This window comes from Delftia sp. PX-1, assembly GCF_055797465.1.
On record NZ_CP184763.1, the window covers coordinates 1,502,790 to 1,560,019 of the forward strand.

A 57,230-nucleotide genomic window follows, 5' to 3' on the forward strand; every position below is an offset into this window, starting at 1 on the left:
ACGACCAGCCCGCCATCGGCGACGCGGCTGCCGCCACGGCCGCCGCCGCGTACTTCAACTACCGCAAGCTGTCGATCTTCGGCGGCTCCAACGAAATCCAGAAGAACATCATCTCCAAGATGATCCTCGGCCTCTGATCCGGCAAGGAAAACGGAACATGAACTTCGAACACACCGAAGACCGCCGCATGCTGGCGGACAGCCTCAACCGCTTCGTCTCCGAGCAGTACGCCATCGAGGCGCGCAACCACGTCGCCTATGGTGAGGAAGGCCACAGCCCGCTGCTGTACGGGCAGTTCGCGGACATCGGCGCCATCGGCGCGCTGTTCCCGGAAGACGCTGGCGGCTTCGGCGGCCAGGGCTTCGACATCAGCGTGGTCTTCGAATGCCTGGGCCGCGGCCTGGTGGCCGAGCCGCTGCTGGGCGCCCTGGTCGTGGGCCAGGCCCTGATCGCGGCCGGCAGCGATGCGCAAAAGGAACAGCTGGCAGCCATCATCGGCGGCACGTCCATTGCGGCCCTGGCCCATGACGAGCCCGGCAGCCACTACGAGCTCAACAACGTCGCCACCACGGCCGTGCGCAGCGGCGACGGCTGGGTGCTGAACGGCGCCAAGGGCGTGGTCGCCTTCGGCGAGAAGGCCGACATGCTGCTGGTCTCGGCCCGCACCTCGGGCAGCCAGTACGACGAGGCCGGCATCAGCCTGTTCCTGGTCCCCGGCAATGCCGCAGGCATCCAAAAGCGCGGCTACAACCGCATCGAAGGCGGCCGCGCGGCCGAGCTGGTGCTGGACAAGGTGCAGATCGGCGCAGACGCCCTGCTGGGCGAAGAAGGCCGGGGCCTGTCCCTGCTGGAACGTATCAGCGGCTACGCCGTGCTGGCACTGACCGCCGAGGCCGTGGGCGCCATGGACGTGGCCAAGGACCAGACGCTGGAGTACCTGCGCACGCGCAAGCAGTTCGGCGTGCCCATCGGCAGCTTCCAGGCCCTGCAGCACCGCATGGCCGACCTGCTGCTGGAAGTGGAGCAGGCGCGCTCGGCCGTGATCAACGCGGCCGCCGCCATTGCGGACGAAGACCGCGTGGCGCGCGAGAAGGCCCTGTCGGCCGCCAAGTACAGCATCGGCCGCATCGGCACCCTGGTGGCCGAGGAAAGCATCCAGATGCATGGCGGTATCGGCATGACCTGGGAGCTGCCCCTGGCCCACTACGCCAAGCGCCTGGTCATGATCGACCACCAGTTCGGCGACGAGGACCACCATCTGTCGCGTTACATCGCACTCGGCTCGCAACACTGAGCCAAGGAAAGCCGCCATGACCGAAGCGAACCAAGTCCTGCTGACCCGCCGCGAAGGCGCCGTGCTGGTGCTGTCCAACAACAACGTGGCCGCGCGCAATGCGCTGTCGCCCGAGTTCTACGCGGCCGTCTCGGCGGCGCTCAAGAGCGCGGCGACCGACCCCACCGTGGGCGCCGTGGTGCTCACGGGCGAGGGCGGCCACTTCTGCGCGGGCGGCGACCTGCGCCAGCTGGCCAAGCGCCGCGAGCTGCCGGTGCAGGAGCGACGCGCCAAGCTCGAAGGCCTGCATGACCTGATCCGCAGCGTGCGCGACTTTCCCAAGCCCGTGATCGCCGCCGTCGAAGGCGCGGCGGCCGGCGCGGGCCTGTCGCTGGCCCTGGCCTGCGACATGCTGGTGGCGGCGAAGAACGCCGTGTTCTCGGTCGCCTACGTCAAGGTCGGCCTCACGCCCGATGGCGGCGCCACCGCTTTCCTGGCCGAGTTCGTCTCGCGCCAGGTGCTGACCGAGCTGTGCCTGACCGGCGAGCGCATCAGCGGCGAGCGCCTGCATGCCCTGGGCCCCGTCAACCGCCTGTCCGAACCGGGCCAGGCCCAGGCCGACGCCGTGGCGCTGGCCGCCCAGGTGGCCACCGGCCCCGACCAGGCCATGGCCCTGATCAAGGACCTGTGCCGCCAGGCGCCGCGCAACACGCTGGAAGAGCAGCTGGAGCTGGAGGCGCAGTACATGGTGCGCTCGCAGGAGAGCGAGGAATCGCGCGAAGGCATTGGCGCCTTCCTCGAAAAGCGCGCTGCCGACTTCACCAAGCTGCGCGGCTGAAACCGCTCAAGACCTAAAAGACTTTCCAAGGAGACAACGCACATGGCCGACAGCCACAACGATCAGAACCAGGACATCGACTTCCCGCTGGAGGGCGTGCGCGTGCTCGACCTCTCGCGCGTGTTCGCGGGGCCGCTGTGCGGCATGGTGCTGGCCGACTTCGGCGCCGAAGTGGTCAAGGTCGAGCACCCGGGCCGCGGCGACGACACGCGCGACTGGGGCCTGCGCATCGGCAAGACCGAGACCACCTACTACAACAGCATGAACCGCAACAAGCGGTCCATCACGCTGGACCTGCAGACCCCCGAGGGCGTGAAGATCGTCCACGACCTGCTGCCCCAGTTCGACGTGGTCATCCACAACTTCAAGACCGGCGGTGCCGAGAAGCTGGGCCTGGGCTACGAACAGCTCAAGGCCATCAAGCCCGGCATCATCTACTGCGCCGTGGCCGGCTATGACAGCAGCGGCCCCGAGGCCAAGCGCCCCGGCTACGACCTGGTCATCCAGGGCGAGGCCGGCCTCATGGCGCTCAACGGCGAGGCCGGCACGCCGCCGCTCAAGTTCGGCGTGGCCGTGGTCGATCTCATGACCGGCATGTACGCGGCCCAGGCCATCCTGGCCGCGCTGTTCCGCCGCGAGCGCACGGGCAAGGGCCGCCTCATCGAGATGGCGCTGTACGACAGCGGCATCATGATCACCGGCTACTACGGCCTGGATGCCATGCAGCTGGGCCATGACCCCGAGCGCTACGGCAATGCCCACCCCTCCATCGTTCCCTACGGCATGTATGAGGCGGCCGACGGCCCGCTGATCATCGCCGTGGGCAACAACGCCCAGTTCGACAAGTTCTGCCGCCAGGTGGTGATGCGCCCCGACATCGTCGAGGACGAGCGTTTCTCCACCAACGTCAACCGCGCCAAGAACCGCCTGGAGCTGGGCCCCATGCTCAAGGAACTGATCCGCTCCTTCCCGCGCGATCTGCTGCTGGAGCGCCTGACGGCCGCCGGCATCCCCTGCGGCCGCGTGGCCGGCCTGCACGAGGCCCTGACCAGCGAGCGCACGCGCCGTGGCGGCCTGCTGCGTGACATGCCCCACCCCGTGGTCGGCACCACGCCCGTGTTCGCGCCGCCCTACCGCCTGGACGGCCAGCGCCTGCCCATACGCCATGCACCGCCCACGCTGGGCGAGGGCACGCGCGAGGTGCTGCACCGGCTGCTGAGCATGAGCGACGAGCAGCTGCAGCAGCTGCAGTCCAAGGGCGTGCTGACCCTGCCCGAGACCCCCGCGCAACAGGGATAAGAGGACCGACCACGCGACTTATTCCACGGGGGCCATTGATGCCCGGCTCCCGACCCGCCAGGTTTGCATGCCGCACCAAGACGGCACCCATAGACAGCAACACCCAGGAGACAAAGCCATGAGCAACCAAGTCACACGCCGCGACATTCTTCAAGGGCTGGCCGCCATCGGCGGCACCAGCCTGCTGGCCACGGGCGCCACCAGCGCCCTCGCACAGGCCGGCAAGCCGGCCGCGTGGCCCACCAAGCCCATCCGCGTGGTCGTGCCCTTCAACGCGGGCGGCGCCACCGACATCATTGCGCGCACCATCGGCGAGGCCCTGGCCAGGCGCGTGGGCCAGCCCGTGGTCATCGACAACCGCGCGGGCGCGGCCGGCATCCTGGGCACGGACGCCGTGGTCAAGGCGCCCGCCGACGGCCACACCCTGCTGGTCTCGCTCAGCACCTCCATGCTGATCAACCAGTTCCTCTACACCAAGCTGCCCTACAACCCGCAAAAGGACATCGCCCTGGTCACCCAGATCGCGGCGGCGCCCGTCACCCTGGTGGTCCATCCCTCGGTGCCGGCCAACAACATGAAGGAACTGCTGGCCTACGTGAAGGCCAACAAGGGCAAGCTCTCGTACGGCTCCTGGGGCGTGGGCTCGTATGCCCACCTGGCCGGTGCCTACATGAGCAAGACCATGGACGCCGACATGACCCACGCCGCCTACAAGGGCGAGGCGCCCATGATCCAGGAGCTGATCGGCGGCCAGCTGCAGATGTGCTTTTCCAGCGCGCTCAACACCAAGCCCTTCATCGACTCGGGCAAGCTCAAGGCCATCGGCGTCACCGGCAAGGAGCGCATGGAAATCCTGCCCAAGCTGCCCACCATCCATGAACAGGGCGTCACCGACGACGCCTACGCCATCTACGGCTGGGTGGCCATGGGCGCGCCGGCCGGCGTGCCCAAGGAGATCGTGGACCAGCTCTACGGCCACCTGCGCGAAATCGCCAAGGACCCCAAGGTGCTGGAGCGCACCGTGGGCGCAGGCTTCATGCCGCTGATGAACAGCCCGCAGGCCTTCCGCGAGAACTACCAGCGCGACATGCCGATCTGGAAGGCGCTGGTGGAAGAAGCCGGCGCGAAGCTTGATTGATTTTTCCGGCCCGCGGCAGCGGGCCGCCACCGACGACTGCTGAGACAGCTTTGAGAGGAGACTTCATGTACACGCGCAATCCCGCATCCCCGGCACGCCCCACGCGGCGCAGCGTTCTGGCCCTGGCCGCAGCCCCGCTGCTGGCCGGCCTGGCCGGCGGCGCCCTGGCCGAGACCGGCTGGCCCAGCAAGATGCTGCGGCTGGTCGTGCCCTTCCCGGCGGGCGGCCCCACCGACACGGCATCGCGCATCGTGGGCCAGAAGCTGGGCGAGCGTCTCAAGCAGACCGTGGTGGTGGAAAACCGCCCCGGCGCCTCCGGCTCCATCGCGGCCGTGCAGGTCGCCAAGAGCCCGGCCGACGGCTACACGCTGATGATGCTGGCCACGCCTACGCTGCTGGCGCCGCACCTGTACAAGAAGGCCGGCTACGACACCGTCAAGGACTTCACGCCCGTGGCCACGGTCTATGACCTGCCCATCGTCATCGTGGTCAACCCCACGCTGCTGCCCGACGTCACCGACCTCAAGAGCCTGATCGCCCACGCCAAGGCGCAGAAGGTCGCGCTCAACTACACCAGCTCGGGCGCCGGCAGCTTCGGCCACCTGAGCATGGAGCTGCTCAAGCAGATGGCCGGCTTCGACATGCAGCACGTGCCCTACAAGGGCGGCGTGCCCGCCATCACCGACACCATCGGCGGCCAGGTGCCCATCATGTATGCCGACCTCGTGGCCGCGCTGCCCCACATCCAGGCCGGCAAGCTGCGCGCCATCGCCGTGGGATCGCCCCAGCGCGTGGCCATGCTGCCCGACACCAAGACCATTGCCGAGCAGGGCATCAAGGGCTACGACGCCGTCTCCTGGGGCGGCCTGCTGGCGCCCAAGGGTAGCCCCAAGGCCGTGGTCGACCGCATCGCCAGCGAAGTGCAGCAGATCCTGGCCGACAAGGACATCCAGGAAAAGCTGCTCAACGCAGGCGCCATCGCCGCCTACCAGAACCCCGCCCAGCTGGGCCAGCGCATCCAGCAGGACTACACGCGCTGGGGCCAGCTGATCCGCGACAAGGGCATTGCAGTGGAGTGACAACGACATGAAGACACGCATCACCGAACTCTTTGGCATCGAGCATCCCATCATCCAGGGGGGCATGCACCATGTGGGCCTGGCCGAGCTGGCCGCCGCCGTCTCCAACGCGGGCGGCCTGGGGCTGATCACGGGCCTGACCCAGCGCACGCCCGAGCTGCTGGCGCGCGAGATCGCGCGCTGCCGCGAGATGACGGACAAGCCCTTCGGCGTCAACCTGACCTTCCTGCCCTCGGTCAACCCGCCCGACTACCCGGGCTACGTCAAGGCCATCATCGAAGGCGGCGTCAAGGTCGTGGAGACGGCGGGCAACAACCCGCAGAAATGGCTGCCCGCGCTCAAGGAAGCCGGCATCAAGGTCATCCACAAGTGCACCTCGGTGCGCCATGCGCTCAAGGCCGAGGCCATCGGCTGCGACGCCATCAGCGTGGACGGCTTCGAATGCGGCGGCCATCCGGGCGAGGACGACATCCCCAATTTCATCCTGCTGCCGCGCGCGGCCGAAGAACTGAAGATTCCCTTCGTCGCCTCGGGCGGCATGGCCGACGGCCGCTCGCTGGTGGCTGCGCTGGCGCTGGGCGCCGAGGGCATCAACATGGGCACGCGCTTCATCGCCACCCAGGAAGCGCCCGTGCACGACAACGTCAAGCAGGCCATCGTCGCGGCCAGCGAGCTGGACACGCGCCTGGTCATGCGCCCGCTGCGCAACACCGAGCGCGTGCTGACCAACCCGGCCACCGAGCGCCTGCTGCAAAAGGAGCGCGAGCTGGGCGCGGCCATCACCTTCGCCGACATCGCGCCCGAGGTGGCCGGCGTCTATCCGCGCATCATGCATGACGGCGACATGGACGCAGGCGTCTGGTCCTGTGGCATGGTGGCCGGCCTGATCAACGACGTGCCCACGGTCCAGCAGCTGATCTCCGGCATCATGGACCAGGCCCATGCACTGATCAACGAGCGGTTGGCCGGCCTGGCCCGCTGACCGCCCATCTTCACAGGACTTACGCAAACAGGATGCGACAACGTGCTGCGCCCCATGGCAAGCCGCTTGCCTTGTTCCTTCTTGCGTAGGTCGTACTTCAAAAACCAGGAAAGAGCTTTCTCATGAAAATCCTTGTACCCGTCAAACGTGTCGTGGACTACAACGTGAAGGTCCGCGTGAAGTCGGACGGCACGGGCGTGGACATCGCCAACGTCAAGATGAGCATGAACCCCTTTGACGAAATCGCCGTCGAAGAAGCCGTTCGCCTCAAGGAAAAGGGCGTGGCCACCGAAGTCATCGCCGTCTCCTGCGGCGTGGCCCAGTGCCAGGAAACCCTGCGCACGGCCATGGCCATCGGTGCCGACCGCGGCATCCTGGTGGAGACCACCGAGGAGCTGCAGCCCCTGGCCGTCGCCAAGCTGCTCAAGGCCCTGGTGGACAAGGAGCAGCCCGGCTTGATCATCCTGGGCAAGCAGGCCATCGACGACGATGCCAACCAGACCGGCCAGATGCTGGCGGCCCTGGCCGACCTGCCGCAAGCCACCTTCGCCTCCAAGGTCGAAGTCGCTGGCGACAAGGTGAATGTCACGCGTGAAGTGGACGGCGGCCTGGAAACCCTGGCCCTGAGCCTGCCGGCCGTCATCACCACCGACCTGCGCCTGAACGAGCCGCGCTACGTCACGCTGCCCAACATCATGAAGGCCAAGAAAAAGCAGCTGGACACCGTCAAGCCTGAAGAGCTGGGCGTCGATGTCGCCCCGCGCCTGAAGACGCTCAAGGTGGCCGAGCCCGCCAAGCGCGGCGCTGGCGTGAAGGTGCCCGATGTGGCGACCCTGGTCAGCAAGCTCAGGAACGAAGCCAAGGTCATCTAAAGGAATTCGCAGACATGACATCCCTCGTTATTGCAGAACACGACAACGCTTCCATCAAGAGCGCCACGCTCAACACCGTCACTGCGGCCCTGGCCTGCGGCGGCGACGTGCATGTGCTGGTGGCGGGCGAGAATGCCGGCGCCGCTGCGCAGGCTGCGGCCCAGATCGCTGGCGTGTCCAAGGTCATCCACGCCGACGGCGCCAGCCTGAAGGACGGCCTGGCAGAGAACATTGCAGCGCAAGTGCTGGCAATTGCTTCGAACTACAGCCACATCCTGTTCCCCGCCACCGCCAGCGGCAAGAACGCCGCGCCGCGCGTGGCCGCCAAGCTGGACGTGGCCCAGATCAGCGACATCACCAAGGTGGACAGCGCCGACACGTTCGAGCGCCCCATCTACGCGGGCAACGCCATTGCCACGGTGCAAAGCAGCGACAAGATCAAGGTCATCACCGTGCGCGGCACGGGCTTTGACGCAGCGGCCACCACGGGCGGCAGCGCCCAGGTGGAGCAGCTGGCGGCCGCTGGCGACAGCGGCAAGAGCAGCTTCGTGGGCCGTGAAGTGACCAAGAGCGACCGCCCCGAGCTGACGGCCGCCAAGATCATCGTCTCCGGCGGCCGCGCGCTGGGCAGCAGCGAGAAATTCAACGAGGTCATGACCCCGCTGGCCGACAAGCTGGGCGCCGCCATCGGCGCCAGCCGCGCAGCGGTGGACGCAGGCTATGCGCCCAATGACCTGCAGGTCGGCCAGACCGGCAAGATCGTGGCGCCCCAGCTGTACATTGCGGCCGGTATTTCCGGCGCCATCCAGCACTTGGCCGGCATGAAGGACTCCAAGGTGATCGTGGCGATCAACAAGGACCCCGAGGCACCGATCTTCTCGGTGGCCGACTACGGCCTGGAAGCCGACCTGTTCCAGGCCGTGCCCGAGCTGGTGCAGTCGCTGTAAGAATGCAAGGCGCCGCACCGGGAGGCGGTGCCAACGGGCCCGGTGAAGTATCCGGGCCCTGGCCAGAGCGGCACACAAGGCATGTGCCCCGGCCCCACCTGGTTCAGAGATGCAGGAGACAGACATGCAGATTTCCATTGGCCGCCGCAGCCTTGCGCTTGCGGCTGTTGTCTTTGTGGCCACCACGGGCGCCAGCGCGCCGGCATGGGCCCAGGCCAGCGACTTTCCCACGCGCCCGATCACGCTGATCGTGCCCTTCCCCGCAGGCGGCTCCACCGACCGCCACATGCGCACCCTGGCCGACATCGCGGGCAAGCAGCTGGGTCAGGCCATCATCGTGGAGAACAAGCCCGGCGCGGGCGGCACGCTGGGCCCGGGCAACATGTCCCGCACGGCCAAGCCCGATGGCTACACCATCACCCAGTTCCCCATGTCCATGCTGCGCATGGCGCACATGCAGAAGACGGCCTGGAACCCGGTCACGGACTTCACCTACATCATCGGCGTCTCGGGCTACACCTTCGGCTTCACGGTGCGCTCGGACTCGCCCTACAAGAGCTTCAACGAATACATCGCCGCCGCGCGCAAGAGCCCCGGCAAGATCGAGTACGGCTCCACCGGCATAGGCTCCTCGCCCCACCTGCTGATGGAGGAGCTGGCCGAGAACGCCAAGGTCACGCTCAACCACGTGCCCTTCAAGGGCAATGCCGACCTGCAGCAGGCCCTGCTGGGCGGGCACGTGGCCGCGCAAAGCGATGCCTCGGGCTGGGACACCTATGTGGATGGCGGCCAGATGCGCCTGCTCATGACCTTCGGCGAAAAGCGCACCCAGCGCTGGCCCGACGTGCCCACGGCCAAGGAGCTGGGCTATGGCGTGGTCTCCACCTCGCCCTACGGACTGGCCGGCCCCAAGGGCATGGACCCGGCCGTGGTGCGCAAGCTGCACGACGCCTTCAAGAAAGCCATGGATGACCCGCGCCACATCGAGGTGCTCAAGCAGCTGAACCAGGACGCCTGGTACCGCTCCGGCGCCGACTATGCGCAGTGGGTGCGCGAGGCCTATGCCAAGGACAAGGTCCTGATCGACCGCCTGGGCCTGGCCGCCAAGTAGGCCTGTCCTCCAATGCGCCCGCAGGGCCAGGAGGCTGGCGGGCGCAGTCCGCTTGAGATTCGTGAATTCCTGGAACGGAGCCCCTCATGACTGTTACCCTGCCTTCGCCCGATGCGCCCTTCACCGCGCTGGCCGAGCTGATCCGCAGCCACGCGCGCCAGCAGCCTGCCCATGCCGCGCTGCGCGACGACCAGCAGACGCTGAGCTACGCGCAGCTTGACGCCCTCATGGACCGCGTGGCCGCCGCGCTGCAGCGCGACGGCGTGCAGCCTGGCCAGGCGATTGCCATCTGCGCGTTGAACTCGGTGCGCTATGCCGCCCTGTTCCTGGGCGCCTTGCGCGCGGGCGTGGTGGTTGCGCCGCTGGCGCCGTCCTCCACGGCCGACAGCCTGGCCTCCATGCTGCGCGATGCCCAGGCGCGCCACCTGTTCCTCGACAAGGCGGCCCAGGACCTGGTGCCTGCCGACGGCGCCCTGCAATGCATCTCGCTGGACGGCGCCGCGCCCGGCCGGGCCTTTGACGACTGGCTGGCGCCCGAAGGCGCGCAGCCCGCGCCCGTGAGCGTGGAGCCGGCCGCGCCGTTCAACATCATCTATTCCTCGGGCACCACGGGCACCCCCAAGGGCATCGTGCAGTCGCACGGCATGCGCTGGGCCCACATCAACCGGGGCAGCGTCTACGGCTATGGCCCCGAGGGCACGACGCTGCTGGCCACGCCGCTGTACTCCAACACCACGCTGGTGGTGTTCTTCCCCACGCTGGGCAGCGGCGGCTGCGTGGTACTGATGCCCAAGTTCGACGCGGCCCGCTACCTGCAGCTGGCCCAGCAGCACCGCGTCACCCACACCATGCTGGTGCCCGTGCAGTACCAGCGCATCATGGCGCTGCCGCAGTTCGGCGAGCATGACCTGTCCAGCTTCCGCGCCAAGTTCTGCACCAGCGCGCCGTTCCGGGCCGAGCTCAAGGCCGACGTGGTGGCGCGCTGGCCCGGCAGCCTGACCGAGTTCTACGGCATGACCGAAGGCGGCGGCACCTGCATCCTCGAAGCCCATCTGCACCCGGACAAGCTGCACACCGTGGGCAGGCCCGCCGAGGGCCATGACATCCGCCTCATCGACGAGGACGGCCGCGAGGTCGCCCCGGGCGAGGATGGCGAGGTCGTGGGCCACTCTGCCAGCATGATGACCGGCTACCACGGCCAGCCCGCCAAGACGCGCGAAGCCGAATGGTTCGACCCCACGGGCAAGCGCTTCATCCGCACGGGCGACGTGGGCCGCTTCGATGCCGATGGATTCCTCACCCTGTTCGATCGCCGCAAGGACATGATCATCAGCGGCGGCTTCAACATCTACCCCAGCGACCTGGAGACCCAACTGCGCGCCCACCCGGCCGTGGACGACGTGGCCGTGGTCGGCGTGCCGTCCGAGCAGTGGGGCGAGACGCCCGTGGCGTACGTGGTGTCGCGCGCGGGGCAGCCGGCCCTGCCCGAGGACATCATGGGCTGGTACAACCAGCGGGCCGGCAAGACCCAGCGCCTGGCGGACCTGCGCTTCATTGCCGAGCTGCCGCGCAGCGCCATCGGCAAGGTGCTCAAGCGCGAGCTGCGCGACCAGTACGCGACGGGGCGCTGAACCGGCGGATGCTTTCTCCAAACGATGTCCACCACGATGTCCACCAAGAGGTACACCCCATGAGCAACGACACCACGATGTCCGAGGTCCGCCGCCAGGTGACGGCCGAGGAATGGCAGACCCGCATCGAGCTGGCCGCCGCCTACCGGCTGGTCGCCCACTTCGGCTGGGACGACCTGATCTTCACCCACATCTCGGCGCGCGTGCCGGGCCAGCCCGACCAGTTCCTGATCAACCCCTACGGCATGCTGTTCGACGAGATCACGGCCTCCAGCCTGGTCAAGGTCGATCATGAAGGCCGGCCGCTGATGGAGACCGAGTACGACGTCAACCCGGCCGGCTTCGTCATCCACAGCGCCATCCACGACGGCCGTCCCGAGGTGCAGTGCGTGCTGCATACGCACACGCGCTATGGCGTGGCCGTCTCGGCGCAGAAGGAAGGGCTGCTGCCCATCTCGCAGCAGTCCATCTTCCCGCTGGCGCGCCTGGCCTACCACGACTACGAAGGCGTGGCCCTGCGTGACGACGAGAAGCCGCGCCTGGTCGATGACCTGGGCGCCAGCAACTTCCTCATCCTGCGCAACCATGGCCTGCTGACCTGCGGCCGCAACGTGGCCGAGGCCGTGCTGGCCATGTACACGCTGGAGTCGGCCTGCCGCATCCAGATCCTGGCGCAGTCGGGCGGCGGCGAGCTCACGCGCATCCCGCAGGACATCATTGCCGACGCGGTCAACCAGTCGCGCCAGGTCACCAAGGGCAAGGGCGCAGGCCTGGCCTGGCCCGGCCTGCTGCGCCGCCTGGACCGCATAGACCCTTCTTACAAGGACTGAAGGAAACCATGGGAATTCTGGTCAACATCCATCCGAGCATGGGCGCGCCCATCGTCGACTCGCTGCGCGCGCTGGCGCCCGGCGTGCAGGTCTGGGGCCACCGCGAGGAGGCGCCGGCCGACGCGGTCGAGGCCATGCTTGCCTGGAGCCTCAAGCCGGGCGTGCTGCCGGCCTATCCGGGCCTGAAGCTGCTGTGCGCGCCCAGCGCGGGCGTGGACAAGCTGCTGGCCGTGCCCGACCTGCCGGCCGGCCTGCCCGTGGCGCGCACCGTCGATCCGCAGCAGCATGTGGAGATCGCCCAGTACGTGGTCGGCACCGCGCTGCGCCACACGCGCGAGCTGGACCTGTTCGCGTGCCAGCAGCAGGCCGGCGACTGGCTGCGCCGCCCCGTACGCGCCAGCGCAGACTGCCGCGTGGGCATCCTGGGCCTGGGCGAGGTCGGCCGCTTCGTGGCCGGCGCCCTGCAGGCCATCGGCTACCCCGTCGCAGGCTGGAGCCGCAGTGCCAAGAGCATTGCAGGCCTGGCCACGCACAGCGGTGCCGAAGGTCTGAAGCAGCTGCTGTCCACCAGCGACATCTTGGTCTGCGCCCTGCCGCTCACGCCCGAGACGCGCGACCTGCTGGACCGCCGCACCCTGTCCCTGCTGCCGCGCGGTGCCTACTTCATCAACGTGGGGCGCGGCGAGCAGGTGGTGGAAGACGACCTGCTGGCCCTGCTCGACGAAGGCCACCTGGCCGGCGCCGCGCTGGACGTGCTGCGCGACGAACCGCCCCAGCCCGGCAACAAGGTCTGGGGCCATCCCAAGGCCTTTGTCACGCCGCACATCGCGGCCCAGGCCTCGGCCGACACCGTGGCCCGCCAGTGCCTGGAGAACCTGCGCCGCCTGCGCGCGGGCGAGCCGCTGCTCAACCTTGTGGATGTGGCGCGGGGGTATTGAGCCTTGTTTTCCATCCGACGCTGCGCTGTTGCGTGGCGTTTTTTCATCGCCGGGCCGCCCCAAGATGAAAAGCGGCCCCCTTGGGGGGCAGCGGACCTTGCGCAGCAAGGGTAGCGTGGGGGCCATTTTTCAACTTAGAAGAATCCAGAGACACCATGCCTTCGACTTCCCGCCGCGGCTTTTTGCAATCGACCGCTGCCGCCGCTGCAGCAGCCACCACCGTGCTGGCCCCCTCGGCCTGGGCCCAGAGCCCCTGGCCTTCCAAGCCCATCCGCATCATCGTTCCGTACACGGCAGGCGGCTTCACCGACCAGATGGCGCGCCTGCTGCAGGTCGGCCTGCAAAAGGCCCTGGGCCAGCCTGTCATCGTGGAGAACAAGCCCGGCGCCAACAGCATCATCGGCGTGGACCAGATCGCCAAGGCCGCGCCGGACGGGCACACCTTCGGCGTGGTCATCGCGGCCTATGCGGCCAACACCACGCTCTATCCCAAGCTGCCCTACAACCCGAAGAAGGACCTGGTCGGCGTCTCGCTCATGGGCGTCTCGCCCCTGGTCGGGGCCGTGGCCATGAACGCGCCCTTCAAGACCACGCCCGAGCTGATCGCCTATGCCAAGGCCAATCCGGGCAAGGTGGGCTTCGGCTCCTCGGGCAGCGGCTCCAGCGCCCACCTGACCACCGAGCTGATGAAGCTGCTCACCAGGACGGACATGGTCCACGTGCCCTACAAGGGCGCCGCGCCTGCGCTGGCCGACCTCATGGGCGGCCAGATCCCTCTGTTCCTGGACCCGCCGCCCAACCTCATCCAGCCCGCCAAGGCCGGCCGCATCCGCCTCATCGGCGTGGCCAGCGACAAGCGCCTGGCCGCGCTGCCCGACGTGCCCACCTTCGTGGAGCAGGGCTACGACGGCCTGCTGGGCAGCACCTGGGCGGCCATGATCGCGCCGGCCGGCGTGCCGCGCGAGATCGTGCAGCGCATGTCCGCCGAGGTGTCGCGCATCATCCGCAGTGCCGAGGTGTCGCAGCGGCTGGAGCAGGTGATGGGGACGTTTGCGGAGGGGTCCACGCCTGAGGAGTGCGATCGGTTCATTGCTGCCGAGACGGAGAAGTGGGGGAGGGTGATTCGGGAGGCGAAGGTGACGGTGGACTGAGTCTTTCTTGTTCTCGGGTCTGTTTTTTGACCCGGCAGGGGCAAAAACAATCAGGCAGCCCCCACCCTCCACCGCCTCCTCGGCGCCCTCAACGCATGCCTTTCCCGATAGGCAGCAGGCGCCATCCCCACATACCGCAAGAACACCCGCCGAAACGCAGAGGCATCCCCATACCCGCAGGCCAGTGCCACGGACGGCACGCTCTCCAGCGTGATCTCCAGCAGCACCCGGGCCCGCGCGCATCGCAGGCGGTGCAGGTGGTCCAGCGGGCTGTGGCCCAGTTCCTGCTGGAAGTGGCGCAGCAGGGTGCGCGGGCTGGTGGATGCCGCGTGCGCGAGGGCCTGCAGGTCATAGGGCTGCTCCACGCGCGCTTCCAGCCAGGCGATGGCATGGGCCAGCACACTGTTGCGCGTGGCGGGAATGCGGCGGTCCTGCAGGGCGGCGCGGGTGGCGCGTTCGCGCTGGGCATCGGGCTGCAGCACGGCGGCCAGCGCTGCGGCCAGGTCGTCGCCGAAGGCATGGCGTGTGAGTGCAACGGCCATGGGCGCCAAGGCCTCGGGATGGGAGGCGCTGAGCCAGGGCCTGTCGTCCACGAAGGGCTGGCCCTCGGCCAGTTCGATGCCCGGGAAGTCCAGGCCGAAGCCGCCCATGAAATACCAGGGCAGGGCCACAAGCCGGCCCTGGCAGCGGCCGCCCGCTGCCGCAAACCAGGCGGCGCTGCCCAGCGTGCAGACGGCCAGGCCCTGGTCGAAGGCCGTGGTGATGCGGCGCACGAGGGCCGGATGCGCGGCGACGATGTCGCGGATGGAGGGAATGTCAGGGCAGTGCAGCGCGCTCACGAAGACGGCCTGCGCGGGCCCTTCGGCTGCCGCGCCTTCGTCCGCGTGCGGCATGGTGGGCAGGGGCCGGCCCTGGCCGTCGACCCAGCGCCAGCCAAAGCGCGGTGCGCGCCGGCCCAGGCGCAGGCTGGCGACCAGGTTGGCGCTGCGCAGCATCTCCACCAGGTGCGCGGCGTGGCCGATGGCGCTGTGCTCCAGGCAGGGCAGCTCGATGACAAAGGTCCGGGGCATGGCGGTTCTGGCTCCTCGAATGGCGATTTTGACGTGTCCGTCATACGTGCTTCACTTTTAGCATGGCTGCTTGTGCCACTTTCCAGGACCACGAAGATGCTCCACACCAGCGACGAGACAAAGCCTTCCTCCTTCCCGCGCACAGGCCTGCGCTCCATCGCCCTGGCCGGGCTGCTGGCCTGCGGCCTGCCACTGGCGGCCAGCGCCCAGGGGCTCGATGCACAGGGCCTGGCGGCCCTGGATGCCGCCATCCAGCCGCTGGCGCCCAAGATGGTGGAATGGCGCCGCGACATCCACCAGCACCCCGAACTGTCGGGCCAGGAAGAACGCACGGCCAAGGTGGTGGCCGATCACCTGCGCCGCCTGGGCATGGAGGTGCAGACCGGCGTGGGCGGCACGGGCGTGGTGGGCGTGCTGCGCGGCGGCCAGCCGGGCAAGACCGTGGCGCTGCGTGCCGACATGGATGCGCTGCCCGTGGCCGAGAAGACCGGCCTGTCCTTTGCCTCCAAGGCCAAGGCCCAGTACATGGGCAAGGAGGTTTCGGTCATGCATGCCTGCGGGCACGATGCCCACGTGGCTATGCTCATGGGCGCGGCCGAGGCGCTGGCCGGCATGCGCGCCAAGCTGCCCGGCACGGTGAAGTTCATCTTCCAGCCCGCCGAGGAAGGCGCTCCCGTGGAGGCCGATGCCCACGGCCATGTGCCCAGCTTCGGCGCCAAGGCCATGGTGGAGGCCGGCGTGCTCAAGGACGTGCAGGCCATCTACGGCCTGCACATCACGTCCAACCTGCCGTCGGGCATGGTGGGCTACCGCAGCGGGCCGCTGATGGCTGGTTCGGACAGCCTGAACATCCAGGTCGAGGGCCGGGGCGGCCATGGCTCGTCGCCGTGGAATGCGGTCGATCCCATCGTCGCGGCCAGCCAGGTGGTGCTGGGCCTGCAGACCGTGGTCAGCCGCCAGCTCAACATCAGCCTGGAGCCGGCCGTGCTGACGATCGGCTCCATCCAGGGCGGCACGCGCTACAACATCATCCCGGACAACGTGGAGATGCAGGGCACGCTGCGCACCTTCGACGAGGACATGCGCCAGGAGGCACACAAGCGCATCACCGCCACGGCCGAGCAGATCGCGGCATCCAGCGGCGCCAAGGCCAAGGTGCGTTTCGGTCCCGTGGCCTATCCGGTGACCACCAACCCCGCCGCACTGACCGAGGCCTCTCTGCCCGCGCTCAAGCTGGCCATGGGCGGCAAGGCCATGGTGATTCCCAAGGTCAGCGGCTCCGAGGATTTCTCGGAGTTCCAGAAGGTGGTGCCGGGCTTCTTCTACTTCCTGGGCGCGCCGCCGGCCGGCCAGGACTTTGCCAAGGCACCGTCCAACCACTCGCCGCTGTTCGACATCGACGAGAAGCAACTGCCCACGGGTGCGCGCTCACTGGCCGCGCTGGCCGTGGACTATCTGCAGCGCAACCCATAGTTATTCGACTCGCCCTGAGCGGCGGAAGCCGCTTGCCGTTGCACGGTGCCCCTGGCTTGAGATCGAGTCCGTGCGAACCGCGTCGGCTTTATTTGGCGCTGGCGATTGCCGATGGGCCTTTCCACCACCGGGCGATGGCAAGGCGGAACGGCAGCAGCAGCGCCACGCCCAGCACCAGCTTCACGCCCAGGTCGCCCAGGGCCCAGGTCACCCAGGGCTCGGCCGCGCCTGCGAAGGCGATGCTCCAGAACAGGAAGGTGTCCAGGCAGGCGGCCAGCAGCGTGGCCACCAGGGGGGCACGCCACCAGCGGCCTGCACGCAGGCGGTGGAACACGCCGATGTCCAGCCATTGCGAGGCAATGAAGGCCGCGCCCGAGGCCAGCGCGATGCGCGGCGGCGCCAGCACCAGCGAGGCGGCCACGGCCACGGCAAAGCCCACCCAGGCCACGCGCCGGGCCTGCTGCGGGCCGAAGCTGCGGTTGACCAGCTCGCTCACCAGGAAGGCGAACGGATAGGTGATGGCGCCCCAGGTCAGCCAGTCGTTGATGGCGTACTGCACCAGGATGTTGGACGACAGCACCACCACGCCCATGGCCGCAATGGCGGCCAGCAGCTGGGTGCGCGAGGGGGCGGCGAAACGGGGCGGGCGCGGTGTCATGCTGCGCCACCGGAGCCGCGTGCACCCGACGAGGGCAGGGGCAGCCCGAGGATGGCGCAGGCCACGGCCTCGCCCACCTTGACGCCATCCACGCCGGCCGACAGGATGCCGCCCGCGTAGCTGGCGCCTTCGCCGGCCGGGTACAGGCCGCGCGTGTTCAGGCTGTGGAAGTCCGCGCCGCGCTCGATCTTCACGGGCGAGGAGGTGCGCGTTTCCACGCCGGTGAGCACGGCATCGTGCATGTCGTAGCCGCGGATCTTCTTGCCGAAGGCGGGCAGCGCCTCGCGCATGGCCTCGATGGCATAGGCGGGCAGCACGTGGTGCAGGTTGGTCAGCGTGATGCCGGGCTTGTAGGAGGGCTCGACCTCGCCCAGCGCGGCCGATTCCTTGCCCGCGATGAAGTCGCCCACCAGCTGGCCCGGCGCGTTGTAGTTGCGCCCGCCCAGCAGGTAGGCCTTGGTCTCCAGCTGGCGCTGCAGCACGATGCCCGACAGCGGGTGCAGCTCGCCGTCCTTGAGGTTTTCCACGCCATGGGTCTTGCCGTCGAAGGCCCAGGCAAAGCTTTTGGCATCGCGCGGGTAGTCGGAGGGGTCGATGGCGCAGACCATGCCGGCGTTGGCATTGCGCTCGGCGCGCGAGTACTGGCTCATGCCGTTGGTGACCACGCGCTCGGGCTCGCTGGTGGCAGCCACCACGGTGCCGCCCGGGCACATGCAAAAGCTGTAGACCGCGCGCCCGTTGCTGGCGTGGTGCACCAGCTTGTAGTCGGCCGCGCCCAGCAGCGGGTGGCCGGCATGCCTGCCCCAGCGCGCGCGGTCGATCACGCTTTGCGGATGCTCGATGCGAAAGCCCACCGAGAACGGCTTGGCTTCCATGTGCACGCCGCGCTCGTAGAACATGGCGAAGGTGTCGCGCGAGCTGTGGCCCAGGGCCATCACGGCATGGTCGGTCTCCAGCCACTGGCGCTCGCCGCTGTCCTGGTCCAGCACTTCCAGGGCGGTGAGACGGCGGTCCTTGCCCTCGCCCTCGATGCGCATGTCACACACGCGCTGGCCGAAGCGGATCTCGCCGCCCAGGCGGATGATCTCCTCGCGTATTCCCTCGACCACCTTCACCAGCTTGAAGGTGCCGATGTGCGGATGCGCGGCATAGAGGATCTCGGGCGGCGCGCCGTGGGTGACGAACTCCTGCATCACCTTGCGGCCCAGGTGGCGCGGGTCCTTGATCTGGCTGTAGAGCTTGCCGTCGGAGAAGGTGCCTGCGCCGCCTTCGCCGAACTGCACATTGGACTCGGGCACCAGCTCGCGCTTGCGCCACAGGCCCCAGGTGTCCTGGGTGCGCTCGCGCACCGAGCGGCCGCGCTCGATGACGATGGGCCTGAAGCCCATCTGCGCCAGCACCAGGGCCGCAAAGATGCCGCAGGGCCCGAAGCCCACCACCACGGGCCGGCGCTGCAGGTCGGCAGGCGCCTGGCCCACGGCATGCCAGCGCATGTCGGGCGTGGGGTTCACATGGGCATGGCTGGAGAACTGTTCCAGCAGCGCGGCTTCCTGGCTCTCGTCGGCCAGCGTCAGGTCGACGATGTAGACGGCCAGCAGCTCGGACTTGCGCGCATCGAAGCTGCGCTTGTGCACATGCACGGAGGCAATGGCCTCCTCGGCAATGCCCAGCTGGCGCGCGGCCAGGGCGCGCAGCGGCTCCAGGGGCAGGTATTCGGTGTGGCTGTCGGGGTGGTATTGCACCGCCGACAGGGGCAGTTTCAGTTCAGAGACGCGGATCATGGCTTGTACCTATCAAGCAGAGGGCCGGCGATGGTAAGCCAAAGTGGGCGACCGCACAGGCTGCGGGCCGCACAGCCTTGGGGTGTGCTCGGGTTCGGATTTTCCGCCAGATATTTCCGGTGCTGGTGCCGTCCCGATCCGGGCACGGACCTTGCATGCAGGGCCGGCCATCCGCGAACGGGGCCCTTCAGTCCCGCTCTGATGGGGTGGCTGCATCTGCGCGAAGTGGTGGTGGAACGGATGTAAGCTCGCGGCAAGCCTGCGGGCGGGTGCTGCCCCAGGTGAACAAGATCAACGCATTCCACGCACCACAAGGAGACATTTCATGAAGCAACCCCCTTCCAGGCAACGCCTGCCTGCATGGCAGTGGATCGGCCTTGCGGCCGCCACGCCGCTGTTCCTCGCATCGTGCGGTGGTGGTGGCAATGGCGGATTGGGCCAGGACGACCTGGCGGCCTGCGCCATCACCTCGGGCGATGGCAGCGTGGTCGTGGGCTCGGGCCTGCCCGGTGATCCGGCCGCACCCGAACCCTCGTCGGGCTACCGCCTCGGCAAGAAGGCCCTGCACACCTCCAAGTACATGGTGGTCACGGCCAACCCGCTGGCGTCCAAGGCCGGTTGCGAGGTGCTCAAGTCCGGCGGCTCGGCCGTGGATGCGGCCGTGGCCGTGCAGATGGTGCTGGGCCTGGTGGAGCCGCAGTCCAGCGGCATCGGCGGTGGCGCCTTCATGCTCTACCGCGATGCGGCCACGGGCAAGGTCGTGGCCTATGACGGCCGCGAGACTGCGCCGGCTGCCGCCACGGAAAACTACCTGCGCTACGTGGACGATGCCACCGACCAGACCGCGCCCAAGCCTTCGGCGCGCTCCAGCGGCCGCTCCATCGGCACGCCGGGCGTGGTGCGCATGCTGGAACTCGCGCACAAGGACTACGGCAAGACCGCGTGGCCCCAGCTGTTCAATTCGGGCATCGACCTGGCCAGCAAGGGCTTTCCCATCAGCGGCCGCATGGCCGCCGCGCTGGAGGGCTCCAAGACGGAGCTGGCGCGCGATGCCGATGCCGCCAAGCTGTACTTCGATGCCCAGGGCAAGCCGCTGGCGCTGGGCGCCAAGTTCGTCAACCAGCCCTATGCCGACACGCTGCGCAGCATCGCCACGGGCGGTGCCGATGCCTTCTACCGTGGCGACCTGGCCCAGGCCATCGTCAGCAAGGTGGGCGTGACGCAGACCGTCTCGGACGGTGCGCCCATCACCCCCGGCAAGACCACGCTGCAGGATCTGGCCAGCTACGAGGCCAAGCGCCGCGAGGCCGTCTGCACCACCTACCGCGCGCGCTACATGGTCTGCAGCATGCCGCCGCCGTCGTCCGGCGGCATCGCCGTGGCACAGGCCATGGGCATTCTGGAGAATTTCGACCTCAAGGCCTATGCGCCCACGGCCATCGATGGCGAGGGCGGCAAGCCCTCGGTGATGGGCGTGCACCTGGTCAGCGAAGCCCTGCGCCTGGCCTATGCCGACCGTGACAAGTACGTGGCCGACACCGACTTCGTGTCCCTGCCCGGCGGCTCGCCGGCCCTGATGCTGGACAAGAGCTACCTGCGCCAGCGCGCCGCCCTCATCTCCACGACCAAGAGCATGGGCACGGCCCAGGCAGGCAACTTCGGTACGCCTTCGCAGGGCGTGGTCGATGTCAAGGAGGCCGGCACCACGCACATGAGCATCGTCGATGCCAAGGGCAACGCGCTGAGCATGACGACCACGGTGGAGTCCAGCATGGGGTCCTTTCACGTCACGCGCGGCTTCGTGCTCAACAACCAGCTGACCGACTTCGCGGCCATCCCCAGCACCGCCGACGGCCCGGTCGCCAACCGCGTGCAGCCGGGCAAGCGCCCGCGCAGCTCCATGGCGCCCACGCTGGTGTTCGACCTGAAGACCGACGGCACCGCCGGCGACTTCAAGATGGCCACGGGCTCGCCGGGCGGCAGCACCATCATCCAGTACGTGACCAAGACCCTGGTCGGCGCGCTGGACTGGGGTCTGGATGCGCAGCAGGCCACGTCGATGGTGGACTTCGGCGCGGCCAACAGCCCGACCACCAACGTGGGCGGCGAGCACCCCAACATCAACACGGCCAATGGCGGCAACGACGATCCGCTGGTCAGCGGCCTGCGTGCCCTGGGCCATGTGGTGTCCATCAGTGCGCAGTCCAGCGGTATTGGCACCATCTTGCGGGTGCAGCGCAATGGGCAGGCGCAGCTGGAAGGTGGGGCTGATCCACGCCGTGAAGGGCTTGTTCTGGGCGATACCGTTCGCTGATTTCGGTCTGATGATTGACTGAGGAAGGCGCTGCTGGCGGGATGCTGGTGGCGCCTTTTTTGCTGGTTTGCTGGTGGGTCTTTTTTTGACCCTGCCGGGTGGTTGTTTTTCGAGGCCGGGGTTCGGCCCGGCGGCCGACCCGCTTTCTTGTCGCGCGACAAGAAAGCGGGGCAAAGAAGCGCGCCCCGAACTGCCCACGACCCTTCGCTTCGCTGCGGGCGACCTGCGTTGGGCGGGATGCGGGGTGTGCCGCAGAACTCACTCCTTGCGCCTGCGGCGCAATCCGTTCAAACAACTGCGGCAAGCTAGACAACGAAGCAGCCCTGTCCTTCGGCAGGGCTGCCACCCCGCATCCCGCCCAACGCAGGCGTGGGCAGAAGGGGGAGGCTGGGGAACAGCCAACAGCCAACAGCCAACAGCCAACAGCCGGCGCCATCGCTCCGCTCGGCTTCAAACCGGGGCCGAGCGAAGCGAAGGCCCGCACCACCTCCCGTATGTCAGCGTCTGCGGCGTGGCGGTTGCGGGGTTGCAGTCCTGCCGAAGGACAGGACTGCTTCGTGATCTGACTCGCCGTGATGTTTGAACGTAGCGCGCAGCGCGAAGAGAGTTTCACGGCGAACCCCGCAACCGCCACGACGCAGGTTGCCCCGGAGCGAAGCGCAGGGGTCGCGGGCATTTGGGCGCGTTTCTTTGCCTACTTTCTTATCGCGCGATAAGAAAGTAGGTCGGCCGCCGGGCCGAAACCCGGCCTCGAAAAACAACCACCCGGCAGGGACAAAAAAGCATCCCTGAATGGCAGTCACTCTGAGGGCACACGCCCCATGACTGTCGCCTCAAAGACATGCCCCACCCACCCCAATGCGCAAAAAAACACCCCACCACCACCCGCAAACCAAGCAACCACGCCACCCCCTGCTATAGAGCCATCAGTCCCGCACCCACGCTGCGCGTTTTCCCCAGACGCCCCAACGCTACGGGCTTGCCCGAATCCATGGTTGGCATGCATCCATCTAAATTGAACAGCAGCAAGTTCGATGGTCGTGAGCCTCTGAGGAAGATGGAAATGCAAAGACGAGTGTTTGGCGCATGGATGTGCGCATCGGTCCTGATGACGGGCGCAGCATGGGCGCAGGACAGCTATCCCAGCCGCCCCATCAGCCTGGTCGTGCCCTACGGCGCGGGCGGCGTGACCGATGTGGTGGCGCGTGCGCTGGCCCAGGGCATGGGCAAGCAGCTGGGGCAGACCGTGGTGATCGAGAACAAGCCCGGCGCGGGCGCGTCCATGGGCGTGATGGACATGCGATCGGCCAAGCCGGACGGCTACCGCCTGACGCTGGCGCCCGTGAGCATCTTCCGCCAGCCGCACATCCAGAAGGTGCAGTACGACCCGGTGCGCGATCTCAGCTACATCGCCACCTACATGACCTATGACTTCGTGCTGGCCGTGCCCCAGGACTCGCCGTTCAAGACGGTGCAGGACCTGGTCGAGTTCGCCAAGAAGAATCCGGGCGCCGTGGACTACGGCACGCCGGGCAAGTTCACGGCCAACCACGTGGTGATGGCGCTGCTGGAGCAGGCCACGGGCGCACGCTTCACGCATGCGCCCTTCAAGGGCGATGCCGAGGCGCTGAACTCGCTGATGGCCGGCCACATCAAGTCCGGCGTGTACGCCAACACGGTGCTGCCGTACCTGAGCTCGGGCAAGCTGCGCGCCCTGGCCTCGGCCTCCGAGGTGCGGCCCGAGGCCTTTGCCAACGTGCCCACGTTCCGCGAGGCCGGTTATGCCTTCGATGTGCCCTCGCCCTTGGGCATTGCCGGGCCGCGCGGCCTGCCGCCCGAGATCGTGCGCAAGCTCGAAGCCGCCATCAAGGCCGCCATGGACGACCCGGCCTTCCGCCAGGTCGTCGGCAACTACGGCGTGCGCACGCAGTTCCGCGGCAGCCAGGAGTACACGGCGTTCGCCAGGAAGGCGTTCGAGGACGAGAAGAAGATCGTGCAGAACATAGGCCTGGAGGATTGAGGCCGCTACGCGGGCGGCAGCCCGGCCATGGCCCGCAGGTCCACCAGCCGGTCGTACTCGGCCGCCGTGATCAGCCCCAGCTCCACGGCTGCCTCGCGCGGCGCAATGCCGCGCGCCATGGCCTCGCGCGTGATGCGTGCCACGGCGTCATAGCCCAGTACCGGGTTGAGCGCGGTGGCCTGCAGCAGCGAGTGGCTGACCTGCTGCTCCAGCCGCTCCGTATGTGCCTGCAGGCCGGCCACCAGTTTCTCGGCAAACACGCGGATGGCGTCGCCCAGCGCGCGCATGGCGCGCAGCAGGTGGTGGATCAGCACGGGCTTGGCCACGTTGAGCTCGAAGTGCCCGGCCGAGCCCGCCAGCGTGACGGTGAGGTGGTGGCCCATGGCCTGGTAGGCGGCCTGCACCACGACCTCGGCCACGGTCGGGTTGCGCTTGCCCGGCATGATGGAGGAGCTCAGCCCATCGTCGGGAAACACCAGCTCCCCCAGGCCGCAGCGCGGGCCTGAACCCAGCAGGCGGATGTCGTTGGCCATCTTGGCCAGCGAACCGGCCACCACATTGAGTGCGCCCGAGACCTCGATGAGCGCATCGTGCGCGGCCATGCCTTCGAACTTGCAGGGATTGGGCGTGACCGCCAGGCCCGTGAGCGCCTGTATCTCCTCGCAGAAGATCCGGTCGAATCCGGCCGGCGCGTTGAGCCCCGTGCCGGCCGCCGTGCCGCCCTGGGCCAGGCTCCACAGCCGGGGCTGGGTGTCCCGCAGCCGGTCCATGCCGTGGCCCACCTGGTGGGCGAATGTCTCGAAGCTCTGGCCCAGCGTCATGGGCACGGCGTCCATCAGGTGCGTGCGCGCCACCTTGAGCACGCCGGCAAAGGCCAGGGCGCGTTCCTGCAGGCGCTGCTGCAGCTGTTCCAGGGCGGGCAGCAGGTGGTCGCGCAGCTCCAGCGCCGTGGCCAGGTGCATCACCGTGGGAAAGCTGTCGTTGGACGACTGCGAGGCATTGGCATGGTCGTTGGGGTGGACCGGGCTGCGCGTGCCCGGGGGCTGGCCCAGCATCTGGTTGGCGCGGTTGGCGATGACCTCGTTGGCATTCATGTTGGTCTGCGTGCCCGAGCCCGTCTGCCAGATGGTCAGCGGGAAATGCGCGTCCAGCAGGCCGTCGCGCAGTTCGGCGGCTGCGGCCTCGATGGCCGCGCCGCGCTCGTCGTCCAGCACGCCCAGGCGCCGGTTGGCGCGCGCTGCCGCCAGCTTCTGCAGCCCGAATGCGCGGTACAGGCCCTGCGGAAAGCGCTCCTCGCCAATGGTGAACAGCTCCAGCGCGCGCTGGGTCTGCGCGCCCCAGAGGCGGTCGGCAGGGATGTGGACGGGGCCGAAGGCATCGTGCTCGATGCGGGTATGAGCCTGGGTCTGTGCCTGGGCCTGGGTGCGTGTCTGGTCCATGGGCTCAGTCCAGCGAGATCTTCGCGTCGGCTGCCACCTTGCGCCAGCGCTCCACCTCGGCGGCCGTGTGGCGGGCCAGGGCTTCGGGCGCGTATTGATCTGCGGGCAGCAGGCGTATGCCCTGGGCGGCCATCCTGTCGGTCCAGGCCTTGTCGGCCAGGGCCTTGGTATAGGCCTGGTAGACCTTTTGCACCACGTCGCGCGGCGTGCCCTTGGGCGCGTAGATGCCGTACCAGGTGGCGGTCTCGAAGCCCGGCAGCAGCTTCTGGCCCAGCGCGGCGGCGCCCGGGAACTGGGGCATGGGCTTGTCCGAGGTGAGGGCGATGGCGCGGATGCGCTCGCCGGCCAGCTGGGGCAGGGCGGTGTTGGTCTGGTCGAACATGGCATCGACCTGGCCCGAGATCACATCGGTCATGGCCGGTGCCGCGCCCTTGTAGGCCACCTGGGTGATCTCCATCTGCGCGCGGCTGGCGAACAGCGCTGCCACCAGGTGCGAGGTCGATCCCACGCCCGCGTTGCCGAAGTTCAGCCGGCCCGGGTTCTGCTTGCCGAAGGCCACCAGCTCCTCGGCCGTCTTGTACGGGGAGTTCTTGCCCACCAGAAGCACCAGCGGCGTGTCGGGGAAGCGGAACACCGCCTCGAAGTCCTTGACCGGGTCATAGGCCAGCTTCTTGTACAGCGACGGCGCCGCGCCCATGTAGCCCATGTGGCCGACCAGGAAGCTGTAGCCGTCGGGCGCCGAGCGCGCCGCCTTGGCCGCGCCGATGGTGCCGCCCGCACCCGGAACGTTCTCGATGATGATCTGCTGGCCCAGCTGGGTGCTGGTGCGCTGGGCGATGTCGCGCGCCATGGCGTCCGTGGGGCCGCCGGCCGCGAAGGGCACGATCCAGGTCAGCGGCTTGGCGGGGTAGCCGCCCTGGGCGTGCGCGGCCAGGGCGAAGGTGGTGGCGGCCAGGGCAAGGGCTAGGCGTGGCAGGCGGGGAAGATGGAAAGGCATGGTGTTGTCTCCTGTAGTGCTGTGTTCTGTCCTGGGCCGGGATGTCAGCGGCCGCTGGCTGTATGGGCGCGCGACAGCGCAAGGGCGCGGTCCACCATCTGCGGGGCCTCGCCCAGGTAGCTGCGCGGGTCGGTGAGGCGCTGCAGCGCCGCGCGGTCGAAATGGGCCGTGACTTCGGGCAGGCGGGCCAGCGCATCGGCCAGCGTGCCGCCCTCGGCGTTGACGCTGCGGCAGGCGGCATAGACGATGTCGTGCGCCTGCTGGCGGCCCGTGTGCGGGGCCAGGCCCATCATCACGGCCTCGGCCACGATCAGACCGTCGGTCATGTCCAGGTTGCGGGCCATGCGTTCGGGATCGACGATGAGGCCGCCGAGCATGAAGCGCGCCTGGTGCAGGGCGCCGGCCGAGAGCACGAAGCTCTCGGGCAGGGCCACCCATTCGGCGTGCCAGGGGCCGGTGGCGCGCTCCAGGTCCTGGACCATGGCGTCCAGCATCAGGCCCGCATGCTGGCGCACGGCCTTGGAGGCGGCCAGCATCAGCTCGCTGGAGATGGCGTTGCGCTTTTGCGGCATGGTGCTGCTGGCGCCGCGCCCCGTGACGAAGGGCTCGAACACCTCGCCGAACTCGGTGGAGGACAGCAGCATCACGTCGTAGGCGATCTTGCCCAGCGAGCCGGTGACCAGGGCCAGGAAATTCACGGCCTCGGCCAGGCCGTCGCGCGCCACATGCCAGGTGGTGGCGGGCACGCCCAGGCCCAGTTCTTCCATCAGCAATTGCTGCACTTCCAGGCCCCGGCCGCTCAGCGAGGCCAGCGTGCCTGCCGCCCCCGCGAACTGGCCCACCAGCACGCGCGGGCGCAGTTCCTGCAGGCGCTGGGCATGGCGGTCGAACATGGCCAGCCAGATGGCGGCCTTGTAGCCGAAGGTGATGGGCAGGGCGTGCTGCAGGTGCGTGCGGCCGGCCATGGGCGTGTCGCGGTGGCGTTCTGCCAGGTCGGCCAGGATGGTGCGCAGCGCGGCGATGTCGGCATCGACCAGGTCCAGCGCATCGCGCACCTGCAGCACGGTGGCGGTGTCCATGATGTCCTGGGTGGTGGCGCCCCAGTGGATGTAGCGGCCTGCGTCGCCGCACTGTTTCACCAGCTGGTGCACCAGCGGCAGGATGGGGTAGCCGACAATGTCGGTTTCCTTGCGCAGCAGCTCGAAGTCCAGCGCTTCGAGGCTGCAGCGCTGCGCGATCTCGTGTGCGGCCTCGGCCGGAATCACGCCGCAGCGGCCCTGGGCGCGTGCCAGCGCGACCTCGACCTCTATGTAGCGCGACACCAGCGCGCTGTCGGCGAAGATGGCGCGCATGGCGGGGGTGCCGAAGGCGTCGCGGAACAGCAGCGAATCGATGGCGGTGCTGGCGGTGAAGGACGGAAGGGTCATGGTGCGTAATTGCGATTAAGTTCGGACATATCGATATTTTTATTTATGTACGTACATTACGAACATCCGGGTTTGCCTGGGGGGAAGGCCTGCGCCCATGGCTGAGACACGCTATGCCCAGGTGGCGCGCGACCTGTCCGAGCGCATTGCCTCGGGCGAATACGCCGTGGGCGCCCTGCTGCCTACCGAGCTGGAGCTGTGCGACCGCTATGGCGTGAGCCGCCACACTGTGCGCGCGGCGATTGCCGAGCTGCAGCAGTCGGGGCTGGTCTCGCGGCGCAAGAAGGTCGGCACGCGCGTGGAGGCGGTGCAGCCCCATGCGCACTACCGCCAGGCGCTGACCTCGCTGGAGGACTTGGTGCAGTTCGGCGCCACCCATGTGCGCGAAGTGCGGCGCATCGAGGAGGTGGTGCTGGACCAGGACCTGGCCGCCGAGCTGGACTGCCCGGCCGGCAGCCGCTGGCTGGCCATCTGCAGCCTGCGCCGCGACGGCGCAGCGCCGCACCTGCCCATTGCCTGGACCGTGGTCTATGTGGATGCGCAGCGCTTTGACACGCAGGAACTGGCCGAGCGCGTGCGCGCCGCGCCCGAGTTGCTGGTCAGCAGTCTGCTGGAGCAGCAGTACGGCCTGCGCATCGCGCGGGTGCGGCAGGCCGTGGTGGGGGCGCTCATTCCCGAGGCGCTGTCGGAGGAATTGCAGGCCCCGGCCGGGTCAGCGGCGCTGAAGATCGTGCGCCGCTACCTGGATACCGATGGGGAGTTGATGGACCTCAGTGTGACCTTGCACCCGGCCAGCCGCTACACATTGCATACGCAGCTGGACCGGGATCTGGCGAGCGTCTAGCCGTTGGCGTTGGCAGCTTCCGAGCCCTGCTCTGCGAGGAAGCCGCCGCTCTGGTGCGACCACAGCTTGGCGTAGATGCCGCCCAGCTCCAGCAGTTGCTGGTGCGTGCCCTGCTCGACGATCTGGCCCTGGTCCATGACGATGAGCCGGTCCATGGCCGCGATGGTCGACAGGCGGTGGGCGATGGCGATCACGGTCTTGCCGTGCATGAGGCTGTCCAGGCTTTGCTGGATGGCGGCCTCGACCTCGCTGTCCAGCGCGCTGGTGGCCTCGTCCAGCAGCAGGATGGGCGCGTCCTTGAGCATCACGCGCGCAATCGCCACGCGCTGGCGCTGGCCACCCGACAGCTTGACGCCGCGCTCGCCCACCTGGGCATCGTAGCCGCTGCGGCCCTTGAGATCGGTCAGCGTGGCGATGAAGTCCGAGGCCTCGGCCTTGTCCGCGGCGGCCAGCATCTCCTGCTCGGTCGCATCGGGGCGGCCGTAGAGGATGTTGTCGCGCATGGAGCGGTGCAGCAGCGAGGTGTCCTGCGTCACCATGCCCACGGCGCCGCGCAGGCTGTCCTGCGTGACGGTGCGGATGTCCTGCCCGTCGATGGTGATGCGCCCGCCCTGGGGTTCATGGAAGCGCAGCAGCAGGTTCACCAGCGTGGACTTGCCCGCGCCCGAGCGGCCGATCAGGCCGATGCGCTCGCCCGCGCGAATGTGCAGGTTCAGGTGGTCGATCACCTGCTTGCCGCCGTCCTTGTAGGCAAAGCTCAGGTCCTCGAAGGCGATGGCGCCGTGCGTGACCTGCAGCGGCCTGGCGTCGGGCGCGTCCACGATGGTGCGCGGCTTGGTCAGCGTGAGGATGCCGTCCTGGATGGTGCCCACGTTCTCGAACAGGCCCGTCATCTGCCACATCACCCAGTGCGAATAGCCCATCAGCCGCAGCGCCATGGCAATCACCGCTGCCACCACGCCCGCGCTGGCCTGGCCGGCAGACCACAGGTACAGCGCCGTGCCCGTGGAGCCCACCAGCAGCAGGGTGATCATCAGGTGGTTGGTGATCTCGAACAGGCTGACCAGCCGCATCTGCGCATAGCCGGTGGACTTGAAGGCGTCCATGGCGTTGCGCGCGTACTCGGCCTCGCGGCGCGTGTGGGCGAACAGCTTGACGGTGGCGATGTTGGTATAGGCATCGGTCACGCGGCCCGTCATCATGGAGCGCGCATCGGCCTGCTCCTTGCCGATCTTGCCCAGGCGCGGAACAAAGTAGAAGCAGGCGCCGATATAGGCCAGCAGCCACAGCGCGAACGGAATCATCAGCCGCCACTCGAAGCTGGCCGCCAGCACCAGGATGCCGATCATGTAGACGCTCACGCCCACCAGCACATCGACCACCATGAACACCACTTCGCGCACCGACAGCGCCGTCTGCATGATCTTGGTGGTGATGCGGCCCGCGAACTCGTCCGCATAGAACGACATGCTCTGGCCCAGCATCAGCCGGTGGAACACCCAGCGCAGGCGCATGGGGAAATTGATGGCCAGCACCTGGTGCATCACTGCCGTGTGAAAGGCCAGCAGCAGCACGCTGGACAAGAGGATGGCGGCAATGCCCCAGACCGTGCCGCGCTGCTGCTCCCAGAAGCCTGCCGGCGACACGGTGGAAAGCCAGTCCACCACATGGCCCATCAGGGCGAACAGCGCCGCCTCGTAGACGGCCAGCAGCGCCGAGGTGCAGGTCAGCAGCGCGATCCAGCCGCGCATGCCTTGCGTGCAGGCCCAGATGAAGGCGAAAAAGCCCTTGGGCGGGACCGTGGGCTCGACGCTGGGATAGGGCGGGACGCGTTTTTCAAAGAAACCGAACAAGATTTTTTTACTCCTTGGTCAGACCATCGTAGGCCAGAGTCGGGTTTGCCCGATGCGCGTTCAGCATGACCTTTGGGCGCAACATGTTTTGTAAGAGATCTCCACACAACTGTCTTACGCCGGGCTGGGCGTCACGTCTGCGCTGCACACAGGCGGCGGTCCGGGATGCGGTCGCGGCGCCGGTACGGATTGTCCAGGCCCGAGGCGGTTCACTTTGTGCGCGAGCAGACAACGCAGCATGCAGCGGCCAGCAACAATGCACGCCGCTGCGATTGCCGGCCCTGGCTCTTCATGGAGTGGATCATGCGCAGTGCGCGTGCCTTGCTCGCCCCGAGCGTGCCATGCACCGCGCCGCCACGGCCGCCAGCATGGCCAGGCCGGCGGCAACCCGGCCCGTGGACAGAGGGCCTGCGGTCTGCAGTGCCCATCCGCCCAAAAGGGCACCCAGCGCAATGCCGGCATTGGCGGCCGAGACATTGGCCGTGCCCGCCAGGGCCTGCGCCTGGGGTGCGGATTGCATGACGCGGATCTGGCAGACCGGGTACAGGGCCGTGTTGGCCACGCCCCAGACGGCCAGCGCGACCACCAGCCAGGGCAGGGCCTGGGCCAGCTGCACGGTGGCCGCCATGCCCAGGGCCAGTACCAGGCACAGGGCCGCTGTGACTCTCAGCGCGTGGCGCTCGGCCCAGCGCCCGCCCAGCCAGTTGCCGGCCAGGCCGACGGCGCCAAATCCCATCAGCCACCAGCCCACGCGTGCGGGTGCCACGCCGGCGGCGCGCTCCAGGATTTCGGCCAGATAGGTATAGGCCGTGAACATGGCCGTGAAGACCAGCACCGACAGCGCAATCTGCGCCAGGAACCGGGGAGTGCGCAACACGCGCAACTGCTGCGCCAGGGGCATGCGGGGCGCGCCTTCAAGCGCCGGCATCTTCCATTGCAGGGCCAGGGCCACCAGCAGCGACAGCAGGGCCAGCAGGCCGAAGGCGCCGCGCCAGCCCACGGCATCGGCGGCCAGCGTGCCCAGGGGAATGCCCAGCAGCAGCGCCGCAGAAATGCCCAGGTAGACGCTGGCCACGGCACGGCCTGCGCGTGACGGTCCTGCCAGTTGCGCAGCGGTTTCGCTGGCCGTGCCCCAGAACACCGGCAGCGCCATGGCCGGCAGCAGGCGCGCCAGTGCCAGCACGCCCAGGCTGGGCGCCACGGCCGCCAGCGCGTTGGAGCCCGCAAACAGCAGGGCAATGGCCACGAACAGGCGCTTGCGGCCCACCGGTGCCAGCCAGGCCGTGAGCGGCGGACCGGCCAGCGCCACGACCAGGGCGAACAGCGTGACCAGCTGGCCGGCCGCCGCAGCGCTGGTGCCCAGGTCGCGCGCCAGCGCCGGCAGCAGGCCGACGATCAGGAACTCCGTTGTGACGATGACGAAAGCCGCCACCGCCAGCACGGCGGTGGCGGCCTTGCCTTGGGTGGCAGGAATGGAGGGGCGGGCATCGCGGTTCAGGGATGGGGCAGGGGACATGCGCAAAGACTCCGGGGAAAAGAAACAACAGGCCCGCGAGCTTATTTAAGATGTGAATTCTTATCTCGGATGAATTTTCTGCAGATACTGGAAATTGATTCTTGAATGAAAGCCGCCATCGCCATGTTTCCTTCGGAGCGTCTCAAGGGCATCGAGGCCTTTGTCTGTACCGCAGACGCGGGCAGTTTCACGGCTGCTGCCGAGCGGCTGCACCTGACAGGCTCGGCCGTGGGCAAGGCCGTGGCCCGGCTGGAAGCCCGGCTGGCGACGCGCCTGTTTGAACGTACGACGCGGCGGCTGCGGCTGACCGATGCCGGCGAGGCCTTCTACCGCACCTGTGTGCGCGTGCTGGGCGAGCTGGAGTCGGCCGAGCAGGTGCTGGCCGCCGAGCACCTGGAGCCCGCAGGCAGGCTGCGCGTGGACCTGCCGGCGCTGTACGGACGGATGAAGGTGATGCCGCTGCTGCTGGAGTTTGCACAGCGCCATGCGGCGGTGCAGCCCCAGGTGTCGTTCACGGACCGCTTCGTGGACGTGGTGGACGAAGGCATCGACGTGGCCGTGCGCATAGGCGGCAGCGTGCAGCTGCCTGCGGGACTGGGCCAGCGTCTGCTGGGGCGGGAGCGGCTGGTGTTCTGCGCATCGCCTGCGTATCTGGAGCGGCGCGGAGCGCCTGACAGCCTGCAGGCACTGGCCGGCCATGATGCCGTGGCCTATGGAAAGACCGATGCAGGCATGAGTGCATGGCAGAGCAGTGCCGGCGCCATTGCGGTGCAGCCGCGCATGGTGCTGGGCGATGGCGAAGCGGTGGTGGCTGCCGTGATGGCGGGCTGCGGCATCGCCCAACTGGCCACGTGGATGGTTGAGGCGCCGCTGCGCGATGGCCACCTGCTGCGGCTGCTGCCCGGCGCCGAAGTCGATGGCCTGCCGCTGCACCTGGTCTGGCCGCGCAGCCGCCAGTTGCTGCCCAAGGTGGATGCGCTGCTGCGGCACCTGGCTCAGGGCCTGACGATCTGAACGGCTCTGCCATGACAAAAGGCCCGCGAAGGGCCTTTGGCTTGTTCAGGGGGCAGGGCGGTCAGGCCGGCAGGAAGCCTTCCACCGACAGGTAGCGCTCGCCCGTGTCGTAGTTGAAGCCCAGCACCTTGGCGCCTGCGGGCAGCTCGGGCAGCTTTTGCGCAATGGCGGCCAGGGTGGCGCCCGAGGAGATGCCGACCAGGATGCCTTCCTCGCGGGCCGAGCGGCGTGCGTACTCGCGCGCGGGTTCGGCTTCGACCTGGATCACGCCGTCCAGCAGGCTGGTGTCCAGGTTCTTGGGCACGAAGCCTGCGCCAATGCCCTGGATGGGGTGGGGCGAGGGCTGGCCGCCCGAGATCACGGGCGATGCGGCAGGCTCCACGGCGAAGACCTTGAGCTGGGGGAATTGGGCCTTGAGCACCCGCGCCACGCCGGTCAGGTGGCCGCCCGTGCCCACGCCGGTGATCAGCACATCCAGGCCTTCGGGGAAGTCGGCCAGGATTTCCTGGGCGGTGGTGCGCACGTGCACATCGATGTTGGCGGGGTTCTCGAACTGCTGCGGAATCCAGGCGCCAGGCGTCTGGCTGGCCAGTTCCTGGGCGCGGGCGATGGCGCCCTTCATGCCCTTTTCCTTGGGCGTGAGGTCGAAGCTGGCGCCGTAGGCCAGCATCAGGCGGCGGCGCTCGATGCTCATGCTCTCGGGCATGACCAGCACCAGCTTGTAGCCCTTGACAGCGGCCACCAGGGCCAGGCCCACGCCGGTGTTGCCGCTGGTGGGCTCGATGATGGTGCCGCCGGGCTTCAGGGCGCCGGACTTCTCGGCGTCCTCGACCATGGCCAGCGCGATGCGGTCCTTGATGGAGCCGCCGGGGTTGCCGCGCTCGGACTTGATCCACACATTGGCACCGGCGCCGAACAGGCGGTTGATGCGCACGTGGGGCGTGTTGCCAATCGTTTGCAGGATGTTGTCAGCTCTCATCGGACCTCCGCGATTTTGGGGTGGTGGTTGGACAGTCGGGGTGTTGCGCAGCCAGCGTGCGCGGTCACGGAGCATTGTGCACGCAGGCGTTCCATGCATGGGCTATATCGATATGGCCTGGACGGCTAACATCGCCGCATGAATCTACGGTTCCTGGAAACCTTTGTGCTGCTGGCCGAGCTGCGCAATTTCCGCATGACGGCCGAGCGGCTGTACACCACGCAGGCCGCCGTCTCCAGCCGCATCGCCACGCTGGAGCAGGAGTTCGGCGTGCGCCTGTTCGACCGTGGCGTGCGCGAGGTCACGCTCACGGCCGACGGCGCCAAGGCCCTGGTCCATGCCGAGCGCATGCTGCGCCTCATGCGCGAGATGCGCGAGGACATGCTGGACAAGCAGGCCTATGCGGGCGTGATCCGCATCGGCGCCATCGAGTCCATCGTGCACAGCTGGTTTCCCGATTTCCTGGCGCTGCTGCAGCAGCGCTATCCGCGCCTGCAGGTGGAGATCGCCTGCGACACCACGATGCACATGTCCGAGCAATTGGTGAAGGGGCAGCTGGACCTGTCGCTGCAGGCCAAGCCCGTGACGGCGGCCGGCGTGGGCCATCTGTCGCTGGGTGAATTTCCCATGGCCTGGGTGGGCAGCCCCAAGCTGGGCATCGGCGACGAGACCCTGAGCCTGGCCGAGCTGGCGGCCTTTCCCATCATGTGCTTTGCGCGCGGCTCCGAGCCCTATGCGGTGATCGAGCAGCTGTTCTCCACCGAAAGCAGTGCCTCGGTGCACCTGAACTGCATTGCCTCGGTGGCCACCATGATCCGCGTGGTCTGCGACGGCCTGGGCGTGGCCGCCGTGCCGCCGGCCATCATCCAGCGCGAGCTGGCCGAGCAGCGCCTGCGCCTGCTGCGCGTGGACCGTGAGTTCCCCTCGCTGCCGCTGGTGGCCTGCTACCGCAATGACCACCAGAACCCGCTGACCGAAGTGGTGGCGCGCGCGGCCGAGGAGACCGCCGCCGCCTTTGCGCTGAACCACGGCCAGGCCGTGGCGCGGCTGCCGGGCAGCGGCCTGGGCGGCTAGGCCCGAGGCCGTCTGGTCGATCAGCCCTGCGCCGAAGCCAGCAGCTGCTCCACGGCCAGGGCCACGGACAGCAGTCGCCGGTCCTGCCCGCCGAGGCCGGCCAGGCTCAGGCCCACGGGCGCCTCGCCTGCGCGGTGGCAGGGCAGGGAGATGGCGCAGCCGTCGAGGAAGTTGATCAGCGTGGGGTTGCGCAGGATCAGGCCGTTGGCGCCGAAGTAGGCCTCGTCGCTCTGCGTGAGGTCGGCGATCTTCGGGGCGACCACGGGCACGGTGGGCATGACGATCAGGTCATGGTCGGCCATCTGGGCGCTCACGGCGGCAATCCACTGCCTGCGGCGTGCCAGCAGGTCGATGTAGTCGGCCGCGCTGATGTCCTTGCCGCGCAGGATGCGCGTGCCCACGCGCGGGTCGTACTCGGACAGGCGCGTGGCGATGTGCTGGCGGTGCCAGGCCCAGGCCTCGGCGGCCGTGAAGCCGCCCTTGGAATTGATGTCGGCCAGCTCGCCGAAGGGCGCGACCACGGCATGGGTGATGTGGGCGCCCGCCTGCGACAGCAGGGACAGGGCGCGCTCCCAGGCGGCGGCCACGGTGGCGTCCATGCCGTCCAGCACCACGTTGGTGGGTGCCAGCAGGCGCAGGCCCTGCAGCGGCGCGGCATGCAGCTCGCCCAGCGGCTCGCCGGAGAGGATGGCGTCCAGCGTGGCGCAGCAGCGCACGCTGGGGGCCAGCGGGCCGATGGAGTCCAGGTTGGCCGACAGCGGCAGCACGCCTTCCATGCTCACGCGGCGCGCCGTGGGCTTGAAGCCCGTGAGCCCGCACAGCGCCGAAGGAATGCGCACCGAGCCGCCCGTGTCCGAGCCGATGGCCGCCATGGCCATGCCGTCGGTGACCGAGATGGCCGCGCCCGAGGACGAGCCGCCCGGGATGCGGCCGCCGTCCTCGTCACGCTGCCAGGGATTGCGCGGCGTGCCGTAGTGCGGGTTGATGCCCAGGCCGGAGTAGGCGAACTCGGTCATGTTGGTCGTGCCCACGATGACGGCGCCGGCCTGGCGCAGGCGCTGCACCACTTCGGCCGTGCGCTGCGCGGGCGGTGCGTCGGCCAGCAGGCGCGAGCCGCCCAGCGTGGGAAAGCCGGCGATGTCGAACAGGTCCTTGACCGAGACCGGCAGGCCCTCGATGGGCGAGCGCGCCAGGCCGGCCGCACGCAGCACGTCGCTGGCGCGGGCCTCGGCCAGGGCCGCGCCCTGGAACACGCGCGTGAACACCTTGGGGCCTTCCCCCGACATGGTGCGGGCCAGGGCCTGCTCGGTCAGCTGCACCGAGGTGGTTTCGCCGCCATGCAGGCGCTGTGATGCCAGTTCCAGGCTGGGCAGGGGGAGGGCTTGGGTCATGTGGGAAGTCCTGTGGGTGAAGGCGGGCGTGGGCGGATCGGAGTCGCGGCTCAGGCCACGACGTCCAGCAGTTCGCTGCGGTAGCTGTGGCGGATGGAACGCTGGCTGCGGGGATCGTACAGCTCCATGGAGAACTGCGTCGAGGGGCGGATGCCGCCGATGGCGCCCACCGTGCCGCAGGTCATGCCGCAGCCTGCGGGCAGCAGATCCTTGCCGCCCGTGAAGCCTGCGATCAGGTCCTGGGGCGTGCGCAGGCTGGCCAGCGTGCCTTCCTGGTAGAGCACCTCGCGGCCGTCTTCCACGATCCACGAGCGCACGACCAGCTCATCCCAGTGGCCGGCCACGTCGGCAAAGCGCCAGGCCTGGGTGGCCACGGGCTTGACGCAGGCCTGCTTGGAAAAGGCCACGCTGTAGGCTTCCAGCTTGCGGTCCGTGTGGTCGGAGGCCAGGCTCACGAACATCTCGCCTTCGTGCGTGAACACGAAGACCTCGACCTCTCCCGAGGAGTCCGGGCCCAGCACCTGCAGCGCGCTGTGCTGGCTCAGCTGGTTGCTGGAGATGCGGTAGTACAGCGGCACGGCGCTGGGGCGCGGGATGCCGATGGCGGCCAGCTCCTCGATGTGGTGCTCGATGGCATCGCGGTCGCGGCCGGCCCAGCCGGCGACGATGAGGGTGTCGAATTCAGAGGCGAAGGTCTGGCCTTCGGGGGTGGTGAACTGCAGTTGCATGGCAGGCGATCCAGGGGGAATTCGGGGCCGCGGGCCCCGGTGAGAAAACGCGGAAGTCAGGCTGTGGCGTGCGGAGGGCGTGGAGCGGCACCGCACGCGCAGGCCTCACTGCTTCCTGACGAAGAGCACGACCAGGAAGGCCGCCAGGAATTCGAGGGCTGCCACGAAGTACAGGCCCGAGGACAGCGATCCCGTGCTGGTCTTGAGCGCGCCGATCATGTAGGGCGCCACGAAGCCGGCCAGGTTGCCGATGGAGTTGATCAGCGCAATGCCGCCGGCCGCCGCCGTGCCGGCCAGGAAGGCGGCAGGAATCGACCAGAACACGGGAAAGGCCGCGAGGATGCCGATGGAGGCCAGCGTCAGCGCGCACAGGGCGAGCACGGCGTTGTGCAGGAACAGGCCCGTGAGGATCAGGCCCGCCGCCGCGATCAGCGCGGACAGGGCGCAGTGCATGCGGCGCTCGCCGGTCTTGTCCGAATGCATGCCGTTCCAGACCATGGCCAGCGTGCCGGCCAGGAAGGGAATGGCCGAGATCAGGCCGATCTGCAGCGTGTTCTGGATGCCGATCTCCTTGATGATGGACGGCGACCAGAACGCGATGGTGGCGTTGCCGCTGACGATGCAGAAATACACGGCGGCGCACAGCCACACGCGGTAGTTGCGGCAGGCGTCCAGGAAGGACACATGCTTGTGGCCGCCCTGGTTCTCGGCCTCCACGGCGGCGGTCACGGCGCGCTGCTCGGCCGCGCTCAGCCACCTGGCGTTGGCGGGCTTCTCGGGCAGGTACAGCAGCACGAAGAAGCCGGCGATCACCGAGGGAATGCCTTCCAGGATGAACAGCCACTGCCAGTTGGACAGATGGCCCACGCCCTGCATGCCATTCATGATGGCGCCCGCAATCGGGCCGCCCACCGCGCCCGCAATGGCGAACGAGGTCATGAACAGGCCGTTGACGCGCGCCCGGTGGCGGGCCGGGAACCAGTAGGTCAGGTACAGCACCACGCCGGGGAAGAAGCCGGCCTCCACCACGCCCAGCACGAAGCGCAGCACGTAGAACATGGTGGGCGTGGTCACGTAGGCCATGGCCATGGAGGCCGCGCCCCACAGGATGGTGATGCGCGCCAGCGTCTTGCGCGCGCCGATCTTCTCCAGCAGCAGGTTGCTGGGCACTTCGAACAGAAAGTAGCCGATGAAGAAGATGCCGGCACCCAGGCCGTAGATGGCCTCGCTGAACTGCAGGTCGTCCAGCATCTGCAGCTTGGCGAAACCGACGTTGACGCGGTCTATCCAGGCCAGGATGAAGAGCAGGACCAGAAAAGGGATCAGGCGCCAGGCGATCTTGCGGTAGGTGGCGTCCATGTCGGGCGGCGATGCCTGGCCGGCGCCGTGGGCGGGGGAATGTGCGGCGGATGCCGGACTGCTCATGGGGTGTCTCCTGTCTTCGACGGTGCAGCGGGCACACGGACCGGGGCGGGGCCCGTGTGTCTTAGGGGCTTCAGGCGCTGGCGGGTCTGCAGTGAGACCGGCCAGGCGTCTGGAGCTGTTCCTGTGGCGGCAGTATCGAAAGGCGGGACAGGGCTGTCCAACAAGAAATTATGAGCAGGCCTGAATGCAAATTCTTATGGGCAGAGCTGGTGCGGGCGCCGCACCGGCATGCAGCATGCGTGCACCATTTGCGCTCGGGAAAACCCTGATTTTTCAGGCGGTGGCTGCGGCACGCGGTGCGCGCAAAGGCTGCTTCCACAGCTCGGCCAGCAGCAGGCCGCCAATGGTCAGCACGCCGCCCACGGCGTGATAGGCCGCCAGGGGCTCACCCAATGCCATGAAGGCGATCACGGCCGTGAAGATGGGTACCAGGTTGAAGAACATGCTGGAGCGGCCCGGGCCGATGCGCGCCACCGACATCATCCACAGCAGCGGCGCGGCGATGGAGGCCATGATGCCCGCAAAGCCCACCAGCGGCAGGTTGGTCGCGTTCAGCCCCGTGCGCGGCGCCATCAGGAACAGCGGCAGCTGCGCGATCACGGCCACCAGGATCTGCAGGTACAGCAGTTGCACCGTGGCCAGGCGCGGCATGGGCCAGCGCTTGAGCAGGATGTTGTAGACCGCATAGGCCAGCATGGCCACGAACATCAGCGCATCGCCGCCATTGAGGCCCTGGGTGAGCAAGGTGGCAGGCTGCCCCGAAGACACCACCAGGGCCACGCCCGCAATCGCCAGCACGCAGCCCAGCACGGCGCCCCGGCTCAACGCCTGGCCCAGCATGGCGGTGGACAGGCCCAGCACCATCATGGGCGTGAGCGAGCCGATCAGGCCCATGTGCGTGGCCGATGTCATATGGGCCGCGTAATAGGCCAGGCTCTGGTAGATCACCATGCCCAGCATCCCCAGCACGATGAGGCGCGGCAGCAGCGGCCGGATGTCGGCGCGCTGGCGCCAGATGGACGGCAAAAGGAAAGGCGTGAACAGCACGGCCGCCACCAGCCAGCGGTAGAAGCCGATCTCGGCCGCGCCGATGCTGTCGGCCGCCATCTTGCTGACCACGGTATTGACCGACCAGATGAGCACGGCGATCAAAGGGAAAAGGTAAGACCCCATTGGAAGACTCCTAAGACTGGTCCTATGATCGTTCTGTCCGACTTGGAGTGCATCCCTGGTTTCGGACAATCGATAGCGCAACCCGGACCATCCGCCATGCCCCGTCCCAGCAAGCCCATGCGCATCCAGAACGTCGAGGATGTGCCGGGCGAGTACTACTTCCGCTACGACGAATTCGGCGCCGACACCGAGGTGCCGCCGCACAGCCACAGCTGGGGTCACCTGAACTACACGCCCCACGGCAGCATGTGCATGGACACGGCAGGCCAGCGCTGGGTCTCGCCGCCGCAGTACGGCGTCTGGGTGCCGCCCGGCGTGGTGCACAGCTGCCATGTGGCGCACGCCGTGGTCTACCGCTCGGTCTACCTGGCGCCTGCGCTGTGCAGGGAGCTGCCGGCGCAGCCGTGCTCCATGCGCATCGGCGCCATCGTCAAGGCCATCCTGGCCGACTTTGCCGTGCGCGACGTGCACATTCCCGCCACCGACGCCGACCTGCGCCTGGCCCGTGTGCTCTACGACCAGTTGCGGGCCGTTCCCGTGGAGCCCGGCTATCTGCCGGCCGCCGAACACCCGGCCCTGGTCGAAGTGCTGACCCGCATGCGCGCTGCGCCCGAGGACCACCGCAGCCTGGCCCAATGGGCCGCCAGCGTGCACATGACCGAGCGCACCCTGGCGCGCCACTGCCAGCGCGAACTGGGCATGGGCCTGGGCGAATGGCGCCAGCGCATGCGCTACCTGCTGGCCATCGATGCGCTGGAGGCCGGCCTGAGCGTGCAGCAGATCGCCTATGACCTGGGCTACAGCACGCCCTCGGCCTTCATCGCCATGTTCCAGCGCGAGGCCGGCACCTCACCCGAACAATTCCGCCGCGAGTTCTGCATGCCGCCGTGAGGCTGTTGCGCCATCTGCCTGCAGCCCGGCCCCAGCCGCGAGATAATGCCGCCCGTGAAGCACGCCAGACCGCCGCTGGTGCAATCGTGGAAACACGGCACTGGAGGAACGTCCGGACTGCACAGGGCAGCGTAGCAGCTAACGGCTGTCCACCGTGAGGTGAGGATCAGAGCAACAGAGACGAGTCGGGGACATGTGCCGCCAACTTGGTGTTCTATGGGGGGCCAGCGCAAGCTGGCGACGGATGGCGCAAGCCAGACGCCCAGGCGAAAGCCTGGGCCCCATAGCCACCCGGGGACGCGGAACGCGTCCCCGGGTGAAACGGGCAATCTCTACGCGCAGCAATACCAAGTAGGCACACGTTGACGGGGCCCCCGGAGTGTGCGGGTAGGTAGCACCGAGCCGGGCGGCGACGCCCGGCCCAGATTAATGGCGGTCACATGCGGGCAACCGCGTGCACAGAATCCGGCTTATCGGCGCGCTTCACACTTTCTTTCATGCCCCGCCACCGGCGGGGCATTTTCATGGGCGGTTCAGAACTGGTATTTGGCCGTCAGCAGCAGCCTGCGCGGCACGCCGAAATAGTTGCCGCCGTTGTTCGTGCCCAGGGTCTCGAAATAGCGGCGGTCGAACAGGTTGCTGATGTTCATCTGCAGGTCCAGCTGCCGGTTCACCCGATAGCCGATGACCAGGTCGGCCACGGCATGGGCGGGCTGGCGGATTGCATAGCCCTCGGCGCTGGTCAGCGACTCGGACGTGGTGCGGCTCTGGTAGCGCAGGCCGCCGCCCACGCGCCATGCGCCCAGCTCGCCGCCCAGGTGGTACATGGCCGACAGCTTGAGCTGGTGGCGCGGTGTGTAGCTGGCATAGGGCGCGCCCTTGGCGCCTTCGGTGCTGTCGCTGGCGATCTCGGCCTGGGTGAAGGTATAGCCAAGGCCGGCGTTCAGGCGCGGCAGGATCTCGCCGCTGATGTCCACGTCCAGCCCCTTGCTCCTGACCTTGCCGACGGAGCGGTAGCAATTGGTCTTCACCGTGCAGGAGTTGATGTCCGCGATGGCCTGGGGCAGGTTGTCCTGCGTGGTGTTGAACACGGCAACGGCCAGGTTCACGCGCTCGTCCAGGTAGCTGCCCTTGAGGCCCAGCTCGAAGTTGCGGCCCTCCACCGGCGCCAGCATGCTGCCCGAGACATCCAGAAAATCCTGCGGCCGGAAGATGCTGGTGTAGCTGGCATAGGCCGAGTAGGTCTTGTTGATGTCATAGGTCAGCGCGGCATAGGGTGTGGCATGGGCTTTCTCGCTGAATTCGCGCTCCCGGCTCCAGCTGCCCTGGCGCTGGGCGTTGGTGAAGTCGTACCAGTCCAGGCGCGCGCCGGCGATCAGGTTCAGCGGCTCGGCCAGAAGGAAGCGGCCCGTGGCATAGGCCGAGGTCAGCGTGGTCTTCTGGCGGCGCGTCCACAGGTCTTCGGCCAGCAGGCCGGAGCGGTCCAGCGAGTCGGGGTTCCAGGTATAGGGATCGACGCCATTGGCGATCAGCCATTCCCCCGTGGGCGACAGGTAGCTGTAGCCCTGGTCGCTCCAGCGGATGGTGCGTCGGCTGAGGCCGAAGGCCAGGTCATGCTCGCGGCCGAACAGGCGCACGGGGCCCTGGGCCGAGGCATCGAGGCTGAGCTGGCGCTTGTCGTAGTCGTACAGGCCGCCGGCCACGTCGTAGCGCGTGCGGCCCTGGTCGTCCAGGCCGCCCGAGACCAGGTAGGCGCCGTCCAGCGCGGACTGGGCCTGCAGGGCGCGCGCGGCCAGCCTGGCCTTCCAGCCGTTGTCGAAGCGGTGCTCCAGGTCGGCGAACAGGCTGACCTCCTTCTTGTCCCATTTGCTCCAGGAGGGCGAGAAACGCCTGGATCGCGCAATGTCGAGGAAGGAGCCATCGAAGCCCATGGGCACGCCCATCCATTGCGAGCCGGGGTTGTCTTCGTTCACATAGGAGCCGCCCACGCTCAGCGTGGTGTCGCGGCCCAGGTCGAACTCGGCGGTGCCGTACAGCAGCTGGCGGCGGCTGCTGTAGCCATCAATGAAGTGGTCACGCGACTGGTCCGAGGCCACCACACGCCCGCGTGCCGAACCGTCCTCGTTGAGGGCGCCGCCCACATCGACCTCGCCCACGGCCTGGTTCCAGCTGCCGCCGCGCAGGGTGACCGAGCGCTGGGTGGTGCGCGGCGCGCGCTTGCGCACGAAGTTGATGGTGCCCGAAGGGTCGCCCACGCCCGTCATCAGCCCCGTGGGGCCGCGCACCACTTCCACGTGGTCGTACATGGCCATGGTGTCGTAGGTGGAGGTGTCGGTTTCATACGAGACGGGCACGCCGTCCTGCAGGAAGGAGCCGATCACGAACCCGCGCGAGAAGTAGCGCGCCCGGTCGTCGCTCCAGCGGTTGATGGTGATGCCGGTGGCGCTGTTGGCCACGTCGTCGATGGACAGCATGCCCTGGTCGTCCATCTTCTGGCGCGTGACCACGGTGAGGGACTGGGGCGTCTCGCGGATGGACAGCGGCAGCTTGGTCGAGGTGCTCATCAGCCCCGTGGTGTAGGAGCCCGAGCCCTCGGTGGTCGTGGTCTCGCCCACGGCGGACACCGTGACTTCGGGCAGGGCCACGGTGCCGGCGGGCTTTTCCACCACCAGCGTGCCCTGGCTCACATGGCCTTCCAGCCCGCTGCCGCGCAGCAGCCGGGCCACGGCGGCGGCGGTGCTCAGGCGCCCTTCCACGGCGGGCGCACGGCGGCCCTGCACCAGTTCTGGCGCGGCCAGCAGCTGCAGGCCGGCCTGGCGGGCCAGTTGGGCCAGCGCCTGGTCCAGCGGCTGGGCGGGAATGTGGAAGTCGGTGCTGGCGGCCGTGGCCGGGGCCGGTGCTGCCTGGGCCAGAGCGGCTGGAGACAGCTGCACGGCCAGCAGCGCGATGCCCGCGGCAACGGCATGGTGGCGGGCAAGGCGGGAAGGTTTGGAGGGGAATGAAGACATGGAAGGTCCCGTGGCGGATCTGGGCAATGGCGATTCCCGGGCTGCGAATGCGTCGCGTTCCCGGGTCCTCATGCCTATACGAACGGGCGCAGGCATTCCCTCATGCCTGGTGCGCATGCGACGTGCATTCCGGGGCTATGGGCGCATCAGCTGCGGCGGCGGATGACCAGAGTGCGCCCGCTTCCCGGGCCCTGTTCCTCTTCCTGCACGCTGACCGGCAGGGTGCGCGGGAGCATGCGCAGCCAGCCCTGGGCCGCCGCAATGCGCACGCGCCCCAGCACGGGCAGGGCGGCGGCGTCGGGCTCCACGCGCAGTGGCTGCAGGCTGTAGCGCTCCAGGCGCCGGACCACCTCGGCCAGCGGCGTGTTCTGGAAGTCCAGCCAGCCCTCGCGCCAGGCGGCCACTGCCGCAACCGTTTGCACGGCGGCCGTCTGGCCTGGCGCCAGGCGCAGCATCTGGCCTGCGCCCAGTGCATGCCGGGCGCCGCTGCCGTCGCGCACCTGCACGCGGCCCGCATCGACGGCGACCAGCACCGCATCGTCCTCCAGCGCCACCTCGAAGCGCGTGCCCAGCACGGTGACCTGTACGTCCGCCGCCTGGACCACGAAGGGCCGTTCCGTGTCGCGCGCCACGGCGAAGAAGGCGCTGCCGGCCAGCAGCCGCACCTGGCGGCGCGTGGCGTAGAAATCCACCTCGGCGCGGCTGGCGGCGTCCAGCGTCAGGGTGCTGCCGTCGGGCAGGGGCTGGTTCAGCAGGCGGCCGGTGGCCGTGGCCAGCCGCACCTGGTACTGCGGCATCCACTGGCGCCAGGCCAGCCAGATCGCCGGGCTGCCGACACCCAGGCCCGCCATCCCCAGCAGGGTGGACAGGGCGCGGCGGCGGCCCGTGCGTGGTGCGGGTGCGGCGGTGTCTCCGCGCCAGCGGTGCAGCGAGGCTTCCACGCTGTCCATGGCGCGCATGACCTCGCGTTCCACGGTTTTGACCGAGACGCCGTGGCGCTCGGCCAGCTCGGCATGCGAGGCGCCCTCGATGCGGTCGGCCAGGAAGATGTCGCGGCAGCGCGCCGGCAACTGCGCCAGGGCGCCTTCGACCCCGGCCAGGGCCTGGCGGTAGGAATGGGTGTCGGCCACATCGGGGCTGAGGGGGGAGGGCGGCTCGCCTTCCCTCGCGCTGGTGTCAAAGCGCTCGGCCGTGCGCTGGCCATGGCGCAGGTGGTCGATGGCGATGTTCTCCATCACCGCGTAGAGATAGGCGCGGCTGGCGCCTGGCGGACTGTCCGGCGCGGCGGGCGCATCGCTTTCGCCGCGCTGGCGTTCGGCCAGGCGTATCCAGGCGTCATGCACCAGGTCACGCGCTGCCTGCGGGCCGGCGCGGCGCGCCACGAAGCGCACCAGCTCGTGGTAGCTGTCCTGGAAGGTGCTCAGCAGGGAAGAGGAGTAAGAGGCGGGCGCAGGCATGCGGGAGGCCCGAAGGCAGCACGGGAATCCCGCATTCTATGAAATGATTCTCATTTGCCGAATGTGCTGCCCGCCGCGCACCCGGCAATGCCGGCCTAGAACCGCTCCCAGGGCATCAGGTAGCGCCACTGGCCTTCGGGCACCTTGGCCAGAGAGAGGCGGCCAATGCGCAGGCGGCGCAGGCTGACCACGCGCAGGCCCACTTCGGTGCACATGGCGTCGATCTCGTCGGGGGCGATGCCCTTGAGCGCAAAGCGCAGGTGGTTCTCGTTCTGCCAGCTCACGCGGCAGGGCGGCAGCTGGCGCTTGCCGATCGGCAGGCCGGCCTTCATCAGCTCCAGGCCGTCCTCGTGGATCTGGCCCTCGACGCCGACGATGCATTCCTGCTCCAGCCACATGCCTTCCTCCCCCAGCTTGCGCGCCACGCGCTTGTCCTGGGTGTAGACGATGAGGCCGCTGGCCGGCAGCGGCAGGGGCAGGAAGGATTCCAGGTTCTTGAAGTGCTGGGCCAGCACCAGCAGCGGCATGGGCGTGTCCACCTGGGCCATGCTGGCTTCGCCCAGCAGGGAGTGGGCGCTGCGCACCCGGCCATAGGGCCGGCCCTGGGTATAGCCCGCAGGCTTGTTCATCAGCAGGGTGACGGGCGGCACGGCCTCGGGCTGGGCGCCGCTGCGCAGCGTGACCTGCTGCTCGGGGCGCACGCGCGTCTCGGGCAGTTGCACGACCTTGCCGTCCACCTGGACGTTGCCGGCGGTGATATGCAGCTCGGCCTCGCGGCGCGAGCATTGTTCCTGTTCGGCCAGGCGCTTGGCCAGGCGAACGCTTTCAGATTCAGACATGCGCGCAGCTTAACCAGATACCAGGCCCCACGCGCGTCGTCGGTCATTGCCGGTCATTGCCGTCCGCACAGCGCACGGATGCGCTCCACATGCGCCAGCAGCGAGCGCTCGGCAATCGGCCACAACTGCGGCGGGGCGTCGTCATAGGCCAGGCGCACCCAGTCCTGCACGCTGCCGTCGGGCTGTCTTTGCATGGCGGCCAGCACCTTGGCCTCGCGCGCCAGCCGGTGGGCCTTGAGTCTGGCAATCGCCTGGCGCGCAAAGCCCAGCACATAGCCATGGGCCGGCAGGATGAAGCGCGCATCGTGCGCGGCGCACAGCGCGTCCAGCCTGTCCAGCGAATCGATGTACTCGCGCATGTTGCCGTCGGGCGGATCGATGATGGTGGTGCTGCCGTTGAGGATGTGGTCGCCGCTGAACAGCAGGGCATCTTCCTCCAGCAGAAAGCACACGTGGTTGGCCGCATGGCCCGGCGTGAACACGGCCTGCAGCGTGTGGGTGACGGTGCCTTGCGCATCCTGCACGGCGATGCGCTGGCCATCTGCCAGCACGTGGTCTGGCGTGAAGCGGCTGGCCGGCCGGGCCGTGGGTGCCGAAGGCAGGCCGCCGATGGCCGGGCGTGGTTTGCCGGCCTGCACCGCCAGCGCCTGCAGCAGGGCTGCGCCCGGCGAATGGTCGGCGTGGGAGTGGGTGCACAGGATGTGGCGTATGTCGCCGCCGGCCGCCTCGAACAGGCGCTGCACATGGGCGGCGTCGGCCGGGCCGGGATCGATGCAGATGTAGCCCGTGGCGGCATCGCCCAACAGATAGCTGTTGGTGCCGGGGCCGGTCATCACGCCGGGGTTGGGGGCCGTCAGGCGCAGCAGGTTCTTGCGCAGGGGTACGGCGCGCTCGCTCTGCCAGTCCAGCGTGTGCAGGATCTGGCCGTCCGGGCAGACCATTTCCAGCTCGCCGAAGGGGGCCTCGTCCTCCATGTGGCGGGCTTCCTTGCCATTGAGAAAGCCGGTGCGCGGGCAGCACTGCCACAGCGGACGCTCGCCTTGCAGGGCGGCGAACACGGCATCGGTGCCCGCGAAGCGGCTGAGCCGGTCCAGCGTGCGGATGGTGGGAAAGATCATGGGAAAGCTACCGGCGCGGTGGCGCTCCAGCGCTTGCTGGGGGCTCACCCAGATGGGCTCGAACTGTTCCGATCCGTCGGCGTCAGGCTCCTGGCCTTCGGGCATGCGCGCCACGAAGAAAGGCACATCGAAGCGCCGGGGCAGGTCGCGGTCGGCCGTCCAGTGGGCCAGGTACCACAGCGCATCCACGGCCAGGCGCAGGCCGCGTGCCTCGCACTGGGGAACCAGGGGAGCATTGCGGTCCAGCGTGGCCAGCTCGGCGGCCGATACCGGTCGGCCCTGGGCATCGTGGGCCAGCAAAATGCCGAGCTCCTCGAAAGTCTCGCGCAGGCCGGCGATGGCCTGGGTGACGCGCAGGCCATCGCCGGCCTGCGCGGGGCGGGTGCTGGCGCAGGCATGGGCGGCGTCGGCGGCGTCCTGGGCCTCGATGCCGCCGCCCGGGAAGACATAGGCGCTGGGCACGAAGCTGGCCTTGGGCGAGCGCCTTGTCATGAGCACCTCCAGTCCGCTGCCACCGGCGCGGTCGCGCATCAGCAAAACGGTGGAGGCCTTGAGCGTGTCTACGGGCTGGCGCTGGGGGTGCAGGAGCTGGCTGGGGCGGGTCATGGGGGCATTATGCGGATGGACCTGCATCGTGCTGTTGCGCCGGAGACGCAGGCGGCTGGATGGCGCTCTGCACCAGGGCATGCCCCGGATTGCGCCATGAGGCTGCCGTGCAGGGGATAATCGCGGGATGCAGATCCGCTTTACCAAGATGCAGGGCGCTGGCAACGATTTCGTGGTCCTTGACGAAACCGCCGGCCCGCTGGGCCTGAGCGCAGCCCAGTACCGCTTTCTGGCCCACCGCCAATTCGGCGTGGGCGCCGACCAGATCCTCACGGTGCGGCCCTCGCCCGCCGAAGGCATCGACTTCGAATACGTGATCCACAACGCCGACGGCGGCGAGGTCGAGCAGTGCGGCAACGGCGCGCGCTGCTTTGCCCGCTATGTGCACGACAAGGGACTGACGGACAAGTCCGTCATCCGCGTGCAGACGCTGGCCGGCCTCATCGCCCCCGAGCTGCATGCCGATGGCCGCGTCACCGTGGACATGGGCCAGCCCGTGCTGGAGCCCGCCCTGGTGCCCTTCGATGGTGCAGGCCTGGTTCCCCGCCCGCTGGGTGCGGCGCAGCAATGGCCCCTGCAGCTGGGCGACGAAGCCACGGTCTGGATCGCCCCCGTTTCCATGGGCAACCCGCATGCGGTGCAGCTGGTGGACGATGTGGACCATGCGCCCGTGGCCACCTGGGGCCCGCTGATCGAGCGCCATGCGCGCTTTCCCCAGCGCGTCAATGCGGGATTCATGCAGATCGTCGATCGCGGCCAGATCCGGCTGCGTGTGTACGAGCGCGGTGCCGGCGAGACGCTGGCCTGCGGCACGGGCGCCTGCGCGGCCGTGGTGGCCGGCATCCGCTGGGGGCTGCTCGACGCGCGCGTCGATGTGCACACCCGCGGCGGCCGGCTGACCATCGAGTGGGACGGCGGCGCAGTGCGCATGACCGGCCCCGCAGAGTTTGTTTTTGAAGGACAGATCGAGGTTCCCGACCAGCCATGAACAGCACTACCGATATCGCCGTCACCGAAGAGACGATTGCCGACTACCTGCTGAACCATCCGGAATTCTTCGAGCGCCACGCCGAGATGCTCGCGCGCGTGCAGCTGGTCAGCAGCCACAGCCCGCGCACCGTCAGTCTGCAGGAACGCCAGGCCGAGATGCTGCGCGAGAAGATCAAGGGCCTGGAGCACCGCATCATGGACATGATGCGGCACAGCAGCGAGAACGCCTCCATCGCCGACAAGCTGCACGCCTGGAGCTGCGCCCTGGCCAAGGTCCAGGACCTGCGCGAACTGCCCCACGCGCTCACGGCCAGCCTGCAGCATGTCTTCGAGGTGCCCCAGGTGGCCCTGCGCCTGTGGAACGTCTCCGGCGCGCAGACCAGCAGCATCTACACCATGGGCGTCAGCGACGATGCCAAGTCCTTCGCTGCCTCGCTGACCATGCCGTTTTGCGGCCCCAACATGGGCTTCGAGCCCGGCGGCTGGCTGGTCGATCCCGACGCGGCCCAGTCCCTGGCCCTGCTCACCCTGCACGATGGCGACCCCGGCAACCCGGCCCATGCCTTCGGCATGCTGGTCCTGGGTTCGCCCGATCCGCTGCGCTTCGAGGCCACCATGGGCACGGAATTCCTCTCGCGCATCGCGGCCCTGGCCAGCGCGGCCCTCTCGCGCATGCGGCCCGTGGCGCTGACCCTGGCGCGCGGCTGATCGGCTGAAAGCCCATGCCGGGGGCATCGGACAGGGACGGGCTCCCGGAAGGCGGCCTTCCGGCAGAGGATCTGGAGGCAGAGGACCTGGCGCTGCTCCCCTCCGCCGTCCATGCCTATCTGGAGCATGTGCGCGTGCAAAAGCGCCTGGCCGACCGCACCTGCGAGCTCTATGCGCTGGACATGGCCAGGCTGTGCGCCATGGCCCGCGACGCCGGCCTGGATCTGCTGGCGCTGCAGCCCGCCCACATCCGCCGTTTCGTGGCCCGGATGCATTCCCGGGGCCGCAGCCCGCGCGGCATTGCGCTCATCCTGTCTGGCTGGCGCAGCTTCTTCCGCTGGGCGGCCCAGCAGTCGCTGGTGCCTTTCAATCCTGTGGAGGGCGTGCGCGGCCCCAAGGCCCCCAAACCCCTGCCCAAGGCATTGGGCGTGGATGACGCCGTGCAACTGGCCGCCTTCAGCAACGCCGATGCCGACCCCTGGATCGAGGCGCGCGACGCCGCCATCACCGAATTGCTGTACAGCTGCGGCCTGCGCGTGGGCGAACTGGTGGGGCTGGACGTGGCGCCCGGCCAGGACACGCAGCGCCAGGGCCGTGGCTGGATAGACCTGCAGTCCGCCGACGCCCACGTGCAGGGCAAGGGCGGCAAGCGCCGCACCGTGCCCGTGGGAGCGGCCGCGCTGCAGGCGCTGCAGCGCTGGCTGGCCCTTCGGGAAACGGGTCTTGCGGGTGCGGCCGCGCAGGCTGCGCAACACGAACCCGCCCTTTTCATCGGCCGGCGCGGCGAGCGCCTTGGCGCGCAGTCGGTCTGGGCGCGGCTGCGCCAGCGCGGGCAGCAGGCCGGCCTTTCGGCCGGTGTCCATCCCCATGTGCTGCGGCATTCGTTCGCCAGCCACATGCTGCAGTCCAGTGGCGATTTGCGCGCCGTGCAGGAGCTGCTGGGCCACGCCAGCATCTCGACCACGCAGATTTACACGCGCCTGGATTTCCAGCATCTGGCCCAGGCCTACGAGAGCGCCCACCCGCGCGCGCGCCGCAAGAGCGGCGACAGCAGGCAAGTCGGCGAAATCGGCGAAACCCCTGAAAAGGACAACCTCGAATAAAAAAGGCCAAGCCCTCTGGCAAAACAGCACTTGACAGGCTCGCTAAACTTATTCGGAACGTCTTTTCGACAAGGCCCGTCCATGGTGGACGGGCCTTGCCGCTTCCCTTTGCTGAATTTTCTGAAAGCAATCCCATGGCACTGATTCCCGTCACCATCCTTACCGGCTTCCTGGGCTCGGGCAAGACCACGCTGCTCAAGCGCGTGCTCAGCGAGTCCCACGGCATGAAGATCGCCGTGATCGAGAACGAGTTCGGCGAGGAAAACATCGACACCGACATTCTCAAGACGGAGTCCAAAGAGCAGATCCTGCAGATGAGCAACGGCTGCATCTGCTGCACCATCCGCGAAGACCTGCGCGAGACCCTGCAGCTGCTGGCCTCCAAGCGCCGAAAGGGCCTGGTGGAGTTCGACCGCATCGTGATCGAGACCACGGGCCTGGCCGATCCCGGTCCCGTCGCCCAGACCTTCTTCATGGACGACGAGATCGCCGAGACCTATCTCATCGACTCCATCCTGACCCTGGTCGACGCCAAGCACGCCAACCAGCAGCTGGACGACCGCCAGGAAGCGCGCCGCCAGGTCGGCTTTGCCGACCAGCTCTTCCTGTCCAAGACCGACCTGGTCAGCGAGGACGAGAAGAACGCGCTCATCCACCGCCTCAAGCACATGAATCCGCGCGCGCCCATCCGCGCCGTGCATTTCGGCGAAGTGCCCCTGAACGAAGTCTTCGACCTGCGTGGCTTCAACCTCAATGCCAAGCTGGACATCGATCCCGACTTCCTCAAGGAAGACGATCACGACCACGGCCATGATCACAAGCACGAGCATGGCGAGCACTGCAGCCATGACCACGAGCATGACGAGAACTGCGGGCACGACCACGCCCACAGCCACGCCCATGATCACGAGCACGGCGAACACTGCAATCATCCTCACCACCATCACCACGATGACGACGTCAAGAGCTTCGTCTACCGTGCCGACCGCGCGTTCGACCCTGCCCGCCTGGAGGACTTCCTGGGCGCCATCGTCAACATCTATGGCCCGCGCATGCTGCGCTACAAGGGCGTGCTGAACATGCAGGGCACGGAGCGCAAGGTCATCTTCCAGGGGGTGCACCAGCTCATGGGCAGCGACCTGGGACCGCAATGGGCCGAAGACGAAAAGCGCCAGAGCAAGATGGTCTTCATCGGCATCGACCTGCCCCAGGACATCTTCCTGCAGGGCCTGGAGCAGTGCCTGGTCTGAGCCGTCTGTGAACTTTTGTGAGGAATCACATGGTTTTTGCTGACATCTGATTGACGCAGGAGCCGCCCGCATCTGCAGGCGGTTCCTCTGCTTTCATGTGGGGTATGTGCAACGGCTTGCGCTCCTGTAGAGCATCGATACAATCGCGCCCCTGAAGAGAGCCCCCAAGCCCAATGGACTGCCCCGCAGGGGTCGCCCATACCGTGAGGAGACAGCAAGTGAGCGCCGAATCCAGCAAGAAGCCGTCAGTGGCCGCCCAGGCCCCGGCTGCAAGCCAGAAGGCCGCGGTCCGCAATGCGGTCGGCGTCGTCGACCTGGCCTCCCGCGCCGGCTGGAAAAGGGCTCTTTGCACGCACGGCCGCCGCACGGCCTGGATTGCCGCACCCCGCCGCAAGGGGAAGCCGGCAGGTTCCGCAACTGCGGCGATCGGCTGTCCTACATGGCATTCGACCCGGGCGCCTCGATTGACAGTACCATCCATGGCCCCGTCCGATGCCCCCGGCTCGGACTAAGTTAGCGAAACCAACACTATGCCTACCACTACGCAAACGCCTTCGTCGGGATCGACGAAACGAGACCCCAAGCTGGCCAATGCCTGGAAGACCAAGTCGGCGGAGGAGCTGACGGATGCCGAAGTGCTGGCCATGTCCGATGACGACTACATGAATGAGAAGCAGATGGCGTTTTTCCGCCTGAAGCTGCTCACTCTCAAGCACGACATGCACACCAACGCGGGCGAGACGGCAGAAAACCTGCGCGAGGACACCGTGGTGGTTCCCGATCCGGCCGACCGCGCCACCATCGAGGAAGAGCACGCGCTGGAACTGCGCACCCGCGACCGCGAGCGCAAGCTGCTCAAGAAGATCGAGCAATCCATTGCACGCATCGACGCAGGCGACTACGGCTACTGCGACGAAACCGGCGAGCCCATCGGCGTGGGCCGCCTGCTGGCCCGTCCCACGGCCACGCTGTCGCTGGAGGCCCAGCAGCGACGCGAGCTCAAGCAGAAGATGTACGGAGATTGAGTTGCGGCAACGGCCTTCGGAACGGTGGTGCTAATCTGATTCGCCATGGCAAAAGAAGAGAGCAGCAAATCGGGAGGGTTATTGTCCAAGGTGGTGCGCTTTGTGCGCCACCCGACGGTCAATTGGTCCGATCTCGACGGCCTCGACGCTGACCAGGAGAGCCAGTACAGCAAGCAGGCGCTCAAGGAAATGATCGAGCGCAAGCGCCGCAACGACTTCGTACGCAAGCGCGAATTCGACCAGTTGCGCCGCCTGCGCCAGGCCGAGTTGCAACAGGCCTCCCGGCCGGGCAGCGCATCTGTCGGCGTCGGCGTGCCCGGACCGGCTGCGCAGGGCTCGCAATTCCTCAGCAGCCTGCTGAGCTCCAAATCCTCCGGCGAGCGCGCCGTCACGCTCAAGAAGATCGACGAGATCGAGGCCCAGATGTCCCAGCAATGGTGGCGGGGCAAGCAGGCGGCCGACGCCACCACCATTCCCATGGCGCTGCCCGCTGGCGGCAACCCCGCGCCGGCGTCGTTTCGCAAGCAGCCGCCGCCGGGCCAGATCCCCATGCTCAGCGACGTGGTGCCTGCGGCCATCGCCTCGGCCGGCGATGTGGCGGCCTTTGCCACCACCTTGCCCATGAGCCTGGCACCTGCGCCGCAGGTGCCGTCCGTCTCCACGGCTCCCCTCATGGATTCCATGCCCATGGCCCGCCCCCTGCGGCCATTGGAGGGAGCGACCGATTTCCTGCCCGCCTTCGCGGCCACCGAGGTCTCTGCCCCGCAGCCCATGGACATGGTGCCGCCATCCTTCGTGGTGTTCGAGCACGATCCCGACCTCGAAGAGCCGGCCATCCTCTTTGCCAATGGCGACGTGGACGGCGCCGAGCAGGGCATGCTGGAGCTGATCGAGCGGCGCGATGTGCCTGCGCAGCTGCCGGTCTGGCTGGCCTTGCTGGACCTGTACCGCGCGGCCGATCGCCCGCTGCAGTTCGACAAGGCCGGCATTGAATTCGCGGCGCGCTTCGGCCGCTCCGCTCCCCAGTGGTTCGCGATGCCGCAGCAGCGCACCGCCGCGATGGCGCCCCTTCCCGGCGCAGCGGCAGGGCGCGGCTGGCGCTGGAGCGCTCCCGCCCAGGTCACGCCCAGCGCCGTCACGGCGCTGAAGGCCTCCCAGGCCAAGGCCGCCGGTCCCTGGACCCTGGACTGGGCTGCCGTGACCCACATCGACGAGGCGGCAGCCACCGCCTTGGAGGCGCTGCTTCAGCAATGGGCCGATTCCCAGGGCGTATTCGTGCTGCTCAACGCGGACCGGCTGCAGGCGCTGCTGGGCGCGCTGGCTCCCTCGGGCGACTCCGCTGTGGATACGCTGTGGTGGCGCCTGCGCATGGCCGTGCTGCGCCTGATGAACCGGCAGGATGATTTCGAGCTGGTGGCCCTGGACTACTGCGTGACCTACGAAGTCTCGCCACCTGCCTGGGCGGACCCGGTCTGCCAGTGCCTGACGCAAGCCGTCGAGTCCGGCGGTGCACAAGCCCCTGTGCAGCCGGGCGCTGCCGCCCCGGCGGATACCGTGCGATTTGCGCTGTCCGGCACCATCGAAGGCGATGCCTCCACCTGGCTGGACCCGGTGCAGGAAGGCGCCAGCCTGGGCGAGCCGGTGTTCATCGACTGCACCCAGCTGGTGCGCATGGACTTTGCGGCGGCCGGCTCCGTGCTCAACTGGGCGGCCCACATGCAGTCGCTGGGCCATGTGCTGCAGTTCGGCCAGCTGCACCAGCTGGTGGCCGTATTCTTCAATGTGATCGGCATCCAGGAGCATGCGCAGGTAACGCCGAGACGGGACTGACCTGCCGAGCGGCGGCATTCTTTGGAGGGGCTCTTGAGAAGACGGGAGCCGCCCTCATCTGGCACCGCTATGGAACAGTATCACGGCACCACCATCATCAGCGTGCGCCGGCAGACCCCCGAAGGCGTGCAGGTCGCCATCGGTGGCGATGGCCAGGTCACATTGGGCAACATCGTCGTCAAGGGTACGGCGCGCAAGGTGCGCAAGCTCTACCACGGCAAGGTGCTGGCCGGCTTTGCCGGCGCCACGGCCGACGCCTTCACGCTGTTCGAGCGCTTCGAGGCCAAGCTGGAAAAGCACCAGGGCCATCTGACGCGCGCGGCCATCGAGCTGACCAAGGACTGGCGCACCGACCGCGTGCTGCGCCGGCTGGAGGCCATGCTGGCCGTGGCCGATGCATCGGCCTCGCTGATCATCACCGGCAACGGCGATGTGCTGGAGCCCGAGCAGGGCATCGTGGCCATCGGATCGGGTGGCGCCTACGCGCACTCGGCGGCCAAGGCGCTGCTGACCAACACCGAGCTGTCGGCCGAGGAGATCGTGCGCAAGTCGCTGGCGATTGCCGGCGAGCTGTGCATCTACACCAACATGCACCATACGGTCGAGACGCTCTGAGACCCTCGCGGCGCGGGCGGTTCTCGCCCGGCCATTGAAACGGATAGCCGCCAGCGGCCAGGTAACGGAAGCGGGGCTGGCGGCGCAATGCTTCGAATACACACCATGTCCTCTGCCATGACCCCCCAGGAGATCGTCTCCGAACTGGACCGCCACATCGTCGGCCAGACCGGTGCCAAGCGCGCCGTGGCCATCGCGCTGCGCAACCGCTGGCGCCGCCAGAACGTGGCCGACGGCCTGCGCCAGGAAATCACGCCCAAGAACATCCTCATGATCGGCCCCACCGGCGTGGGCAAGACCGAGATCGCGCGACGCCTGGCGCGGCTGGCCGATGCGCCCTTCATCAAGGTCGAGGCCACCAAGTTCACCGAAGTGGGCTACGTGGGCAAGGACGTGGACGCCATCATCCGCGATCTGGCCGAGGTCGCCGTCAAGCAGACGCGCGAGGCCGACATGAAGAAGCTGCGCCTGCGCGCCGAAGACGCTGCAGAGGACCGCATCCTCGACGTGCTCGTGCCCCAGGCCCGCAGCGGCGAGGTGGCTGCCGACAGCACGGCCCGCCAGGTCTTTCGCAAGAAGCTGCGCGAAGGCCAGCTCGACGACAAGGAAATCGATATCGACGTGGCCGACGCGCCGCCCCAGGTGCAGATCATGGGTCCCCAGGGCATGGAGGAGATGGCCGAGCAGCTGCGCGGCATGTTCAGCCACATGGGCCAGGAAAAGCGCAAGACGCGCAAGCTGCGCATTGCCGAGGCCATGAAGCTGCTGACCGACGAGGAAGCGGCCAAGCTCGTCAACGAGGAAGATGTGCGCACGCGCGCCATTGCCAATGCGGAGCAAAACGGCATCGTCTTCATCGACGAGATCGACAAGGTCGCCACGCGCCAGGAAAGCAGCGGCTCCGACATTTCGCGCCAGGGCGTGCAGCGCGACCTGCTGCCCCTGGTCGAGGGCACCAGCGTCTCCACCAAGTACGGCGTGGTCAAGACCGACCACATCCTGTTCATCGCCTCGGGCGCCTTTCACCTGTCCAAGCCCAGCGACCTCATCCCCGAGCTGCAGGGCCGCTTCCCGATCCGCGTGGAGCTGGACTCGCTGTCGGTCCAGGACTTCGAAGCCATCCTCACCCAGACCCATGCCTCCCTGGTCAAGCAGTACCAGGCGCTGCTGGCCACCGAAGGCGTCACGCTGGAGTTCACGCCCGAAGGCATCACCCGGCTGGCCGGCATCGCCTTCGAGGTCAACGAGCGCACCGAGAACATCGGCGCGCGCCGCCTGTCCACCGTGCTGGAGCGGCTGCTGGACGAGGTCAGCTTCGATGCGGCCAAGCTTTCGGGGCAGACCGTCACCATCGACGCGGCCTACGTGGACCAGCGCCTGCAGTCCCTGAGCCAGGACGAAGACCTGTCTCGCTTCATCCTCTGAAGCCTGCCCCGGCGGCCGAGCAGCCGCCATCGAAGTGACTGCCCGCATTGCCGGGCAGTCACTTTTTGTAGGAGGCCGGCCCGAGTTGCACCCCGTCGCCAGCGAATTGAATCGTTGCAATTGCCTGCCGGGATTGAGAGTTCACTTGCAATCACTCCCCTAAGTGCTTGTAAAGTCTCGGTTTTTTGTCATCACTCACATTGCATTCGATCTCTAAGTTGTTGATTTCATTGCAAATAATTGTCCATTCCCGGGTTGTGAAACACCAAATTGCTGCTACAGTGCAAAAAAGTGCAATTAAGTGGTGAAAGTTGCCTTTGTGCCCCGATTTCCGGGACGCGATGGCTCCAACCGACCGGGGTGACTGACCGTGTTTCAAGGGGCGTCCTCGCTGAATCTCGATGGCAAGGGGCGGCTGTCTGTGCCGACCCGGCATCGTGACGCCCTCCTGGCCATGGCGCAGGGCCAGGTCACCCTCACCAAACACCCCCATGGTTGCCTGATGCTGTTCCCGCGCACGGAGTGGCTGCAGTTCCGCGAGCGGATCGCGCAGCTGCCCATGTCGGCGCAGTGGTGGAAGCGCATCTTCCTGGGCAACGCCATGGACGTGGACATGGATGCCACCGGCCGTGTGCTGGTGTCGCCCGAGTTGCGCGACGCCGTGGGTCTGACCAAGGAGGTCGTGCTGCTGGGAATGGGCAACCATTTCGAGCTGTGGGACAAGGCCACTTATGAGGCACATGAAGCGAAGGCCATGCAGGAAGAGATGCCTGCGGCCTTCCAGGATTTTGCTTTCTAGGAAAGAGGCGTTCTCTTGAATCAGCCGTTGCAACACATCACCGTTTTGCTCGACGAGGCCGTCGATGCGCTGCTGGACGGCGCCGCGCAGCCCGTTGCCGGGCAATGGGTGGACGCGACGTTCGGGCGAGGCGGGCATTCCCGGCGCATCCTCCAGCGGCTAGGGCCGGGCGGGACCTTGCTGGCGTTCGACAAGGACCCGGACGCGATCGAAGAGGCAGCGCGCATCACCGATGCGCGTTTTTCGATTCGGCACGAAGGGTTTCGCCACCTGGGCGAGTTGCCGGCCGGCAGCGTGCAGG

At 68.1% G+C, this 57,230-nt stretch carries 48 protein-coding genes and 1 other RNA gene (2 of these 49 cut by a window edge); 32 read left to right on the forward strand and 17 right to left on the reverse strand.

The window, feature by feature from the left end; genetic code table 11:
• The 14 genes from ACN20X_RS06930 to ACN20X_RS06995 all read left to right on the forward strand — a co-directional run.
• Positions 1–137 carry the 3' portion of an acyl-CoA dehydrogenase family protein gene (locus ACN20X_RS06930; protein WP_071954387.1) on the forward strand. Its footprint begins 1,060 nt before the window's first position, so the window shows 137 of its 1,197 coding nt (coding positions 1,061–1,197); the start codon falls outside the window, past its left edge; its stop codon occupies positions 135–137.
• A gap of 20 nt (positions 138–157) precedes the next feature.
• On the forward strand, positions 158–1,294 hold the full coding sequence (locus ACN20X_RS06935) for an acyl-CoA dehydrogenase family protein (protein WP_473210394.1): 1,137 nt from the start codon (positions 158–160) through the stop codon (positions 1,292–1,294).
• A gap of 16 nt (positions 1,295–1,310) precedes the next feature.
• Positions 1,311–2,111, forward strand: a complete 801-nt coding sequence (locus tag ACN20X_RS06940) for an oxepin-CoA hydrolase, alternative type (protein ID WP_013804147.1) — start codon at positions 1,311–1,313, stop codon at positions 2,109–2,111.
• A 42-nt stretch (positions 2,112–2,153) separates the two neighbouring features.
• Positions 2,154–3,410 (forward strand): CaiB/BaiF CoA transferase family protein, encoded by a 1,257-nt coding sequence (locus tag ACN20X_RS06945; RefSeq protein ID WP_043789948.1) that lies wholly within the window; start codon positions 2,154–2,156, stop codon positions 3,408–3,410.
• Between the two features lie 118 nt (positions 3,411–3,528).
• Positions 3,529–4,548 (forward strand): Bug family tripartite tricarboxylate transporter substrate binding protein, encoded by a 1,020-nt coding sequence (locus tag ACN20X_RS06950; protein ID WP_016450303.1) that lies wholly within the window; start codon positions 3,529–3,531, stop codon positions 4,546–4,548.
• A 65-nt stretch (positions 4,549–4,613) separates the two neighbouring features.
• Positions 4,614–5,627: a Bug family tripartite tricarboxylate transporter substrate binding protein gene (locus ACN20X_RS06955; RefSeq protein ID WP_016450304.1), complete on the forward strand. Its 1,014-nt coding sequence runs from the start codon at positions 4,614–4,616 to the stop codon at positions 5,625–5,627.
• A gap of 7 nt (positions 5,628–5,634) precedes the next feature.
• Entirely contained in the window at positions 5,635–6,609 is a 975-nt protein-coding gene (locus tag ACN20X_RS06960) for an NAD(P)H-dependent flavin oxidoreductase (RefSeq protein WP_012203331.1), read from the forward strand.
• 122 nt (positions 6,610–6,731) lie between these two features.
• Positions 6,732–7,481, forward strand: coding sequence for an electron transfer flavoprotein subunit beta/FixA family protein (locus tag ACN20X_RS06965; RefSeq protein ID WP_198129290.1), 750 nt, complete (start codon positions 6,732–6,734; stop codon positions 7,479–7,481).
• A 14-nt stretch (positions 7,482–7,495) separates the two neighbouring features.
• Positions 7,496–8,428, forward strand: coding sequence for an electron transfer flavoprotein subunit alpha/FixB family protein (locus ACN20X_RS06970; RefSeq protein ID WP_046239652.1), 933 nt, complete (start codon positions 7,496–7,498; stop codon positions 8,426–8,428).
• A gap of 124 nt (positions 8,429–8,552) precedes the next feature.
• On the forward strand, positions 8,553–9,539 hold the full coding sequence (locus ACN20X_RS06975; RefSeq protein WP_016450812.1) for a tripartite tricarboxylate transporter substrate binding protein: 987 nt from the start codon (positions 8,553–8,555) through the stop codon (positions 9,537–9,539).
• 86 nt (positions 9,540–9,625) lie between these two features.
• Positions 9,626–11,170 carry a class I adenylate-forming enzyme family protein gene (locus ACN20X_RS06980; protein WP_016454777.1) on the forward strand — a complete coding sequence of 515 codons (1,545 nt, stop codon included), beginning with the start codon at positions 9,626–9,628 and terminating at the stop codon, positions 11,168–11,170.
• A gap of 59 nt (positions 11,171–11,229) precedes the next feature.
• A complete protein-coding gene (locus tag ACN20X_RS06985; RefSeq protein WP_012203336.1) occupies positions 11,230–12,000 on the forward strand; it encodes a class II aldolase/adducin family protein in 771 nt (256 codons plus the stop codon).
• Positions 12,001–12,008: 8 nt separating this feature from the next.
• A complete protein-coding gene (locus ACN20X_RS06990) occupies positions 12,009–12,938 on the forward strand; it encodes a 2-hydroxyacid dehydrogenase (protein WP_473210395.1) in 930 nt (309 codons plus the stop codon).
• A 155-nt stretch (positions 12,939–13,093) separates the two neighbouring features.
• A complete protein-coding gene (locus tag ACN20X_RS06995) occupies positions 13,094–14,089 on the forward strand; it encodes a tripartite tricarboxylate transporter substrate binding protein (protein ID WP_016454775.1) in 996 nt (331 codons plus the stop codon).
• 50 nt (positions 14,090–14,139) lie between these two features.
• Here the strand turns inward: ACN20X_RS06995 and ACN20X_RS07000 are convergent, their stop codons facing one another.
• Complete coding sequence (locus ACN20X_RS07000; RefSeq protein ID WP_016454774.1) at positions 14,140–15,159, reverse strand: GlxA family transcriptional regulator; 1,020 nt, start codon at positions 15,157–15,159, stop codon at positions 14,140–14,142.
• Between the two features lie 96 nt (positions 15,160–15,255).
• On the opposite strand from ACN20X_RS07000, the gene ACN20X_RS07005 reads away from it, so the two are divergent.
• Positions 15,256–16,632, forward strand: a complete 1,377-nt coding sequence (locus tag ACN20X_RS07005) for an amidohydrolase (protein WP_473210396.1) — start codon at positions 15,256–15,258, stop codon at positions 16,630–16,632.
• An 88-nt stretch (positions 16,633–16,720) separates the two neighbouring features.
• Here the strand turns inward: ACN20X_RS07005 and ACN20X_RS07010 are convergent, their stop codons facing one another.
• Both ACN20X_RS07010 and ACN20X_RS07015 read right to left on the reverse strand, forming a co-directional pair.
• A complete protein-coding gene (locus ACN20X_RS07010) occupies positions 16,721–17,290 on the reverse strand; it encodes a VUT family protein (RefSeq protein ID WP_016454772.1) in 570 nt (189 codons plus the stop codon).
• Positions 17,287–19,071 carry an NAD(P)/FAD-dependent oxidoreductase gene (locus ACN20X_RS07015; protein WP_016454771.1) on the reverse strand — a complete coding sequence of 595 codons (1,785 nt, stop codon included), beginning with the start codon at positions 19,069–19,071 and terminating at the stop codon, positions 17,287–17,289. Before ACN20X_RS07015 ends, ACN20X_RS07010 begins: the two co-directional genes overlap by 4 nt.
• A 325-nt stretch (positions 19,072–19,396) precedes the next feature.
• On the opposite strand from ACN20X_RS07015, the gene ggt reads away from it, so the two are divergent.
• Positions 19,397–21,385 carry a gamma-glutamyltransferase gene (gene ggt / locus ACN20X_RS07020; protein WP_047326154.1) on the forward strand — a complete coding sequence of 663 codons (1,989 nt, stop codon included), beginning with the start codon at positions 19,397–19,399 and terminating at the stop codon, positions 21,383–21,385.
• A gap of 1,063 nt (positions 21,386–22,448) precedes the next feature.
• A complete protein-coding gene (locus ACN20X_RS07025; protein WP_016448063.1) occupies positions 22,449–23,405 on the forward strand; it encodes a tripartite tricarboxylate transporter substrate binding protein in 957 nt (318 codons plus the stop codon).
• Positions 23,406–23,410: 5 nt separating this feature from the next.
• Here the strand turns inward: ACN20X_RS07025 and ACN20X_RS07030 are convergent, their stop codons facing one another.
• From ACN20X_RS07030 to pcaB, 3 genes are read right to left on the reverse strand one after another with little or no spacing between them, the layout of a single operon-like run.
• Positions 23,411–24,844 (reverse strand): class II fumarate hydratase, encoded by a 1,434-nt coding sequence (locus tag ACN20X_RS07030; protein WP_016453114.1) that lies wholly within the window; start codon positions 24,842–24,844, stop codon positions 23,411–23,413.
• 4 nt (positions 24,845–24,848) lie between these two features.
• Entirely contained in the window at positions 24,849–25,841 is a 993-nt protein-coding gene (locus ACN20X_RS07035) for a tripartite tricarboxylate transporter substrate-binding protein (RefSeq protein ID WP_012203368.1), read from the reverse strand.
• Positions 25,842–25,885: 44 nt separating this feature from the next.
• Positions 25,886–27,268, reverse strand: a complete 1,383-nt coding sequence (gene pcaB, locus ACN20X_RS07040) for a 3-carboxy-cis,cis-muconate cycloisomerase (protein ID WP_016453115.1) — start codon at positions 27,266–27,268, stop codon at positions 25,886–25,888.
• 97 nt (positions 27,269–27,365) lie between these two features.
• Between pcaB and ACN20X_RS07045 the strand changes: the two genes are divergently transcribed.
• Entirely contained in the window at positions 27,366–28,112 is a 747-nt protein-coding gene (locus tag ACN20X_RS07045; protein WP_016453116.1) for a GntR family transcriptional regulator, read from the forward strand.
• Here the strand turns inward: ACN20X_RS07045 and ACN20X_RS07050 are convergent.
• Entirely contained in the window at positions 28,109–29,965 is a 1,857-nt protein-coding gene (locus ACN20X_RS07050) for an ABC transporter ATP-binding protein (protein WP_016448059.1), read from the reverse strand. The genes ACN20X_RS07045 and ACN20X_RS07050 overlap by 4 nt on opposite strands.
• A gap of 301 nt (positions 29,966–30,266) precedes the next feature.
• Complete coding sequence (locus ACN20X_RS07055; RefSeq protein WP_473210397.1) at positions 30,267–31,481, reverse strand: MFS transporter; 1,215 nt, start codon at positions 31,479–31,481, stop codon at positions 30,267–30,269.
• 105 nt (positions 31,482–31,586) lie between these two features.
• On the opposite strand from ACN20X_RS07055, the gene ACN20X_RS07060 reads away from it, so the two are divergent.
• The gene (locus ACN20X_RS07060; RefSeq protein ID WP_473210398.1) at positions 31,587–32,495 is read left to right on the forward strand and encodes a LysR family transcriptional regulator; all 909 of its coding nucleotides are present in this window, start codon (positions 31,587–31,589) and stop codon (positions 32,493–32,495) included.
• 61 nt (positions 32,496–32,556) lie between these two features.
• Here the strand turns inward: ACN20X_RS07060 and cysK are convergent, their stop codons facing one another.
• A complete protein-coding gene (gene cysK, locus ACN20X_RS07065; RefSeq protein ID WP_016448056.1) occupies positions 32,557–33,474 on the reverse strand; it encodes a cysteine synthase A in 918 nt (305 codons plus the stop codon).
• A 138-nt stretch (positions 33,475–33,612) separates the two neighbouring features.
• Here cysK and ACN20X_RS07070 point away from each other — a divergent pair, with 138 nt between their 5' ends.
• A complete protein-coding gene (locus ACN20X_RS07070) occupies positions 33,613–34,548 on the forward strand; it encodes a LysR family transcriptional regulator (RefSeq protein WP_016453119.1) in 936 nt (311 codons plus the stop codon).
• Between the two features lie 20 nt (positions 34,549–34,568).
• On the opposite strand, the gene ACN20X_RS07075 is transcribed toward ACN20X_RS07070, so the two are convergent.
• From ACN20X_RS07075 to ACN20X_RS07090, 4 genes are all read right to left on the reverse strand, one after another.
• Positions 34,569–35,939, reverse strand: a complete 1,371-nt coding sequence (locus tag ACN20X_RS07075) for an amidase (RefSeq protein ID WP_016453120.1) — start codon at positions 35,937–35,939, stop codon at positions 34,569–34,571.
• A gap of 50 nt (positions 35,940–35,989) precedes the next feature.
• The gene (locus tag ACN20X_RS07080; protein ID WP_016453121.1) at positions 35,990–36,667 is read right to left on the reverse strand and encodes a DUF2848 domain-containing protein; all 678 of its coding nucleotides are present in this window, start codon (positions 36,665–36,667) and stop codon (positions 35,990–35,992) included.
• Positions 36,668–36,772: 105 nt separating this feature from the next.
• Positions 36,773–38,092 (reverse strand): MFS transporter, encoded by a 1,320-nt coding sequence (locus tag ACN20X_RS07085; protein WP_016453122.1) that lies wholly within the window; start codon positions 38,090–38,092, stop codon positions 36,773–36,775.
• 273 nt (positions 38,093–38,365) lie between these two features.
• On the reverse strand, positions 38,366–39,265 hold the full coding sequence (locus tag ACN20X_RS07090) for a DMT family transporter (RefSeq protein ID WP_012203377.1): 900 nt from the start codon (positions 39,263–39,265) through the stop codon (positions 38,366–38,368).
• Positions 39,266–39,361: 96 nt separating this feature from the next.
• On the opposite strand from ACN20X_RS07090, the gene ACN20X_RS07095 reads away from it, so the two are divergent.
• Together ACN20X_RS07095 and rnpB are read left to right on the forward strand one after the other, a co-directional pair.
• Positions 39,362–40,156 (forward strand): AraC family transcriptional regulator, encoded by a 795-nt coding sequence (locus ACN20X_RS07095; RefSeq protein ID WP_016453123.1) that lies wholly within the window; start codon positions 39,362–39,364, stop codon positions 40,154–40,156.
• Positions 40,157–40,212: 56 nt separating this feature from the next.
• Positions 40,213–40,645: RNase P RNA component class A (gene rnpB / locus ACN20X_RS07100), an RNA gene on the forward strand.
• A gap of 44 nt (positions 40,646–40,689) precedes the next feature.
• Here rnpB and ACN20X_RS07105 read toward each other — a convergent pair.
• From ACN20X_RS07105 to ACN20X_RS07120, 4 genes are all read right to left on the reverse strand, one after another.
• Complete coding sequence (locus ACN20X_RS07105; RefSeq protein WP_016453124.1) at positions 40,690–43,164, reverse strand: TonB-dependent siderophore receptor; 2,475 nt, start codon at positions 43,162–43,164, stop codon at positions 40,690–40,692.
• 146 nt (positions 43,165–43,310) lie between these two features.
• Positions 43,311–44,621, reverse strand: a complete 1,311-nt coding sequence (locus ACN20X_RS07110; protein ID WP_016453125.1) for a sigma-70 family RNA polymerase sigma factor — start codon at positions 44,619–44,621, stop codon at positions 43,311–43,313.
• A gap of 95 nt (positions 44,622–44,716) precedes the next feature.
• Positions 44,717–45,460: a pseudouridine synthase gene (locus tag ACN20X_RS07115; protein WP_012203381.1), complete on the reverse strand. Its 744-nt coding sequence runs from the start codon at positions 45,458–45,460 to the stop codon at positions 44,717–44,719.
• A 53-nt stretch (positions 45,461–45,513) separates the two neighbouring features.
• Positions 45,514–47,184, reverse strand: coding sequence for an MBL fold metallo-hydrolase (locus ACN20X_RS07120; protein ID WP_034347765.1), 1,671 nt, complete (start codon positions 47,182–47,184; stop codon positions 45,514–45,516).
• 127 nt (positions 47,185–47,311) lie between these two features.
• Here ACN20X_RS07120 and dapF point away from each other — a divergent pair, with 127 nt between their 5' ends.
• The 10 genes from dapF to rsmH all read left to right on the forward strand — a co-directional run.
• On the forward strand, positions 47,312–48,172 hold the full coding sequence (gene dapF, locus ACN20X_RS07125) for a diaminopimelate epimerase (protein ID WP_016448046.1): 861 nt from the start codon (positions 47,312–47,314) through the stop codon (positions 48,170–48,172).
• Positions 48,169–48,882, forward strand: a complete 714-nt coding sequence (locus tag ACN20X_RS07130; RefSeq protein ID WP_016448045.1) for a DUF484 family protein — start codon at positions 48,169–48,171, stop codon at positions 48,880–48,882. The genes dapF and ACN20X_RS07130 overlap by 4 nt, the downstream gene beginning before the upstream one ends.
• 14 nt (positions 48,883–48,896) lie before the next feature.
• On the forward strand, positions 48,897–49,985 hold the full coding sequence (locus ACN20X_RS07135; protein ID WP_016453127.1) for a tyrosine recombinase XerC: 1,089 nt from the start codon (positions 48,897–48,899) through the stop codon (positions 49,983–49,985).
• A gap of 134 nt (positions 49,986–50,119) precedes the next feature.
• A complete protein-coding gene (locus ACN20X_RS07140) occupies positions 50,120–51,235 on the forward strand; it encodes a CobW family GTP-binding protein (RefSeq protein WP_016448043.1) in 1,116 nt (371 codons plus the stop codon).
• 530 nt (positions 51,236–51,765) lie between these two features.
• Positions 51,766–52,260 carry an RNA polymerase-binding protein DksA gene (gene dksA / locus ACN20X_RS07145; RefSeq protein ID WP_016448042.1) on the forward strand — a complete coding sequence of 165 codons (495 nt, stop codon included), beginning with the start codon at positions 51,766–51,768 and terminating at the stop codon, positions 52,258–52,260.
• Between the two features lie 45 nt (positions 52,261–52,305).
• Complete coding sequence (locus tag ACN20X_RS07150) at positions 52,306–54,090, forward strand: STAS domain-containing protein (RefSeq protein WP_016453128.1); 1,785 nt, start codon at positions 52,306–52,308, stop codon at positions 54,088–54,090.
• Between the two features lie 69 nt (positions 54,091–54,159).
• Entirely contained in the window at positions 54,160–54,705 is a 546-nt protein-coding gene (gene hslV / locus ACN20X_RS07155; RefSeq protein WP_016448040.1) for an ATP-dependent protease subunit HslV, read from the forward strand.
• Between the two features lie 105 nt (positions 54,706–54,810).
• Complete coding sequence (hslU, locus tag ACN20X_RS07160; RefSeq protein ID WP_191625484.1) at positions 54,811–56,130, forward strand: ATP-dependent protease ATPase subunit HslU; 1,320 nt, start codon at positions 54,811–54,813, stop codon at positions 56,128–56,130.
• A 370-nt stretch (positions 56,131–56,500) separates the two neighbouring features.
• On the forward strand, positions 56,501–56,929 hold the full coding sequence (gene mraZ / locus ACN20X_RS07165) for a division/cell wall cluster transcriptional repressor MraZ (RefSeq protein ID WP_026062826.1): 429 nt from the start codon (positions 56,501–56,503) through the stop codon (positions 56,927–56,929).
• Positions 56,930–56,944: 15 nt separating this feature from the next.
• A protein-coding gene (gene rsmH / locus ACN20X_RS07170) for a 16S rRNA (cytosine(1402)-N(4))-methyltransferase RsmH (RefSeq protein WP_016448037.1) crosses the window boundary here: on the forward strand, positions 56,945–57,230 show its start. Its footprint extends 644 nt past the window's final position; the window shows 286 of its 930 coding nt (coding positions 1–286); it begins with the start codon at positions 56,945–56,947; the stop codon falls past the right edge of the window.

Coding starts and splice junctions, on each gene's coding strand:
- ACN20X_RS06935 (WP_473210394.1), top strand. CDS start 158: ATGAACTTCGAACACACCGAAGACCGCCGCATGCTGGCGGACAGCCTC.
- ACN20X_RS06940 (WP_013804147.1), top strand. CDS start 1,311: ATGACCGAAGCGAACCAAGTCCTGCTGACCCGCCGCGAAGGCGCCGTG.
- ACN20X_RS06945 (WP_043789948.1), top strand. CDS start 2,154: ATGGCCGACAGCCACAACGATCAGAACCAGGACATCGACTTCCCGCTG.
- ACN20X_RS06950 (WP_016450303.1), top strand. CDS start 3,529: ATGAGCAACCAAGTCACACGCCGCGACATTCTTCAAGGGCTGGCCGCC.
- ACN20X_RS06955 (WP_016450304.1), top strand. CDS start 4,614: ATGTACACGCGCAATCCCGCATCCCCGGCACGCCCCACGCGGCGCAGC.
- ACN20X_RS06960 (WP_012203331.1), top strand. CDS start 5,635: ATGAAGACACGCATCACCGAACTCTTTGGCATCGAGCATCCCATCATC.
- ACN20X_RS06965 (WP_198129290.1), top strand. CDS start 6,732: ATGAAAATCCTTGTACCCGTCAAACGTGTCGTGGACTACAACGTGAAG.
- ACN20X_RS06970 (WP_046239652.1), top strand. CDS start 7,496: ATGACATCCCTCGTTATTGCAGAACACGACAACGCTTCCATCAAGAGC.
- ACN20X_RS06975 (WP_016450812.1), top strand. CDS start 8,553: ATGCAGATTTCCATTGGCCGCCGCAGCCTTGCGCTTGCGGCTGTTGTC.
- ACN20X_RS06980 (WP_016454777.1), top strand. CDS start 9,626: ATGACTGTTACCCTGCCTTCGCCCGATGCGCCCTTCACCGCGCTGGCC.
- ACN20X_RS06985 (WP_012203336.1), top strand. CDS start 11,230: ATGAGCAACGACACCACGATGTCCGAGGTCCGCCGCCAGGTGACGGCC.
- ACN20X_RS06990 (WP_473210395.1), top strand. CDS start 12,009: ATGGGAATTCTGGTCAACATCCATCCGAGCATGGGCGCGCCCATCGTC.
- ACN20X_RS06995 (WP_016454775.1), top strand. CDS start 13,094: ATGCCTTCGACTTCCCGCCGCGGCTTTTTGCAATCGACCGCTGCCGCC.
- ACN20X_RS07000 (WP_016454774.1), bottom strand. CDS start 15,159: ATGCCCCGGACCTTTGTCATCGAGCTGCCCTGCCTGGAGCACAGCGCC.
- ACN20X_RS07005 (WP_473210396.1), top strand. CDS start 15,256: ATGCTCCACACCAGCGACGAGACAAAGCCTTCCTCCTTCCCGCGCACA.
- ACN20X_RS07010 (WP_016454772.1), bottom strand. CDS start 17,290: ATGACACCGCGCCCGCCCCGTTTCGCCGCCCCCTCGCGCACCCAGCTG.
- ACN20X_RS07015 (WP_016454771.1), bottom strand. CDS start 19,071: ATGATCCGCGTCTCTGAACTGAAACTGCCCCTGTCGGCGGTGCAATAC.
- ggt (WP_047326154.1), top strand. CDS start 19,397: ATGAAGCAACCCCCTTCCAGGCAACGCCTGCCTGCATGGCAGTGGATC.
- ACN20X_RS07025 (WP_016448063.1), top strand. CDS start 22,449: ATGCAAAGACGAGTGTTTGGCGCATGGATGTGCGCATCGGTCCTGATG.
- ACN20X_RS07030 (WP_016453114.1), bottom strand. CDS start 24,844: ATGGACCAGACACGCACCCAGGCCCAGGCACAGACCCAGGCTCATACC.
- ACN20X_RS07035 (WP_012203368.1), bottom strand. CDS start 25,841: ATGCCTTTCCATCTTCCCCGCCTGCCACGCCTAGCCCTTGCCCTGGCC.
- pcaB (WP_016453115.1), bottom strand. CDS start 27,268: ATGACCCTTCCGTCCTTCACCGCCAGCACCGCCATCGATTCGCTGCTG.
- ACN20X_RS07045 (WP_016453116.1), top strand. CDS start 27,366: ATGGCTGAGACACGCTATGCCCAGGTGGCGCGCGACCTGTCCGAGCGC.
- ACN20X_RS07055 (WP_473210397.1), bottom strand. CDS start 31,481: ATGTCCCCTGCCCCATCCCTGAACCGCGATGCCCGCCCCTCCATTCCT.
- ACN20X_RS07060 (WP_473210398.1), top strand. CDS start 31,587: ATGAAAGCCGCCATCGCCATGTTTCCTTCGGAGCGTCTCAAGGGCATC.
- cysK (WP_016448056.1), bottom strand. CDS start 33,474: ATGAGAGCTGACAACATCCTGCAAACGATTGGCAACACGCCCCACGTG.
- ACN20X_RS07070 (WP_016453119.1), top strand. CDS start 33,613: ATGAATCTACGGTTCCTGGAAACCTTTGTGCTGCTGGCCGAGCTGCGC.
- ACN20X_RS07075 (WP_016453120.1), bottom strand. CDS start 35,939: ATGACCCAAGCCCTCCCCCTGCCCAGCCTGGAACTGGCATCACAGCGC.
- ACN20X_RS07080 (WP_016453121.1), bottom strand. CDS start 36,667: ATGCAACTGCAGTTCACCACCCCCGAAGGCCAGACCTTCGCCTCTGAA.
- ACN20X_RS07085 (WP_016453122.1), bottom strand. CDS start 38,092: ATGAGCAGTCCGGCATCCGCCGCACATTCCCCCGCCCACGGCGCCGGC.
- ACN20X_RS07090 (WP_012203377.1), bottom strand. CDS start 39,265: ATGGGGTCTTACCTTTTCCCTTTGATCGCCGTGCTCATCTGGTCGGTC.
- ACN20X_RS07095 (WP_016453123.1), top strand. CDS start 39,362: ATGCCCCGTCCCAGCAAGCCCATGCGCATCCAGAACGTCGAGGATGTG.
- ACN20X_RS07105 (WP_016453124.1), bottom strand. CDS start 43,164: ATGTCTTCATTCCCCTCCAAACCTTCCCGCCTTGCCCGCCACCATGCC.
- ACN20X_RS07110 (WP_016453125.1), bottom strand. CDS start 44,621: ATGCCTGCGCCCGCCTCTTACTCCTCTTCCCTGCTGAGCACCTTCCAG.
- ACN20X_RS07115 (WP_012203381.1), bottom strand. CDS start 45,460: ATGTCTGAATCTGAAAGCGTTCGCCTGGCCAAGCGCCTGGCCGAACAG.
- ACN20X_RS07120 (WP_034347765.1), bottom strand. CDS start 47,184: ATGACCCGCCCCAGCCAGCTCCTGCACCCCCAGCGCCAGCCCGTAGAC.
- dapF (WP_016448046.1), top strand. CDS start 47,312: ATGCAGATCCGCTTTACCAAGATGCAGGGCGCTGGCAACGATTTCGTG.
- ACN20X_RS07130 (WP_016448045.1), top strand. CDS start 48,169: ATGAACAGCACTACCGATATCGCCGTCACCGAAGAGACGATTGCCGAC.
- ACN20X_RS07135 (WP_016453127.1), top strand. CDS start 48,897: ATGCCGGGGGCATCGGACAGGGACGGGCTCCCGGAAGGCGGCCTTCCG.
- ACN20X_RS07140 (WP_016448043.1), top strand. CDS start 50,120: ATGGCACTGATTCCCGTCACCATCCTTACCGGCTTCCTGGGCTCGGGC.
- dksA (WP_016448042.1), top strand. CDS start 51,766: ATGCCTACCACTACGCAAACGCCTTCGTCGGGATCGACGAAACGAGAC.
- ACN20X_RS07150 (WP_016453128.1), top strand. CDS start 52,306: ATGGCAAAAGAAGAGAGCAGCAAATCGGGAGGGTTATTGTCCAAGGTG.
- hslV (WP_016448040.1), top strand. CDS start 54,160: ATGGAACAGTATCACGGCACCACCATCATCAGCGTGCGCCGGCAGACC.
- hslU (WP_191625484.1), top strand. CDS start 54,811: ATGTCCTCTGCCATGACCCCCCAGGAGATCGTCTCCGAACTGGACCGC.